The 57,671-nt window shown below is 38.2% G+C and carries 51 protein-coding genes and 1 other annotated feature (2 of these 52 cut by a window edge); of the genes, 45 read left to right on the top strand and 6 right to left on the bottom strand.

Going from position 1 to position 57,671, the window contains the following annotated elements:
* From NE664_11375 to NE664_11450, 16 genes are all read left to right on the top strand, one after another.
* Positions 1-1,043, top strand: partial view of an ABC transporter ATP-binding protein/permease gene (locus tag NE664_11375; GenBank protein MCQ4727243.1) — the 3' portion only. The gene continues 769 nt to the left of window position 1, outside the view; only the last 1,043 of its 1,812 coding nucleotides appear in the window; its start codon lies off the left edge, out of view; its stop codon occupies positions 1,041-1,043.
* 229 nt (positions 1,044-1,272) lie between these two features.
* Positions 1,273-2,640 carry an APC family permease gene (locus tag NE664_11380; GenBank protein MCQ4727244.1) on the top strand — a complete coding sequence of 456 codons (1,368 nt, stop codon included), beginning with the start codon at positions 1,273-1,275 and terminating at the stop codon, positions 2,638-2,640.
* The gene (locus NE664_11385) at positions 2,633-3,412 is read left to right on the top strand and encodes a TSUP family transporter (protein MCQ4727245.1); all 780 of its coding nucleotides are present in this window, start codon (positions 2,633-2,635) and stop codon (positions 3,410-3,412) included. Before NE664_11380 ends, NE664_11385 begins: the two co-directional genes overlap by 8 nt.
* Positions 3,413-3,471: 59 nt before the next feature.
* Positions 3,472-3,683: a binding site (T-box leader), on the top strand.
* 80 nt (positions 3,684-3,763) lie between these two features.
* Complete coding sequence (leuS, locus tag NE664_11390) at positions 3,764-6,175, top strand: leucine--tRNA ligase (GenBank protein ID MCQ4727246.1); 2,412 nt, start codon at positions 3,764-3,766, stop codon at positions 6,173-6,175.
* 209 nt (positions 6,176-6,384) lie between these two features.
* Complete coding sequence (locus tag NE664_11395) at positions 6,385-6,765, top strand: Asp23/Gls24 family envelope stress response protein (protein ID MCQ4727247.1); 381 nt, start codon at positions 6,385-6,387, stop codon at positions 6,763-6,765.
* An 85-nt stretch (positions 6,766-6,850) separates the two neighbouring features.
* Positions 6,851-7,252 (top strand): transcription antitermination factor NusB, encoded by a 402-nt coding sequence (gene nusB / locus NE664_11400; GenBank protein MCQ4727248.1) that lies wholly within the window; start codon positions 6,851-6,853, stop codon positions 7,250-7,252.
* A gap of 4 nt (positions 7,253-7,256) precedes the next feature.
* Complete coding sequence (gene xseA / locus NE664_11405; protein ID MCQ4727249.1) at positions 7,257-8,471, top strand: exodeoxyribonuclease VII large subunit; 1,215 nt, start codon at positions 7,257-7,259, stop codon at positions 8,469-8,471.
* The gene (gene xseB / locus NE664_11410) at positions 8,464-8,709 is read left to right on the top strand and encodes an exodeoxyribonuclease VII small subunit (protein ID MCQ4727250.1); all 246 of its coding nucleotides are present in this window, start codon (positions 8,464-8,466) and stop codon (positions 8,707-8,709) included. Before xseA ends, xseB begins: the two co-directional genes overlap by 8 nt.
* Positions 8,706-9,590: a polyprenyl synthetase family protein gene (locus NE664_11415; GenBank protein MCQ4727251.1), complete on the top strand. Its 885-nt coding sequence runs from the start codon at positions 8,706-8,708 to the stop codon at positions 9,588-9,590. Before xseB ends, NE664_11415 begins: the two co-directional genes overlap by 4 nt.
* Positions 9,591-9,606: 16 nt before the next feature.
* Positions 9,607-10,035 (top strand): divergent PAP2 family protein, encoded by a 429-nt coding sequence (locus NE664_11420; GenBank protein MCQ4727252.1) that lies wholly within the window; start codon positions 9,607-9,609, stop codon positions 10,033-10,035.
* A gap of 32 nt (positions 10,036-10,067) precedes the next feature.
* Positions 10,068-11,948 (top strand): 1-deoxy-D-xylulose-5-phosphate synthase, encoded by a 1,881-nt coding sequence (gene dxs, locus NE664_11425; GenBank protein MCQ4727253.1) that lies wholly within the window; start codon positions 10,068-10,070, stop codon positions 11,946-11,948.
* Complete coding sequence (locus NE664_11430) at positions 11,941-12,750, top strand: TlyA family RNA methyltransferase (GenBank protein ID MCQ4727254.1); 810 nt, start codon at positions 11,941-11,943, stop codon at positions 12,748-12,750. The genes dxs and NE664_11430 overlap by 8 nt, the downstream gene beginning before the upstream one ends.
* A gap of 19 nt (positions 12,751-12,769) precedes the next feature.
* Positions 12,770-13,624: an NAD(+)/NADH kinase gene (locus NE664_11435; GenBank protein ID MCQ4727255.1), complete on the top strand. Its 855-nt coding sequence runs from the start codon at positions 12,770-12,772 to the stop codon at positions 13,622-13,624.
* A 1-nt stretch (position 13,625) separates the two neighbouring features.
* Positions 13,626-14,081: an arginine repressor gene (argR, locus tag NE664_11440; GenBank protein MCQ4727256.1), complete on the top strand. Its 456-nt coding sequence runs from the start codon at positions 13,626-13,628 to the stop codon at positions 14,079-14,081.
* A gap of 15 nt (positions 14,082-14,096) precedes the next feature.
* Positions 14,097-15,791, top strand: a complete 1,695-nt coding sequence (gene recN, locus NE664_11445) for a DNA repair protein RecN (protein MCQ4727257.1) — start codon at positions 14,097-14,099, stop codon at positions 15,789-15,791.
* Between the two features lie 51 nt (positions 15,792-15,842).
* A complete protein-coding gene (locus tag NE664_11450) occupies positions 15,843-16,280 on the top strand; it encodes an Rrf2 family transcriptional regulator (protein ID MCQ4727258.1) in 438 nt (145 codons plus the stop codon).
* Positions 16,281-16,414: 134 nt separating this feature from the next.
* Here NE664_11450 and NE664_11455 read toward each other — a convergent pair whose 3' ends face one another.
* Positions 16,415-17,410, bottom strand: coding sequence for a C45 family autoproteolytic acyltransferase/hydrolase (locus NE664_11455; GenBank protein ID MCQ4727259.1), 996 nt, complete (start codon positions 17,408-17,410; stop codon positions 16,415-16,417).
* Between the two features lie 182 nt (positions 17,411-17,592).
* On the opposite strand from NE664_11455, the gene NE664_11460 reads away from it, so the two are divergent.
* On the top strand, positions 17,593-18,900 hold the full coding sequence (locus tag NE664_11460) for an O-acetylhomoserine aminocarboxypropyltransferase/cysteine synthase (protein ID MCQ4727260.1): 1,308 nt from the start codon (positions 17,593-17,595) through the stop codon (positions 18,898-18,900).
* Positions 18,887-19,816: a cysteine synthase A gene (gene cysK, locus NE664_11465; protein ID MCQ4727261.1), complete on the top strand. Its 930-nt coding sequence runs from the start codon at positions 18,887-18,889 to the stop codon at positions 19,814-19,816. Before NE664_11460 ends, cysK begins: the two co-directional genes overlap by 14 nt.
* Positions 19,817-19,868: 52 nt before the next feature.
* Here cysK and NE664_11470 read toward each other — a convergent pair whose 3' ends face one another.
* On the bottom strand, positions 19,869-20,279 hold the full coding sequence (locus NE664_11470; protein ID MCQ4727262.1) for a helix-turn-helix domain-containing protein: 411 nt from the start codon (positions 20,277-20,279) through the stop codon (positions 19,869-19,871).
* Positions 20,280-20,587: 308 nt separating this feature from the next.
* Here NE664_11470 and nifS point away from each other — a divergent pair, with 308 nt between their 5' ends.
* The 11 genes from nifS to NE664_11525 all read left to right on the top strand — a co-directional run bounded on the left by nifS (position 20,588) and on the right by NE664_11525 (position 35,740).
* Complete coding sequence (nifS, locus tag NE664_11475) at positions 20,588-21,784, top strand: cysteine desulfurase NifS (GenBank protein MCQ4727263.1); 1,197 nt, start codon at positions 20,588-20,590, stop codon at positions 21,782-21,784.
* Between the two features lie 5 nt (positions 21,785-21,789).
* The gene (gene nifU / locus NE664_11480; protein ID MCQ4727264.1) at positions 21,790-22,221 is read left to right on the top strand and encodes a Fe-S cluster assembly scaffold protein NifU; all 432 of its coding nucleotides are present in this window, start codon (positions 21,790-21,792) and stop codon (positions 22,219-22,221) included.
* 99 nt (positions 22,222-22,320) lie between these two features.
* Complete coding sequence (gene mnmA / locus NE664_11485) at positions 22,321-23,403, top strand: tRNA 2-thiouridine(34) synthase MnmA (GenBank protein MCQ4727265.1); 1,083 nt, start codon at positions 22,321-22,323, stop codon at positions 23,401-23,403.
* A 145-nt stretch (positions 23,404-23,548) separates the two neighbouring features.
* Positions 23,549-24,784, top strand: a complete 1,236-nt coding sequence (locus tag NE664_11490; GenBank protein ID MCQ4727266.1) for a serine hydroxymethyltransferase — start codon at positions 23,549-23,551, stop codon at positions 24,782-24,784.
* 135 nt (positions 24,785-24,919) lie between these two features.
* Complete coding sequence (locus NE664_11495; GenBank protein MCQ4727267.1) at positions 24,920-26,227, top strand: hemolysin family protein; 1,308 nt, start codon at positions 24,920-24,922, stop codon at positions 26,225-26,227.
* A gap of 268 nt (positions 26,228-26,495) precedes the next feature.
* On the top strand, positions 26,496-27,746 hold the full coding sequence (gene spoIVB, locus NE664_11500; GenBank protein ID MCQ4727268.1) for a SpoIVB peptidase: 1,251 nt from the start codon (positions 26,496-26,498) through the stop codon (positions 27,744-27,746).
* A gap of 350 nt (positions 27,747-28,096) precedes the next feature.
* Complete coding sequence (locus NE664_11505; protein MCQ4727269.1) at positions 28,097-29,218, top strand: aldo/keto reductase; 1,122 nt, start codon at positions 28,097-28,099, stop codon at positions 29,216-29,218.
* A gap of 19 nt (positions 29,219-29,237) precedes the next feature.
* Complete coding sequence (locus tag NE664_11510; GenBank protein MCQ4727270.1) at positions 29,238-30,392, top strand: aldo/keto reductase; 1,155 nt, start codon at positions 29,238-29,240, stop codon at positions 30,390-30,392.
* A gap of 14 nt (positions 30,393-30,406) precedes the next feature.
* Complete coding sequence (locus NE664_11515) at positions 30,407-30,805, top strand: MerR family transcriptional regulator (protein MCQ4727271.1); 399 nt, start codon at positions 30,407-30,409, stop codon at positions 30,803-30,805.
* Positions 30,806-31,000: 195 nt separating this feature from the next.
* Positions 31,001-32,440, top strand: coding sequence for a trypsin-like peptidase domain-containing protein (locus NE664_11520; GenBank protein ID MCQ4727272.1), 1,440 nt, complete (start codon positions 31,001-31,003; stop codon positions 32,438-32,440).
* A gap of 444 nt (positions 32,441-32,884) precedes the next feature.
* The gene (locus NE664_11525; protein ID MCQ4727273.1) at positions 32,885-35,740 is read left to right on the top strand and encodes an S-layer homology domain-containing protein; all 2,856 of its coding nucleotides are present in this window, start codon (positions 32,885-32,887) and stop codon (positions 35,738-35,740) included.
* Between the two features lie 214 nt (positions 35,741-35,954).
* Here the strand turns inward: NE664_11525 and NE664_11530 are convergent, their stop codons facing one another.
* Complete coding sequence (locus tag NE664_11530; protein MCQ4727274.1) at positions 35,955-36,761, bottom strand: ABC transporter permease; 807 nt, start codon at positions 36,759-36,761, stop codon at positions 35,955-35,957.
* Complete coding sequence (locus NE664_11535; GenBank protein MCQ4727275.1) at positions 36,754-37,503, bottom strand: ABC transporter ATP-binding protein; 750 nt, start codon at positions 37,501-37,503, stop codon at positions 36,754-36,756. The genes NE664_11530 and NE664_11535 overlap by 8 nt, the downstream gene beginning before the upstream one ends.
* A 184-nt stretch (positions 37,504-37,687) precedes the next feature.
* Here NE664_11535 and NE664_11540 point away from each other — a divergent pair, with 184 nt between their 5' ends.
* The 8 genes from NE664_11540 (at position 37,688) to NE664_11575 (ending at position 45,816) form a co-directional block, all read left to right on the top strand.
* On the top strand, positions 37,688-38,488 hold the full coding sequence (locus NE664_11540; GenBank protein ID MCQ4727276.1) for an SDR family oxidoreductase: 801 nt from the start codon (positions 37,688-37,690) through the stop codon (positions 38,486-38,488).
* A 312-nt stretch (positions 38,489-38,800) separates the two neighbouring features.
* Positions 38,801-39,625 (top strand): Mrp/NBP35 family ATP-binding protein, encoded by an 825-nt coding sequence (locus NE664_11545; GenBank protein MCQ4727277.1) that lies wholly within the window; start codon positions 38,801-38,803, stop codon positions 39,623-39,625.
* 140 nt (positions 39,626-39,765) lie between these two features.
* Positions 39,766-40,470 (top strand): phosphoribosylaminoimidazolesuccinocarboxamide synthase, encoded by a 705-nt coding sequence (locus NE664_11550; protein MCQ4727278.1) that lies wholly within the window; start codon positions 39,766-39,768, stop codon positions 40,468-40,470.
* Positions 40,467-41,969, top strand: a complete 1,503-nt coding sequence (gene purF, locus NE664_11555) for an amidophosphoribosyltransferase (protein ID MCQ4727279.1) — start codon at positions 40,467-40,469, stop codon at positions 41,967-41,969. The genes NE664_11550 and purF overlap by 4 nt, the downstream gene beginning before the upstream one ends.
* On the top strand, positions 41,926-43,359 hold the full coding sequence (gene purB, locus NE664_11560) for an adenylosuccinate lyase (protein ID MCQ4727280.1): 1,434 nt from the start codon (positions 41,926-41,928) through the stop codon (positions 43,357-43,359). The genes purF and purB overlap by 44 nt, the downstream gene beginning before the upstream one ends.
* 369 nt (positions 43,360-43,728) lie before the next feature.
* Positions 43,729-44,484 (top strand): class I SAM-dependent methyltransferase, encoded by a 756-nt coding sequence (locus NE664_11565; protein ID MCQ4727281.1) that lies wholly within the window; start codon positions 43,729-43,731, stop codon positions 44,482-44,484.
* Positions 44,485-44,499: 15 nt separating this feature from the next.
* Positions 44,500-45,384 (top strand): Hsp33 family molecular chaperone HslO, encoded by an 885-nt coding sequence (gene hslO / locus NE664_11570; protein MCQ4727282.1) that lies wholly within the window; start codon positions 44,500-44,502, stop codon positions 45,382-45,384.
* A gap of 18 nt (positions 45,385-45,402) precedes the next feature.
* Positions 45,403-45,816, top strand: a complete 414-nt coding sequence (locus NE664_11575; protein MCQ4727283.1) for an NUDIX domain-containing protein — start codon at positions 45,403-45,405, stop codon at positions 45,814-45,816.
* Between the two features lie 73 nt (positions 45,817-45,889).
* On the opposite strand, the gene NE664_11580 is transcribed toward NE664_11575, so the two are convergent.
* On the bottom strand, positions 45,890-46,843 hold the full coding sequence (locus tag NE664_11580; GenBank protein MCQ4727284.1) for a hypothetical protein: 954 nt from the start codon (positions 46,841-46,843) through the stop codon (positions 45,890-45,892).
* Between the two features lie 184 nt (positions 46,844-47,027).
* Between NE664_11580 and NE664_11585 the strand changes: the two genes are divergently transcribed.
* The gene (locus NE664_11585; protein ID MCQ4727285.1) at positions 47,028-47,525 is read left to right on the top strand and encodes a peptidylprolyl isomerase; all 498 of its coding nucleotides are present in this window, start codon (positions 47,028-47,030) and stop codon (positions 47,523-47,525) included.
* Positions 47,526-47,691: 166 nt separating this feature from the next.
* On the opposite strand, the gene NE664_11590 is transcribed toward NE664_11585, so the two are convergent.
* Positions 47,692-47,850, bottom strand: a complete 159-nt coding sequence (locus tag NE664_11590; protein MCQ4727286.1) for a DUF1540 domain-containing protein — start codon at positions 47,848-47,850, stop codon at positions 47,692-47,694.
* A 90-nt stretch (positions 47,851-47,940) separates the two neighbouring features.
* Between NE664_11590 and NE664_11595 the strand changes: the two genes are divergently transcribed.
* From NE664_11595 to NE664_11625, 7 genes are all read left to right on the top strand, one after another.
* Positions 47,941-49,035 carry a DUF362 domain-containing protein gene (locus tag NE664_11595; protein MCQ4727287.1) on the top strand — a complete coding sequence of 365 codons (1,095 nt, stop codon included), beginning with the start codon at positions 47,941-47,943 and terminating at the stop codon, positions 49,033-49,035.
* A gap of 580 nt (positions 49,036-49,615) precedes the next feature.
* Positions 49,616-50,452: a zinc ribbon domain-containing protein gene (locus tag NE664_11600; GenBank protein MCQ4727288.1), complete on the top strand. Its 837-nt coding sequence runs from the start codon at positions 49,616-49,618 to the stop codon at positions 50,450-50,452.
* 875 nt (positions 50,453-51,327) lie between these two features.
* Positions 51,328-53,427 (top strand): elongation factor G, encoded by a 2,100-nt coding sequence (gene fusA, locus NE664_11605; GenBank protein ID MCQ4727289.1) that lies wholly within the window; start codon positions 51,328-51,330, stop codon positions 53,425-53,427.
* Positions 53,428-53,718: 291 nt separating this feature from the next.
* Positions 53,719-54,882 carry a hypothetical protein gene (locus tag NE664_11610; GenBank protein MCQ4727290.1) on the top strand — a complete coding sequence of 388 codons (1,164 nt, stop codon included), beginning with the start codon at positions 53,719-53,721 and terminating at the stop codon, positions 54,880-54,882.
* Between the two features lie 88 nt (positions 54,883-54,970).
* Positions 54,971-55,897 carry a dipeptidase gene (locus tag NE664_11615; GenBank protein ID MCQ4727291.1) on the top strand — a complete coding sequence of 309 codons (927 nt, stop codon included), beginning with the start codon at positions 54,971-54,973 and terminating at the stop codon, positions 55,895-55,897.
* Positions 55,898-56,076: 179 nt separating this feature from the next.
* Positions 56,077-57,273, top strand: coding sequence for a pyridoxal phosphate-dependent aminotransferase (locus tag NE664_11620; protein MCQ4727292.1), 1,197 nt, complete (start codon positions 56,077-56,079; stop codon positions 57,271-57,273).
* Between the two features lie 42 nt (positions 57,274-57,315).
* On the top strand, positions 57,316-57,671 hold the 5' portion of the coding sequence (locus NE664_11625; protein ID MCQ4727293.1) for an NUDIX hydrolase. 178 nt of this gene lie beyond the right edge of the window; 356 of the gene's 534 nt are visible here — the first part of the coding sequence; the start codon lies at positions 57,316-57,318; its stop codon lies off the right edge, out of view.

Here is a 57,671-nt window from a genome sequence, read left to right on the forward strand (position 1 = left end):
CCGGAGTAAAAGCCGAGATATTTTCGGGAATGATTGGGCCTATTTCAACGGCTTTAAACAGCATAAGTTATGCTCTTATAACATGTATCGGCGGCATTATGATAATTACCGGAATGAATATGACGGTGGGAACAATTACAACGTTTATGACATACTCAAAACAATTTACAAGGCCCATAAATGAAATTTCACAGCTTGCCAATATGATTATGGCGGCGCTTGCAGGAGCGGAGCGAGTATTTGAAGTTATCGACGAACAGGAAGAACCGAAAGACATTGAACATGCGTATGAACTTGGAGAAGTTGAAGGCTTTGTCAGCCTTGAAAATGTTGAATTTGCATATGAAGAAAATAATCCTATTTTAAAAGACATAAACCTATATGCAAAACCAGGGCAGACCATAGCGTTTGTTGGGCCGACGGGAGCCGGAAAAACAACTATAATAAATTTGCTGACACGTTTTTATGATATTAATTCGGGAAAAATTACTATCGACGGTCATGATATTCGCGATATAAAGCGCGACAGTCTCAGATCCGCTATAGGAGTAGTGCTTCAGGACACATATCTTTTTACGGGTACTATAGAAGACAATATCCGTTACGGAAAACTAGACGCTACTTTCCAGGAAATCAAGGAAGCTGCAAAACTTGCAAATGCAAACGAGTTTATAAAAAGGCTTCCGGAGGGGTATAATACAATACTTACAGACGGAGGAGGAAATTTAAGCCAGGGGCAACGTCAGATGATAAGCATTGCCCGGGCAATATTGTCAGATCCGAAGATACTAATACTTGACGAAGCTACAAGCAGCGTTGATACAAGGACTGAAATGAAAATTCAAGAAGCCATGAATAATCTTATGAGAGGCAGAACAAACTTTGTAATAGCGCACAGGCTCTCAACTATTAAAGATGCAGATCTGATTGCTGTTGTCAATGGCGGAAGAATAATAGAACGCGGTTCCCATAATGAACTTATGGAGAAGAAGGGATTTTACTATAATCTTTATATGAGCCAATTTTCGCCGCAGACGGCATAAAATTTTTGAAATTATATGTTGACGCAGTATATAAATTCATTATATATTAAAATATATTTAAAAAAGACAACAGTTCTTAACCGATAAGATTTAAGTTTTGTCGGTTAGGACTTTTGTCTTGTAAAACAGTATACGAATCTATGCCAGTTTGAGATGTATCGGTTATTGTTTTTGGAACTGTTATAATATATAATATCACATTGGTTTCAGGCAGGAGAGGATTACGCAAATGAGTGGAAATTTTGAAAAAAAATACGGCCTTTTTACAGCGATTGCAATGGTTGTCGGAATAGTCATAGGCAGCGGCGTATTTTTTAAGGCTGAAAAGGTTCTTAATGCAACGGGCGGAAATTTGCCGCTTGGAATAATCGCATGGGCTGTCGGCGCATTGATAATGATTTGCTGCGCATATACTTTTTCGGTTATGGCCACAAGATATGCGCATGTCAGCGGCGTAGTGGATTATGCCGAAAATACTGTAGGAAAGAAATATGCATATTATCTGGGCTGGTTTCTGGCGACGATATATTATCCATGCCTTACGTCGGTTTTATCATGGGTATCTGCGAGATATATATGCGTGCTTTTTGGTTTTTCCATAACGGGTGGAGAATGTATGGTTATCGCCGGGTTCCTGCTTGTTGCAAGCTACTCGCTTAATGCTTTGTCGCCTGTGCTTGCCGGAAAACTTCAAGTTTCCACAACAATTATAAAGCTTGTGCCGCTTCTTCTTATGGCTGTGATAGGCACAATAAAAGGAATTTCCGACGGTATGACAGTTTATAATTTTACAACTGCAGTTGTGGAAGTTGAAGGAAAATATGCCCTTTTTACAGCTGTAGTAGCTACGGCATTTGCATATGAGGGATGGATAATTGCTACTTCAATAAACGCTGAAATAAAAAATGCAAAAAAGAATTTGCCTATTGCTCTGGTTGCCGGCACGTTTATAATTGCCTGCGTATATATATCCTATTATATTGGACTTGCAGGAACAGTCGAAAATGCCGTTTTGATGTCGGAAGGAGAAGCGGGAATTAAAATTGCATTTGAAAGTATCTTTTCATCTATGGGCGGCGTTATACTTTTTGTATTTGTTATTATATCATGCCTTGGAACATTAAACGGACTTATGCTCGCATCAACGAGAGGAATATATGCAGTTGCAGTACGGAATGAGGGGCCGCATCCGGCAAAGTTTTCTCAGATGGACAAAACGACGAATATGCCGAATAATTCGGCTGTTTTTGGGGTTTTAATTTGCGCATGGTGGCTTTTATATTTTTACGGTTCAAATTTAACTGACACATGGTTTGGATTCCTGACATTTGATTCGTCCGAACTGCCGATTATAACTATATATGCGTCATATATACCGATTGTTATAATGTTTGTAATTAAGAATAAGGATTTAAATGCTTTCAATAGATTTGTTATGCCTCTATTAACTGTGGCAGGCTGCGTTTTTATGGTAATTGCGGCTATATTTGCGCATAGGATTGCCGTTGTCGGCTATTTAATAGTATTCTGCATATTTATGGCCGCCGGAGTTTATTTCAGGAATAAAAATAAACAGGGGAATGAATTAAATGATTGACACGGCGTTTGATACAACAAAGATACTTTTAATAATATGTCCGTTTACATTTATTGCCGGTTTTATAGATTCGATAGCGGGAGGAGGAGGGCTTATAAGCCTTCCGGCATATCTGGCGGCGGGCATGCCTCCGCATTTTGCCGCCGCTACAAATAAATGCTCTTCTGTATTCGGGACGCTGGTGGCTTCGATTAAGTATATGAGAAGCAGTAAAATAGATTATAAAGCGGCCTTTTCAGCCGCTGCCGCCGCGCTTTTAGGCTCTTCAATAGGTGCGTATTTGAATATGCTTATAAACGAAAAGGCGCTTAATTTTATTATGGTTGTATCTGTTCCGATTATAGCAGTTTTTCTGGTATTTAAAAAAGACTTTGGAAATGAGGATACTACATACCGACATAGCAGTTTAAAAATTATTATTTTATCTGTTATCATAGGTTTTGTAATAGGAATGTACGACGGTTTTTTTGGGCCGGGTACGGGAACGTTCCTTGCTTTGGCATTTACGGGAATTGCGGGTTTTGATTTGATCACGGCTTCGGGAAATACGAAGATAGTCAATTTGGCTTCAAATATTGCCGCTTTTATTACATTTGCTTTGGGCGGGAAAATATTGTGGCAAATAGGCCTTCCGGGAGCGGTTTTTGGAATAGCCGGAAATTTTATAGGTTCGTCTTTTGCCCTTAAAAAAGGCGTTAAGTTTATAAGGCCGATGTTTTTTGTCGTACTTTCGATTTTAATTGTTAAATTAATTTGGGATATGGCGGTTTAAAGAGTAAATTAGCTTGATTTATTGGAAAAAATGTGTTATATATTATGTTACTGATTATTTTAAAGGCTTTGATAAGGAATAGTAAGTTTATCAGACATTTAAGAGAGTTGTTGTGTGGTGCAAAACAACATGCCTGAAATTCTGAACTCGCCTTTGAGCCCCGTACTGAATTTTTTAGTAGGATACGGCGTTTCCCGGCGTTAATGGGTTTGAGTGTGCCTTATTTTAGGCAAACTAGAGTGGTAACGCGAAGCTGTCCTTCGTCTCTATATCAAGAGGCGGAGGATTTTTTTGAAAGAGTTAAAAATATTGCCGCCCAAAGGGCAGCGAAATGTTTTAGGAGGATATTTTATGAACAGCAGGTATGATTTTGCGGCCATAGAAAAAAAGTGGCGCAGTGAATGGGAGAAAAACCCTATTAACAAAGAAGATGCCGATAAACCAAAATATTACTGCCTTGATATGTTCCCGTATCCGTCGGGTTCGGGCCTTCATGTAGGGCATTGGAGAGGATATGTATTAAGCGATGTAATAAGCCGTTATAAAGTTCTTGAAGGTTATCAGGTGCTTCATCCGATGGGGTGGGACGCTTTCGGCCTTCCGGCTGAAAATTATGCCATTAAAACAAATACGCATCCTGAAATAAGCACAAATGCAAATATTGCAAATGTTAAACGTCAGCTTCATGAAATAAGCGCGATTTATGATTGGGACAGAGAGGTTAACACTACTGACAAAGGATATTATAAATGGACGCAGTGGATATTTGCCCGTATGTTTGAAAAAGGTTTGGCCTATGAAAAAGAAATGCCGCTTAACTGGTGCCCAAGCTGCAAATGTGTTTTGGCGAATGAAGAAGCCACAAATGGGGTTTGTGAAAGATGCGGTTCAGTTGTTACAAAAAAGAACCTTCGTCAGTGGATGCTGAGGATAACACACTATGCAGAGAGGCTCCTTAACGACCTTGACAAACTTGACTGGCCCGAAAAGGTTAAAAAGATGCAGACAGACTGGATCGGCAAAAGCTATGGGGCGGAAGTTAATTTTAAAATTAAAGATACCGAGCATGAAATAACGGTTTATACAACAAGGCCCGATACTTTATATGGGGCTACTTTCATGGTGCTTGCACCTGAACATAAACTTGTAAAGGAAATTGTAACTGACGAGTATAAAAAAGCAGTTGAGGACTATTGTTTTGCCGCGTCGACAAAATCTTCCGTCGATCGTATGACAGATAAGGAAAAAACAGGCGTATTTACCGGGAGGTATGGGATTAATCCTTTAAATGGCGAGCTTGCGCCTATATGGGTATCGGATTATGTACTTGCGGATTATGGTACGGGAGCTATTATGTGTGTTCCCGCTCATGATGAACGCGACTTTGAATTTGCCAAAAAGTTCGGCCTTCCTATAATTCAAGTTATCATTCCGGAAGGAGAGGAAGAAAAAGAACTTAAAGAGGCTTATACAGGCGACGGAAAAATGATAAATTCCCCGCTTTTTAACGGGATGACCGCGTTTGAAGCCAAAAATAAAGCTCCTCTTATATTGGAAGAAAAAGGCCTTGGCAAAAAGACCGTTAACTATAAGCTCAGAGATTGGGTTTTTTCACGCCAAAGATATTGGGGAGAACCTATCCCTCTTGTGCACTGTGAACACTGCGGCACAGTTGTTGTGCCTGACAGCGAGCTTCCGGTTGAACTTCCGATGGTTGAAAGCTATCAGCCGACTGATACGGGGGAATCGCCTTTAGCGGCAATTGACGAATGGGTTAATACAACGTGCCCGAAATGCGGCGGGCCTGCTAAAAGGGAAACGAATACAATGCCTCAGTGGGCCGGAAGTTCATGGTATTTCCTACGTTATGCAGATCCGCATAACGATAAGCAGCTTGCAAGCAAAGAAGCGCTTGAAAAGTGGGCGCCTGTAGATATGTATGTAGGAGGAATCGAACATGCGGTTCTGCATCTGCTTTATGCAAGGTTTTATACAAAATTCCTTTATGATATAGGAGTTGTAAACTTTGACGAACCTTTTAAAAGGCTGTTTAATCAGGGAATGATTAACAAAAATGGGGCAAAGATGAGCAAATCCAAAGGGAATGTTGTTTCTCCGGACGAGCTTGTTGCTAAATACGGATGTGATTCTTTAAGAATGTACGAACTTTTCGTAGGTCCGCCTGAAGTTGACAGCGAATGGGACGACAGTGGTATAGACGGCGTTTTCAGATATTTGAACAAGGTTTGGAAACTTGTCGCTAATTATAAAGATAAAAACGCCGAGCCTTCAAAAGAGTCAGAGTTTGTTAAAAATAAAATGATTTATGAAATAACATCACGTTTAAAAGCGCTTACAATGAACACGGTTGTAAGTGGTTTTATGGAATACACAAATAAACTTATTGACATTGCGAAAGAGCAGGACGGTATCGATAAATCTTGCCTTGAAACGCTTATTGTGCTGCTTGCGCCTTTTACTCCGCATATAGCCGAAGAACTCTACAGGGAACTTGGGCATACGGATACTGTATTTAATGCGGGATGGCCTGAGGCAGATACTTCAAAGCTTACTGAGGACGAAATTGTTATACCTCTTCAAATTAACGGAAAAGTAAGGGAAAATATAACGGTAAGGAAAGACGCCGATAAGAACGAAGTACTTTCAAAGGCAAAAGAACTGCTTGCTTCAAGGCTTGAGGGGAAAACTATTGTAAAAGAGATTTTTGTACCGGGAAAAATAGTAAATATAGTAATTAAATAAATAATATTTTTAAAGCGTCCGCTTATAATAATTACTGCATATAAAGCGTTTATTATAAGGACGCTTTTCATTTGCGCCTTTTGTTATAAATATGATGCATAAAATGTTTTGCATTGTGCATAAAATCTGTTATAATATACATAGTTAACGCATTTAAAAATGAAGTTTTGCTTTTAAAAGGCGTGTTCTATATTAAGGAGGAAATAAATATGTCAGAATATTCAGATAATAAACTCGGCCAGATACAGATTGCGGATGAGGTGATAGCAATTATAGCAGGGGCGGCGGCCGCCGAAGTGGATGGAGTTATAGCCGTTGCAGGGGCAACGGTTGAATCTATTGCCGGCCTTTTCGGTAAGAAAAACCTTGCAAAAGGAATAAAAGTTTTTGTAGAGGACGGAGAAGCGTCTATTGAAGTTGAAATTGCTGTAAAATATGGAACCAAACTCCGTGCGGCCGCTGAAGAGGTTCAGACAAAAGTTAAAAATGCAGTTGAAACAATGACAGGCCTTTTAGTTAACGCCGTTGATATTAATATAAGTGCAGTAGTTATGGAAAAAGCGAAGAAAGAGGAAAAAGAAGCAGAGTAATCCGGCAAAAAAAGATACCCTTAGGAATTGGCGCCTGAGGGTTACTTTGCTTTATGGATTTTGAAGTTGACACGGAGGAGAAAAAATGAGTAGGACAAACGCCAGGAAAAATGCTTTCAGCCTTCTGTTTCAGTTGGATTTTTTTAATAATGAAGAGATTGATAACAGCAAAAAAATATTTTTTGATGAAAATCCTGATATTGGAGGCGGCGATATGGATTACATAGTTAGGGCCGTAGACGGAACGGTAGAACATATAAGCGATATTGATAAGATTATAAGCGAAAACTTAAAAGGCTGGACGATTGAAAGGCTTAATAAAGTTGATTTGGCAATTTTAAGGCTTGCAGTTTATGAAATGTTGTATGACGATGAAACTCCTGACGGAATTGTTATAAATGAAGCGGTTGAAATTGCCAAAAAATACAGTTCGGATCAAGCCCCGGGATTTATTAACGGTATTTTGGGCAAAATATCACAGAGGTGATTTTGTGATAGAACCGCGTGTATTTTCTGTTACACAAATTAACCGGTATATAAGGGAGCTTATTGAAAAGGATTTTATACTTCAAAGTCTTTGGATTAAGGGCGAGATTTCAAATTATAAACGCCACTCTTCAGGACATCTTTATTTTACTTTAAAAGATGGAGAAAGCGCCATAAACTGTATAATGTTTCGAGGAAATGCGCAAATGCTGCCTTTTGAACCCGAAAATGGTATGGAAGCGGTTGTTTGTGGTTATATTTCTATATATGAAAAAACGGGACAGTACCAATTTTACGGGGAACTGATACAGCCCGTTGGAATTGGCGCGCTTACTGCCGCATATGACAGGCTTAAAAACAAACTGGAAAAGGAAGGGCTTTTTGACGGCGATTTCAAGCGTGAAATATGCAGTAAACCTGAAACCGTAGCCGTTATAACTTCTCCTACCGGGGCGGCTGTACGCGATATAATTAATATAGCAAAAAGGCGCAATAAGAGTGTCCGGATTGTAGTTGCGCCTGTTCTTGTCCAAGGAGAAAATGCGGCGGCGTCTATTGTTAATGCGTTAAAAGCTGTTAATAACTGGGGCGGCGCCGATACCATAATTTTGGGGCGCGGAGGAGGAAGCATAGAAGACCTATGGGCGTTTAATGAAGAAAGCGTTGCGAGGGCGATATTTGCTTCAGATATACCGGTTATTTCGGCAGTTGGGCATGAAACGGATTTCACAATATCGGATTTTGTGGCTGATTTAAGAGCCCCTACGCCTTCGGCCGCCGCCGAACTTGCCGTTAACGACGTTGAAGGCGATTTGGCCGTTCTTAATTCAGTGCGTCAAAGGCTGAACTTTGCTATGAAAAAATATATTGCCGACAATAAATCATATGTTTTGTCTGTTTCAAAGAACAGGGCTTTTAAAAGAGTGTATGAGAATTTGGCAAACAACAGCATACTTTTGGACAAATGTAAAAAATCAATGGACAAAGCGGTTTTAAATAATTTTTCTGCGAAAAAGGAACTTTTTAAACATTCTGTTGAGAGGCTTGAACTGCTTTCGCCTTTAGGAACGCTTAAAAGGGGCTACAGCATTGCGTTTTCCGAAAACGGAAAGCTTATATCTTCAGTTAAAAGTATAAAACAAGGAGAAAAAATTTCCGTTAGGGTTACGGACGGGGAGATATATGCAACAGTAATGGAAAGGATTGAAAGTAATGGCTAAAAAGAAAATTTCCTATGAGGATGCTTTGGAAAGAGTTGAAGAAATAGCCGAACAGCTTGAAAACGGCGAAATTACCCTTGAGAAGTCTATAGCCCTCTATAAAGAGGGAATGGAGCTTACTTTATTTTGCCGCAACACGCTTGATTCGGCTGAAAAAGAAGTTATGGAATTGAAAGAAGCTTTTGACGGGAAATACAGCCTTGAGCCATTTGACGGTCTTACGGAGGAAAAAATATGAATCTGGAACTTGAATTGAAAGAAAAAAGGGAATATATAGACAGAAAATTGGACGGATATTTGCCAAAAGAATCCGAGTATCCGGAAATTATATTTAAATCAATGCGGTATTCGGTTTTTGCCGGCGGCAAAAGGCTAAGGCCGATTTTGCTTTTAGCCGCAAACCGTTTGTTTGACGGGAAGGATGACAACGCCGCGCCTTTTGCCTGCGCCATTGAGATGATCCACACATATTCGCTTATACATGATGATTTACCGGCAATAGACAATGACAACTTCAGAAGGGGACGGCTTACAAACCATAAAGCTTTTGGCGAAAATATAGCCATACTTGCAGGCGACGCGCTTTTGAGCCATGCGTTTCAAACTATGGCCGACGCGGTTTGCAGAACATGCGATGAAAAAAGCGCAAAAGCTATGAAAGCTATAGCTGACGGAGCCGGGACTTGCGGTATGCTTGTAGGACAGGTTGTCGACGTTATAAGCGAAGGAAAGAATATTGATATTAAAACCCTTGAATATATTCATAAAAATAAAACCGCCGCTATGATACAGGCTGCATTAAAGGCCGGAGCCGTTTTAGGCGGGGCAAACGACACATCAATTGAAATTTTAGAATCGGCGGGGGAAAAGATAGGAGTAGCTTTCCAGATACAGGACGACATACTTGACGTTATAGGAACGCAGGAAGAGTTGGGCAAACCTGTTTTAAGTGATGAAAAAAATCAAAAAAGCACTTATGTAACAATTTACGGAGTGGATGAATCTATTAAAATTGTTAAGAGGCTTTCGGCCGAAGCGGTTGAACTGCTTGAAAATTTTGGGGATAGGGCTGAATTTCTTGTTGAACTTACAAAATATTTAATCGACAGGAAGTTTTGATCAAGGGTGTGAAAATATGGGATTTGTTCAGCTTTTTAATAACACGACTTTACGGGCTGCATTGTTGGCTTGGTTTATTGCCCAAGTAATTAAAGTAATACTTACGTTTATTTCAGATAGGAAGGTTATACTCTCAAGATTGTACGGCGCCGGCGGTATGCCAAGCTCACATTCTGCTTTTGTTGCATCTATGACTACATGCATAGGCAAAATTTATGGATTTGATTCTCCTATTTTTGCAGTAAGCTGTGTGTTTAGCCTGATAGTAATGTATGATGCGGCGGGAGTAAGGCGTGCGGCAGGGAAACAAGCCCGGGCTATTAACCTTTTGTTTATGCACACAGATTTAAAATTTGACGAACACCTTAAAGAACTGTTGGGACATACGCCTTTACAGGTTGTGTGCGGAGCGATACTCGGCGTTATTGTAGGGTGTTTATTTTAGGGATTTTTAAGATTAGGAAAGCGGTGTGTTTTTTGGATAAACTTTTAGACAGTATAAACAAAGCTAACGACATTAAAAAAATACCTGTTAAAGATTTTCCGCGGCTTGCGAAAGAAATACGGGGATTTTTGCTTGAAAATATTTCAAAGACAGGCGGGCATTTAGCTTCAAATCTTGGAGTTGTTGAACTTACTATGGCTCTGCACTATACAATGGATTTGGAAAAAGACAAAATTGTTTGGGATGTAGGGCATCAGGCTTATATACATAAGATACTTACGGGAAGAAAAGAAGGATTTAAAAACTTAAGACAGCTAGACGGGTTGAGCGGGTTCCCTAAGCCTTCAGAGTCAAAATATGACTCTTTTGCCACCGGACATAGTTCAACTTCAATTTCGGCCGCCCTAGGAATGGCCATAGCAAGAGATTTAAAAGGTTCGAATGAAAGGATAGTTGCCGTTATCGGCGACGGTTCTATGACAGGCGGCCTTGCTTATGAAGCGCTTAATAATGCCGGCAGGAGCAATACAAACATACTTGTTGTGCTTAACGATAACCAGATGTCGATATCAAATAATGTCGGGGCGGTTTCAAGGCATCTGAATGATTTAAGAACTGCCCAAGCCTATTTAAATGCGAAGGCAGGCGTGCATAAAGTCTTGGATAAAATTCCCGTTATAGGGATGACTTTAGATAAAACTATCGAAAAGATAAAAGACGGGATAAAATTTTTTCTTGTTTCGGGAATTATGTTTGAAGAACTTGGATTTAACTATGTCGGACCTGTTAACGGACACAATTTTGACGAATTAATCGATGTTCTTAATAATATAAAAAAAATAAACGGCCCTGTGCTTCTTCATGTAAGAACAAAAAAAGGAAAAGGCTATCGTTTCGCCGAGCAGTTGCCATGGGATTATCATGGCGTCGGCAGTTTTAATATAAAAAACGGATGTCCGACTTCAAAGAATAAAAAAACATCTTTCTCAAAAGTTTTTGGCGATACAATGGTTTCGCTGGGCAGGGAAAATAAGAAGCTTGTGGCAATTAGCGCGGCCATGACAAGCGGCACAGGTTTGGATGATTTTCAGCTTACATTCCCTAAAAGGTTTTTCGACGTAGGAATTGCAGAGCAGCATGCGGTTACTTTTGCCGCCGGTATAGCGGCCTCAGGGTTTATACCTGTTTTTGCAGTTTACTCTACATTCCTTCAAAGGGCATATGATGAAATAATAACCGATGTTGCAATGCAGAACCTTCATGTTATATTTGCCATTGACAGGGCGGGCATTGTCGGCGCCGACGGTGAAACACATCAGGGAATATTTGATATTTCGTATTTGTCGGGTATCCCCAATTTAACCATTATGGCTCCCCGTTCGGGAAAAGAACTTAAAAATATGCTCTCAAAAGCTGTCGCCATGGATGGACCTGTTGCAATCCGTTATCCCAGAAGCGATGCGGAAGAGGAATGGAACATAAACGAAGAAGTGGAATACGGAAAGGCTGAAATTGTTGAAGACGGATGTGAAATTGCAGTTTTAAGCTGTGGAACTATGTTCCGTTATGCCAAAGGGGCTGTTGATAAACTTAAAGAGGAAGGATATAGTCCGGCGCTTGTAAATATCAGATTTATAAAGCCTTTAGATATTGAAGCTGTAAATTATATATGTGAAAAATGCGAGTATATATTTACTGTTGAAGATAATATTGTTGCCGGAGGGTTTGGTAGCTGTATTGAAAGCGTTGTGTGCCGAAAGAACGGAATAGAGTTCAAAGCTTTCGGTTTTCCGGATAAGTTTATTGAACAGGGAACGAGGGAACAGCTTTTTAAAAGATACGGGCTTGATTCCGAGGGCTTATACAACAGTATAAAGAGTATTTTAGAAAAAGGAAAAGAACAGAATGGCTGATAAGGAAAGACTTGATATATTACTGGTTCAAAACGGGATTGCAGAAAGCAGGGAAAAAGCAAAAGCTATGATAATGGCCGGAGTTGTGTATGTTAACGGTCAAAAGGAAGATAAGGCAGGCACAAAAGTAGACGTTAAAGCTGAGATTACTGCAAAAGGCAGCCAAATGAAGTATGTAAGCCGCGGGGGTTATAAGCTGGAAAAGGCCATAAATAAGTTTAATATTGACTTGCGCGGCAAAATTTGTATGGATATAGGGGCTTCGACAGGCGGGTTTACAGATTGTATGCTGCAAAACGGGGCAGTTAAAGTTTATTCTATAGATGTGGGATATGGCCAGTTTGCATGGAAACTGCGCAATGATGAAAGGGTTGTCTGCCTTGAAAAAACAAACGTCAGGTATCTGACGGAAAATCATGTTCCCGAATTAGCTGATTTTGCTTCAATAGATGTTTCGTTTATTTCTCTTACAATGGTCCTTCCTCCCACTTTATCCAGGCTGAAGGACGACGGGCAGGTTGTATGCCTTATAAAGCCGCAGTTTGAAGCGGGAAGGGAAAAAGTAGGAAAAAAAGGCGTGGTTAAGGATTTAGATGTTCACAGAAACGTTATTGTAAAAATTATAGACTTTGCTTTTGAAAACGGCCTTGGTATTAAAGGCATAGATTATTCGCCAATTAAAGGTCCGGAAGGAAATATCGAATATTTAATACTTCTTGACAAGTTAAATCAGGGAATTTCAAAACCGGAAGCATATGCCTTAGCAAATAATATTGCATATGTTTCTCATGATGAATTATAATAAAAATAGGAGAGCCCCAATGAAAAGAATAGGTATCTTGCCAAACACAAGAAAAGACGAGAACTATAACGCAACTAAGGAAATAACAAAACTTCTTTTGAGGCTTGGCTGCATTCCTATGATAAGTGAAAACGCGGCTGAAACGGCGGGATTTGAGCAGTATTCCGCTCGCGATGATATGATTTACAGGGAAAGCGATTTTATAATTGCTCTTGGCGGCGATGGAACGATGCTCAGCGTCGGAAAACGGGCCGCAAAATATAATACGCCTATTATGGGAATTAATCTCGGACATCTCGGATTTTTAACGGACAGCAACGTAGACGAAATGGAAACGGCAGTAAAAAAAGTCCTCAGGGGAGATTTTAAGCTTGAAAAAAGGATGATGCTTCAAGGAGATATATATACTTCAAGGGATTACAGAAGGAGCGTTATAGCTTTAAACGAAGTCAGCATTTCAAGGGGAAGCATATCGGATGTAGGAGTGTTTGTTAATAATGAATATATCGACGACTTTTTTGGCGACGGTATTCTTGTTTCAACCCCTACAGGCTCGACGGCATACAATTTGGCGGCCGGAGGGCCTATATTAAAAAGCGATGCGAAAATGCTTGCAATAACGCCGATATGCCCGCATAAGCTTCATGCAAGGAGTATTGTAGTAGGAGCCGACGACATTGTAAAGCTTGTTATAAATACGGCGCCGCGTCACAGGATATTTGTGGTTGTCGACGGTCAAAGCATATGCCCGCTTGAACACAGGGATTATATTATAATAAGGAAATCGCAGTTTTATACAAGCATTATAAAAACAGGGGATCTGGGTTTTTATGACGTCTTGAGAGAAAAAATGTTCGGACGAGGAGGCAGGTAAATTGAAAATAGCCAGACAGACAAAAATTCTTGAAATTATAGAAAACAACAATGTTGAAACACAGGAGGACCTGGCACAAATGCTGCGTGATGAAGGTTTTGCCGTTACTCAAGCCACAATTTCAAGAGACATACGCGAACTTAAGCTGACAAAAATGGCAACAGAAAACGGAAAGCAAAAATATGTTTCAATTACAACCACAGACGCCGAAGTTTCCGAAAGGCTCATCAGGGTTTTTAAAGACGCCGTTATAAAAATGGATTTTGCTCAGAATATGATTGTTATTAAAACTCTTAACGGAATGGGAATGGCGGTTGCAGTTGCCGTTGACAATATGGAAAACAGCGATATTCTCGGTTCTATAGCCGGAGACGACACGGTGTTCTGCGTAGCAAGAACGCACAGTCAGGCAGTGGAATTTATACAGAAACTTAACCGCATTATAAATGCAGAATAAATCAGGTGAAAAACAATGCTTTTAAGATTACATATAAAAAATGCGGCGCTGATAGAAAAAGCCGACATAGAGTTTGGATACGGCCTTAATATACTTACAGGCGAAACAGGCGCGGGAAAAAGCATGATAATAGATTCTGTTAATTTTGTACTCGGAGAAAGGGCGTCCAAAGATTTTGTGCGTACAGGCGCAAAAAATGCACAGGTTGTGGCTGAGTTTGAAATTTCAAACGATGAAATACAAAGACAGTTTGAACAAATGGGAATCGAAATAGAGGATAATGCCGTTATTATACAGCGAACATTGTCGTCTGAAGGAAAAAGTTCTAACAGGATTAACGGAACTCCTGTTACTGTTTCTATGCTTAAACGTCTGTCAGAAAGCCTTATTGATGTGCATGGTCAGCATGAACACCAGTCTTTGCTGAATCCTGCAAAGCATATAGATATACTTGACAGTTTTTGTATGCCCGAAATTGATGATATTAAAAGAAATATGGGCGATATAATAAAAGAATATAAAACTGTTATTGGCGAGATAAAAAGTCTAAGTGGTGAAGAATACGATATTAGGGATAAAATAGAAAAGCTTGAGTTTAGGATCAATGAAATTAATGACGCGGCTTTGAAAGAGAATGAGGAAAATATTCTTAATGAACGCCGGGATTATCTTAATAATATAGACAAAGTTATGAGAAATACGAGGGAAAGCCTCAAGCTTTTATATGAAGGAGAGGATGAAATACTTTCTGCATCGGATCAAATCGGCCATGCTTTGAATTTGATGAATGAACTGAAAGAATTTGATTCGGACGCCCTTAAAATATACAATGCTTTAAATGAGGTGAGCGATTCTCTGGAAGATACCGTTCGCGATATTAGGAGATATAACAGTGAAATTGACGGCGATCCCGATGAAATTGAAGAAATAGAGGAACGTCTTGATTTAATATATAATCTTAAAAAGAAATACGGCCCTACTGTGCACGATATACTTGAGTTTAGAGATAAGGCTCAGCAGGAACTTGATTTTATTATTAACAGCGGCGAAACGCTTGAAAAGCTGATTGCGAAAAAGAAAGAACTTCTTGCCCAAATAAAAAACGGCTGTGATATAATGACTGATATAAGACGGCGCAGGGCTGAAGAACTAAGCATAGAAATTGAAAAACAGCTTAAAGATCTTGAAATGAGAAATGCTGAATTTAAAATTAATGTTAAAAAGAAAGAAACATTTAGCTTTAAAGGCAACGATACAGTGGAGTTTCTCATTTCTCCAAATTTGGGAGAAGAATTGAAGCCTCTTTCAAAAATCGCTTCCGGAGGCGAAATGAGCCGGATTATGCTGGCGCTTAAAACAGTTGTTGCCGATGCCGAAACTATTGATACATTCATATTTGATGAGATAGATACGGGCGTAAGCGGCAAAACAGCGTCGCGTGTAGGTGAAAAGATGGCGGCTATAGCGAAAAAACGTCAAATTTTATGTATAACCCATTTGCCGCAAATCGCGGCAATGGCCGATAATCATTTCCTTATTGAAAAAAGCGTAGAAGGAAATAAAACAATTACGAATATAATTTGTCTTGATAACTATGGCTCTGTAAATGAGATATCAAGGCTTATGGGCGGGGATAACGGAGGCATTGTTGAGAAGGCCGCCGCTAAAATGAAAGAGGATGCCCAAAGTTTTAAAAAAAGCCTTAAATAAATTTATACAAGCTCTATATTAAAATATGGATATGAAAGGTGGCGATTTGTGATGAAAATTTCAACTAAAGGGAGATATGCGTTGAGGCTTATGGTTGATATTGCCGTTCACAGCAATGGCGGCAATGTGCCGCTTAGGGACATATCCAGCAGGCAGGGTATATCTTTTAAATATTTGGAACAAATTATAGCGTTGCTTTGTAAGGTTGGGTATATTAGAAGTATGCGCGGCCCGTCCGGAGGATACAAGCTTACGCGCGAGCCGAAAGATTATTCGGTGGGAGATATTTTGAGGGTTACCGAAGGAAATCTTGCTCCTATTTCATGCCTTGATGGAAACGGCGAGCATTGTGAAAGGCTGAACCAATGTGGAACGCGAAATTTTTGGGATGGCCTTTACCATGTAATTAATGAATATATTGACAAGTACACGCTTGAAGATTTAGTAAATGAATATAATAAAAATCAATTTGACGACTATATGATATAAAAACCCGCAGCCGAGGATGAGCGTTTCCGGATAAAACATATAATTAACCGGATACTGTTTGCTTTTTAACGGCTGCGGGGTTTTTTAAGCCTTATATTTTCCGGGGAAATTGTAAGCTTGGCCTATGAATAACATTAGAGTTTAAAAAGCCTTTTATCGGCAATAAAGCCTTTTCTTGAAGGATTTCCTTCAGCTCTGTATATTTTTAAATCGGTTACGTCAAAAACAGAGGCCCAAATTGTATCCATTCCGTTTTTTCGGTTATATTGGCACATAAACCCATATTTACCTGACAGCAAATCCGCTGAAAATTTAACTGAAGGTTCAAATTCTTTTTCAAAAGCTTCCTTAATTGTTTTATACCTTTCATGAGAATGAATATCATCTGTTCCTTTATATTGATATGCCAACATTTCTGGCGAATTAAAGTGATTGGTTGTAAATAAATAAGTTTTTTCTTTAGGATATATTACGTTTACTTTATCGCAGCAACATTCCAGAAGCGCTGTTTTGCCGCTTTTATCGGCAAGCATAATTGTATGCTGTGAAGATATAGGAAGTGATTTTGCAGCCGCAACAGCTTCGTTTACGTTTTTGCATTTTTCCAATATATATCTTATCATTAAACCTGCATTTATTCCCGGCTTTATTTTTACAGGATATATAAATGTGAGTCCGGCGGCAAGGCCGTGTATGTTTATTCCGTCCTCAATTTCAGTCCATGATGTGGTGTTGCCTATGAATCGATATCCGTCTTTAAGGTTATAGTACGCGCTGTCGCAAAGTTTTCTTATATTAGATAAAAAATCACTGTTTCTTGCCAATATTGTTTTGTTTCCTTTGCTGAAAGCAAAGCATGAGCAGTTGTTTTCATAAGTAAAGCAGTACATTGTAAATAAAAAATCTGCAATTGAACTAAAATCTATATTGAGCCCGTCTGCAATTCCTTGAATCTCTTCTGTAATTTCCGGATAATATTTAATATAAAACGGAAGGCACGCAGCCGAAAACTCTTTCTGTAATTTTGTTATACTGCGTGCAGAAATCGGGTTAATGCCTTTTTTGAAAAGCGATTTTCCGTATCTTAGACCGGCTTCATAGTGGCTGTTTTTCCAGATTGAATGATACATTATAATTCCCCTTTGCTTTAAATTAGAGGAAGGCGCCAACCATATTTTCAGAATAAGTTATTAAAAATTTTATGTCAAGAGAAAAAATAATTTTTATATTGACAAAATACAGTAAGAATACTATAATTATATCATACTAAATCGATAGGAATTATATGAATTATAAAAAGGCGGCGATACAAATGAAAAAAAGCAGAGATTACAAATTTGAGACATTACAGCTTCATTCAGGACAGGAAACTGCAGACAGTGCAACAGGAGCAAGAGCTGTTCCGATATATCAAACTACCAGCTATGTTTTTGATAACTGCTCTCAGGCAGAAGGCCGGTTTAATTTAAGCGAACCGGGGAATATATACGGAAGGCTTACAAATCCTACCCAAGACGTATTTGAAAAAAGGATAGCGGCTCTTGAAGGAGGGGTTGCGGCTCTTGCAGTGGCTTCAGGAGCAGCCGCCATCGCATATGCAATACAAAATATCGCTTATGCGGGAGATCACATTGTTTCGGCGTCTACCGTGTATGGAGGAACATATAATCTTCTTGCAAATACGCTTAAGGACTATGGGATTGAAACTGATTTTGTAAACGGCGACGACCCTGCAAATTTTGAAAAAGCCATTAAACAAAATACAAAAGCTGTGTTTATTGAAACGCTTGGAAATCCAAACAGCAATATAATAGATTTTGAAGAAGTTGCAAAGATTGCGCATGAGAATAAAATACCTTTAATTGTCGATAATACATTCGCAACTCCATTTTTGTTCAGGCCGATAGAACACGGGGCAGATATTGTTGTACACTCGGCAACTAAATTTATAGGCGGCCACGGAACATCTTTAGGCGGCGTCATTGTTGACAGCGGAAATTTTGACTGGGAGGGAAGCGGAAAATTCCCGGGACTTACGGAACCAAATCCAAGCTATCATGGAATAAGTTTCGTTAAGGCGGCTGGAAAAGCGGCGTTTGTAACTAAAATTAGGGCGGTGCTTTTAAGGGATATGGGGGCGGCAATATCGCCGTTTAACGCATTTTTGTTGCTGCAGGGGCTTGAAACGCTTTCTTTGAGAGTGGAAAGGCATGTTGAAAATTCACTTAAAACAGTTGAATTTCTCAAGAATCATCCGTACGTTGAAAAAGTAAACCATCCGGCTGTTAAAGAAAGTAAATATAATAATCTTTATGAAAAATATTTTCCTAGCGGAGCCGGTTCGATTTTTACTTTTGAAATTAAAGGCGGCGAAAAAGAAGCGAAAGAATTCATTGATAATTTGAGTGTATTTTCTCTATTGGCTAATGTTGCGGACGTTAAATCGCTTGTAATACATCCTGCTTCCACAACACATTCGCAGATGACTGCAAATGAACTTGAAACAAGCGGTATTAAGCCTAATACAATAAGGCTTTCTATCGGTACTGAACATATAAGCGACATTATTTTTGATTTGGAAGAAGCATTTAAAGGAGTGAATTTCAATGAAGATATATAAGTCCATAACGGAATTAGTGGGAAGGACTCCTATTATCGAATTAAAGAATTTTGAAACGAATAACGGACTTAAAGCAAGAATTTTGGCTAAAACGGAGTATTTTAATCCTGCCGGAAGCGTCAAGGACAGGATTGCAAAAGCTATGATTGAGGACGCCGAAAACAGGGGCGAAATAAATAAAGATACGGTAATAATTGAACCGACAAGCGGAAATACCGGAATAGGAATAGCGGCCATATCGGCGTCCAGAGGATATAAGGTTATACTTACGATGCCTGAAACCATGAGCGTCGAAAGGCGGAACCTTTTAAAAGCATATGGAGCTGAACTTGTTTTGACAGACGGAAGCAAAGGGATGAAAGGCGCTATTGCCGAAGCCGAAAGATTGAATAAAGAAACGCCTAATTCTATTATTTTAAGCCAATTTAACAATAAATCAAATCCAAAAGCGCATGAAAATACAACGGGAATTGAGATTTGGGAAGATACCGACGGAAAAATTGATATATTTGTTGCAGGGGTTGGAACAGGAGGTACAATTACCGGAGTTGGAAGAGCTTTAAAAGCTAAAAATCCCAACATTAAGATAGTTGCAGTTGAACCGGAAGATTCTCCCGTGCTTTCGGGGGGGCTGCCCGGACCGCACAAAATACAAGGGATTGGCGCAGGATTTATTCCTGAAAATCTTGATACCGGAATATATGATGAGATAATTAAAGTGAGTAATGAAAATGCATTTGAAACCGGCAGGGAGATTGCTCAGAAAGAAGGGCTGCTTGTTGGCATTTCATCAGGCGCGGCCGCATGGGCGGCGAAAGAATTGGCTAAACGCCATGAAAATAAAGACAAGGTAATAGTAGTGCTGTTTCCGGATACAGGTGAAAGATATTTGTCTACGCCTATGTTTAATAGGTGACTGCTTTAAAATCATAGCAAAAGGCAAGTTTTTCCACTTGCCTTTTAAATAATTAGCTATTGTTTTTTGTTTTATAAACAGGAGGTTCCTGCGCAACTTTTTGGATTTTACCGTGAACGGATTTTTGTTCTTTCTGCTGTTCCTCTAAAAGCCAGTGCATAAAGTAGTCAAGTGTTTGACGCTTTTCATCTGATAAGTTGCTGTATATATTTTTAAAATCATCAAACTGTTTTGGGTACTCGCTTTCGATATATGGATTTTTAATATCGTTTACACAAAGAAGATAGTCCATAGAAACATCAAAGTATTTGGCAATTTTTTTTAAATCTTTAATAGAAGGCTCATTCCTGCCTGATTCATAATTGGAGATTGCAGTATAACCGTAATTTAAAAAATTTGCCAGGGTGCTTTGAGTGAGTTTATTTTCTTTTCTTAGGCTTTTTAGCCTCTCTTTAAATTCCATAATGTCACCTCGAATAAGATTGGTTGATATAATATATACTAACTAGGGATTTCTTACTGTTTATAGTCTATATATCAATAATTTATTAACAACAAATTATGTTTTATGCTATACAACAAATATTATAACAAAGAAGTAAAGTTATTGGAAAGAAGATGTCACAAATTGACAATGCGAATTCATAAAAAGAAAATTTAAGTGCGTAAAATGATAACTTATCGATTTTATTTGTTATATAGCTGATATTGTAATATTATTTTGACCATAATTAAAAAATTTCATGTATTAAATATAAAGGAGTTTTTGCCATGAAAAGAATTGTATATTTTGATAATGCTGCAACTACGCCTGTAAGGAAAGAAGTTTTAGAAGAAATTCTGCCGTATTTTACAGAAGAATACGGCAATGCTTCAACTCCTTATTCCGTTGGGCAAAAAGCAAAAAAAGCTGTAGATAAAGCTCGTGAACAAGTGGCGGACGCGCTTGGGGCAGACGCTTCGGAAATATATTTTACAGCAGGCGGAAGCGAGTCCGATAACTGGGCGTTAAGAGGCGTCGTTTCAGCGCTTAAAGATAAAGGAAAACATATAATTACTACTTCTATAGAACATCATGCAATACTCCATACGGCGGAGTATCTTCAAGAAGAAAAAGGCGTTGATGTAACGTATCTCCCTGTTGATAAATACGGGCTTGTGGATCCGGATGACGTTGAAAAGGCGATTCGGCCCGATACAGTTTTAATTTCAATTATGATGGCTAATAATGAAGTAGGAACGATTGAGCCGATTGCCGAGATCGGAAAAATTGCAAAAAAACACAATGTTGTTTTCCATACAGACGCAGTACAGGCTGTGGGACATGTTCCTATAGACGTTAATGAGATGGGAATCGATATTTTATCTCTTTCCGGTCATAAGCTTGGCGCTCCTAAAGGAATTGGCGCAATTTATATCAGGAAAGGCGTAAAAATCAAACCGCTTATTTACGGAGGCGCACAGGAACGGAAGAGAAGGGCAGGAACCGAAAACGTAGCCGGAATTGTAGGGCTTGGTAAAGCTGTTGAACTTGCTCAAAATGAAATGGAAAGTGAAATAAAGAGATTAACATCATTAAGAAACAGGCTTATCGACGGAATTATGAAATCTGTTCCGCATACAAGGCTTAACGGGCATCCTGATAAAAGGCTGCCGGGCAACTGTAATATTTCTTTTGATTTTATTGAGGGAGAATCCATGCTTATGCTTTTGGATATGAATGGGATAATGGCTTCAAGCGGATCTGCATGCACCTCGGGAAGCTTGGATCCTTCTCATGTGCTGCTGGCTTTAGGTCTGAAACATGAAGAAGCCCACGGTTCTGTCAGGATGACTCTTGGAAGGGATACCACACAGGAGGACGTTGATTATGTAATTGATAAATTTCCGGGGATAGTTGAAAGATTAAGGAGTATGTCCCCTCTTTATGAGGACTATATGAAACAAAATGCTAATGAAAAGAGGTAATGTTTATGGAATATACAGAAAAAGTTATGGATCATTTTATGAACCCGAGGAACATGGGAAGTATCGATAACCCAAGCGGTACGGGACGCGTGGGAAATGCAAAGTGCGGGGATATTATGCAGGTTGAACTTAAAATTGAAGACGATATTATAAAAGATGCGAAATTCAAAACTTTCGGATGCGGCGCCGCTATCGCAACAAGCAGTATGGCTACAGAACTTGTAAAAGGAAAAACTATTTCCGAAGCGCTTAAAGTTACAAATAAAGCCGTAATGGAGGCTCTCGACGGCCTTCCTCCGGTAAAGGTACATTGTTCTCTCTTGGCGGAAGAGGCATTAAACGCCGCTTTATGGGATTATGCAAGCAGAAACGGCATAACTATTGAAGGGCTTAAAGAGCCTGTAGAAGATGTTGACGACGAAAGACATCACCATTGAAATAAATAAAAAAATTAAAGCGAGGGATTTCCCTTGCTTTAATTTTTATGGTATACTATAATTGTTTTTTATTATATTCAAAAGAAAAGCGGTGGTTTTTTGAATAAAGGGAAAGTTGTTGTAGGAATGTCGGGAGGCGTTGACAGTTCCGTTACAGCATATCTGCTGAAAAAAGACGGATATGAGGTTATAGGGGCTACTATGCAGATTTGGCAGGATAACCCTGTTGATATTGACGATGGCGGGTGCTGCGGTCTATCTGCTGTCGATGACGCCCGAAAAGTTGCGCAAATGCTTGACATACCTTATTATGTTATGAACTTTAAACGTGAATTTAAAAGAAATGTAATAGATTATTTTATTGACGAATATTTAAACGGCAGGACTCCTAATCCTTGTATTGCATGCAACAGGCATGTAAAGTGGGAAGCGCTTTTGAGAAGGACAATGGAAATAGGCGCCGACTATATAGCTACAGGCCACTATGCCCGTATTGAAAAACATCCGCATACCGGTCGGTATACGCTTAGGATGTCTGATGCAAAAAACAAAGATCAAACTTATGTTCTTTATAATTTGACTCAGGAACAGCTTTCAAAAACTATAATGCCTTTGGGAACTTATAATAAAGACGAAGTACGCAAAGTAGCCGATCAAATAGGCCTCAAGGTTGCGGATAAGCCTGACAGCATGGAAATATGTTTTATTCCAGATAATGATTATGGAAAATTTATCGAAACCAGCAGGGATATTGTTATAAAAGGCGGAAATTTCATTGATATGGACGGAAATATACTGGGAAAGCATAAAGGAATTATGCACTACACAGTGGGCCAAAGGAAAGGGCTCGGTATTTCGTTTGGCAAGCCGATGTTCGTTTATGAGATAAGGCCGGAGTCAAACGACGTTGTATTATGTGAAAATGAAAGTTTATTTAAAAAAACTGTTTTTGCCGATAAAGTTAATTTTATGGCGTTTGAAAATATAGACGGAGAAATGGAGGCTGAAGCAAAAATACGTTACAGCCATAAAAAAGCAAAATGCAAAGTGAGCATGATAGATGAAAACAAAATAAAGTGCGTTTTTGACGAGTCTCAAAGGGCCGTAACACCCGGACAAGCCCTTGTCGTTTACGACGGGGATTATGTTGTATGTGGAGGGACAATAATCGGAGGCGAGTAAAGAATTTTATGTCTGTTTATGTAATTTTTTATTATATTTAGTAAAAATAGGTTGTTTTTGCCTAAAAATATGATATAATATGTTTGCACGCAATAAAAAGACAAATGATTTTGTTGCAAAGACAATTGCTTTGGGAGGATAAAAAATGGATCTGGATTTTAATGAAGTAAGAAAATGCGACCCAGAAATTGCAGACGCTGTTTGCAGGGAGCTTAACAGGCAAAGGAACAATATAGAACTTATTGCATCAGAGAACTTTGTTTCAAAGGCAGTTATGGAGGCAATGGGTTCTCCGCTTACAAATAAATATGCCGAAGGATATCCGGGCAAAAGGTATTACGGAGGATGCTTTGAAGTTGACGTTGCGGAAAACCTTGCAAGGGAAAGGGCAAAAGAACTTTTTGGATGCGATCATGTGAATGTTCAGCCTCATTCCGGAGCTTCTGCAAATACTGCCGTTTACCTTGCCATGCTAAAGCCGGGAGACACGATACTCGGCATGAACCTTAACCATGGGGGTCATCTTACACACGGCAGCCCCGTGAATATTTCCGGGCTGTATTTTAATATTGTGCCTTACGGAGTTGATGAAACGGGTTTTATTGATTACGACGCCCTTGAAAAACTTGCAAAAGAAACAAAGCCGAAAATGATTGTTGCGGGGGCAAGCGCATATGCAAGAACTATTGATTTTGAAAGGTTTTCGAAAATAGCTAAGGAAGTCGGGGCATATCTTATGGTTGATATTGCGCATATTGCCGGCCTTGTTGTTGCGGGGTTACATCCTTCTCCTGTTCCGTACGCCGACTTTGTGACAACAACAACGCATAAAACGTTAAGAGGGCCGAGGGGCGGCATGATAATGTGCAAGGAAGAATATGCCAAGGCTATTGACAAAGCTATATTCCCGGGCCTTCAGGGAGGGCCGCTTATGCATATTATCGCCGCTAAAGCAGTATGCTTTAAAGAAGCCCTTCAGCCGGAATATAAAGAATATATGAAACAGGTTGTAAAAAATGCTTCTGTGATGGCAAATGCATTTATAAATAATGGAATCGACATTGTTTCCGGAGGAACGGATAATCATCTTATGCTTCTTGATTTAAGAAAGCTTAATATTACAGGAAAAGAAGCTGAAAAACTTCTTGACGAGGTAAATATTACATGCAATAAAAATACAATACCTTTTGATCCGCAATCGCCTTTTGTAACAAGCGGAGTTAGGATAGGAACTCCTGCCGTAACTACAAGGGGGATGAAAGAAAACGATATGATGGAAATAGCGGATATAATATCGTCGGTTTTAAAAGATTTTGATAAAAATAAAGAAGAAGCAAGGCGTAGGGTAAAAGCTTTAACAGAAAAATATCCATTATATTAATTAACAGATTTTAAAAATCCTGCAAATCCTATTTAGGCTTTGCAGGATTTTTATATAGCGTGGAGGCGCTTTCTTGACAATATTAAGTATTCATAATAAAATTATAATATAATTATTTTTTGGGAGGCTTATATATTGGAACTTACTATTGCAGCGGTTGTATTTGCATTTATAGTATATATTTATTTTAAAAGGCTTGAGGCCGCATACTGTGAAATTAATAAAAATAAAATTAAACGCGCCGCTGAAGACGGGAATGAAAAGGCTTTTTTTATATATCAAAAAATAGATAGGATTGATGTTTATAAAGCGGGCATTAAATTTGTAATAAATCTTCTTGTTGTATTTTTAACAATGTTGGTTTTTATTCTTTTTTGGCAGATTAAAAACGGAGGAGAAAGCTTAGAAATATATTTTGCAGCGGATACATATATTTGGCTTTTTATAATATCGGCGGTAATTTCAGAAGCTATGCTTCTATTCGGAAGCCTTTTGGCAGAAAATTTTGGTTCAAAACGAAGCGAAGATATTGTATGTTCGTCGATAAGCTTTGTTTCAGCCGTATCTTTTATATTATGTCCGGTTATATATTTATCGCTTTGGATATCAAAACGTGTTAGTAATTTGCTTGGTATAGTTCCTGAGAATAATGACGACAGTGTGACTGAGGAAGAAATCAGGTTGTTAGTTGATGCAAGCGAAGGAGACGGAGCAATAGATCAAAGTGAAAAGGATATGATAAATAATATTTTTGAATTTAATAATACAATAGTCGGAAATATAGCAACGCACAGAACAGATATTGTGGCTGTGCCTATTTCCGCAAGTTTGGATGAGGTTATAGAAGTTATAAGCGGTGAAAAGTTTTCAAGGATACCTGTTTATGACGAGAATATTGACGATATTATAGGTATTTTCCGTGTGAGAGATTTATTGAAGTTCTATATTGACGGAAATAACGGACAAAATTTTCAACTTAACGATATTATAATAGAACCTTATTTTGTTCCGTTTTCTAAAAAAACGGATGAGCTGTTTGAAGACATGCAGAAAAATAAAGTTCAGATGGCTGTTGTAATAGATGAGTACGGCGGAACGGCCGGAATTGTCACAATGGAGGATTTAATTGAAGAAATAATGGGAAATATATTTGACGAGTATGATGAGGAGGAAGAAGAAATTTATCAAATTGATGAAAACACATTTTTGATACAAGGAACGACTGAAATTGAGGATGTTGCAGATGCCCTGGGTATTGAACTTGAAAACAGCGAGGATTATGATACTATAGGAGGTTATTTAATCGGTAAGCTTGAGAGAATACCGGATGATAACGAACGGCCTAAAATAGAAGTGGGTCAATGTGTTTTTAAAATTGAAAAAATATTTGATAAACGAATTGAATTAATAAAAGTTCATAAAAATGCTGTGAACAATAGTTAAGACTACGTTAATTTATTTTATTTTTGATATATGAAAGGGCCATATCTTAGATATGGCCTTTTTTAATTAATAAAGATAGACTACAAAATTTGTTATGAATTTATATAATATTTTTGTAAAAATTAATAACACGTATATTTAAAGGTTTTAAAAGATAATTTTTAAATTTTTCCAACTTAAAAAGAAAATCAGTGTAAAAAAGGTCTATCTTGTCTGAATAGCTCCCGCCTTTTAAGGTAATTTTAAATATGAAGGAGGGTTATAAGCTATGCGGAAAAGAGCGAAATTTTTATTATGTTTTATAGTTTCGGCTATGCTGGTTTTGGTTTTAGGAATACAGGTATTAATACCAAAAGAAATAAATTTGATGGTAGGCAAACAAGAAAGTTTATCTTTTAATCTTCCTTTAAAAGCAAATATAGGGGACGAGGAAAAAATCGTTGTTTCAGGAATAGACACGGAGCCTGTAACTGAAAATATTGAAATTGATTTGAATCAGGATACGATTTTGACTCCAATTAAAGCCGGGGAAACAAAGGCTGAAATTTCTGCCTTTGGAATACCAATAAAAACTGTTTCCGTTAATATTATGCCAAATAAAAAGCTTATTCCAAGCGGCAAAATTGTTGGAATAGTTATGAAAACCGAAGGTGTTTTGGTACTGGGAACGGGAAGTGTAAAAGGCAGCGACGGCAGCACGGCAAAGCCGTCTGACGGCGTTTTGAGAACGGGGGATATTATAATCAGCTGCAACTCTTCTTCGATAGTTGAAAAAGAGGATCTTCAAAAAGCTATAGACGACGCCGGTGGCAACGAAATTGACCTTACTATTAAAAGAGATAATAAAGAAAGCAATGTTAATATAACTCCTGTAAAAAATGAAAACAATGAATATAAAATAGGCGTTTGGATAAGGGACTCCACACAGGGGCTTGGTACGGTTACGTTTATTGACAAAGATAATAAAACTTATGCGGCGCTGGGTCATGGAGTTTATGACGTTGACACCAAATCTCTTACTCCTGTTTCCGAAGGAACGCTGACAAATGCCGAAATTTTCGGAATACAAAAGGGTGAAGCTGGCGTTCCCGGCGAAGTTACCGGAAGGCTTTCAAAAGGCAGCCGCCTTGGTTCTGTCGATAATAACACTGATTGCGGAATAAACGGCAGTTTGAATGGATTCGGTGAGGAAGAACTAGCCGGAGAAGCTTATGAAATAGGCTTAATGCAGGATGTCCATGAGGGAAATGCAGTTATTTTGAGCGATGTGCTTGGCGACGGCGTGAAAGAATATTCGGTTAGTATAGAAAGTATAAATAAGCTTGGATTAAGCGCTGACAAAGGAATGGTTGTAAAAGTTACCGATCAGAGGCTTTTGGAAAAAACAGGCGGAATTATACAGGGAATGAGCGGTTCCCCAATAATACAAGACAATAAGATAATAGGGGCGGTAACGCATGTTTTTGTAAAAGATCCAACAAAAGGATACGGGATTTTTATAGAAAATATGATTCAGTAAAAACAAAGAGATTTTGGACAGGGCGATTGCCTTGTCCATTGCTTTAGTGTTTTAACGGATATTCTTTAAGAAAATATTTTTGAAAAGCTGATTTGGCAGATATTAAAATAAAAATAAAATTATTTGTCAAAAGGTATTGACTTAGAGTTAACTCTAAGATGTATATTTTTTATAGCATTGAGCAGTGCGGAATACAATATGCAGCGCTTTGTGTTGGTATTCCGAAAAGGAACCGGTTCAACTTTTGTTTACACATCGCATGGACGAAAACTTTCTAAAGGTTAAGTCGATGTTCTGAGATTATTAAACCTGTTTATAATTTAAAATATTATGTCATGGAGGAATTTAAAATGGAACATAAAAAATTAGGATTTGGGTTTATGAGGCTGCCGTTAAAGGATAAAAATGATCCGTCGAGCGTAGACACGGAAACGCTAAATAAAATGGTAGACATATTTTTAGATGAAGGGTTTACATATTTTGATACGGCTTATATGTATCATGATTTCAAAAGCGAAATATTTTTAAGGGAATCTTTGGTTAAACGCCATAAAAGAGATAGTTTTACAGTTGCATCAAAAATGCCGATAATGTTTTTAAAAGACGCCGGGGATCTTGAAAAGAAATTTAACGAACAGCTTGAAAAATGCGGCGTTGAATATTTTGATTATTATCTTCTCCACAATCTGAATGTAAATCACTTTGAAATTGCGGAAAAATTTAGGGCTTTTGAATTTATAAAGAATAAAAAAGCCGAAGGAAGAATTAAAAATATAGGATTTTCATTCCACGATGAAGCATGGCTGTTGGATGAAATATTAACAAAGTATCCGTATATGGATTTTGTGCAGCTTCAAATGAATTATATTGATTGGGACAATAAAAGCATACAGTCAAGGCAGTGTTATGAAACGGCAGTCAAGCATAATAAGCCTGTTATAGTAATGGAACCGGTTAAGGGCGGAACTTTGGCAAATATCCCTGAAGAGGCTGAAAATATAATAAAAGACCGGGCTCCGAATATGTCGGCGGCGTCATGGGCGATCAGATTTGCGGCAAGCCATGACAAAGTGCTGATGGTATTAAGCGGAATGTCAAATATTGAACAGCTGCTGGACAATATTTCATATATGAAAGATTTTAAGCCTTTAAATGAAGAAGAATTTAAAATTATTGAAAACGTTGTCGATATTATAAATAAGAATACTGCAATACCGTGTACATCATGCAGATATTGTGTCGACGGATGTCCTAAAAATATTGCTATACCAAATTATTTTACTTTATATAACGCTGAAATGCAGTCTAAAACAGAAGGATTTTCCACTCAAAAAGTTTACTATGGAAACTACATAAAAGATTACGGAAAAGCTTCCGACTGCATAGCTTGCGGCCAATGTGAAAAAAGTTGTCCGCAGCGCTTGGATATAATCGAAGGGCTTAAAAAAGTAGCAGAAACTTTTGAAAATTGATAAAATAAAGGTGATGTTTATGGAATATAGGATTTTGGGAAAAACAGGATTAAAAGCAAGCGTTGTCGGAATTGGAGGAGAAGGTTTTGAAAACAAATCATTTCCTGAATGTGAAGAAATAATTGACGCCGCTTTTTCAAATGGAATAAATATAATTGATATTTACAATTCAAATCCCGATGTGCGCAGCAACGTAGGAACGGCTTTGAAAAAATACCCACGGGAAAGCTATATTATTGAAGGACATTTATGTTCAGTATGGGATAACGGACAGTATCGAAGGAGCAGGAACATAGATGAGGTAAAGGAAGCCTTTGAGGACTTTTTATCCAGAATGAGGATAGGCTATGTCGATATTGGCATGATACATTATGTTGATGATAAAAAGGATTTTGAAAATGTATTTAACGGCGAAATAATAAAATACGCCAAGTCCCTTAAAGAAAAAGGGATTATAAAACATATTGGTTTATCAACGCACAATCCGGATATTGCGTTTATGGCGGTTGAAAGCGGAATAATTGAAGTGATATTATTCAGTATAAATCCGGCATACGATATGCTTCCGGCAAGCGAAGACATAGATTTTATGTTTGAAGAAAGCACATACAACGGCAGGACGTATGAAGGCATTGACCCAAAAAGAGGGAAATTATATCAAACGTGCGAGAATAAAGGCGTTGCATTAACGGTTATGAAAGGATACGGGGCGGGTATATTGTTAAATGAAAACCAGTCCCCGTTTAAAAAGGCGTTAACGCCTGTTCAGTGTATACATTACTGCCTTACAAGGCCAGCCGTTGCATCGGTGCTTGTCGGGGTTTCAAATGTTGATGAAGTTTTGGCGGCCACTGGATATTCAAATGCAAATGATAAAGAAAAAGATTACAGCAATGTGCTTTCTAATGCTCCTAAAAGCGTATTTAAAGGGTATTGCATGTATTGCGGCCACTGTGCGCCATGTACAAGGATAATTGATATAGCAAATGTAAATAAGTATCTGGATCTTGCGTTGGTGCAGAACAGCGTGCCTGATACGCTTAAAAATCATTATATGCTTTTGGAACATCATGGCGGCGAGTGTATAGAGTGCGGAGCCTGTGTTAAAAACTGTCCGTTTGGCGTAGACATCATAGGAAAGATGAAGCAGGCCAAAGAATTATTTGGGGCATAGCCGGAGGTGATAAGATGACTATTGCCGAAGTGAGCAGGAAATTTGATTTATCGGCGGATACTTTGCGTTATTATGAACGTATTGGTTTGATCCCTCCGGTACCGCGCAATAAAAGCGGTATACGGGATTATGATGAAATTTCGTGCGGCTGGATTCAACTTATGAAATGCATGAGAAAAGCCGGAGTGCAGATTGAAGCGCTGATAGAGTATGTTTCATTGTTCAGAAAAGGGGATGAAACGGCAGAGGCAAGAAGAGATTTGCTGATTGAGCAGAGGGATCAGCTTGTTTCAAGGATTGAAGAGATGCAGTCGTCCCTTGAACTTTTAAACAGCACAATAAAGAAATACGAACAAGGCCTTATGCAGCTCGAAATTGATTTGAGCAATGCTGAGAAGCTGAAAAAAATTTAAGACAGTAAATAATAAAAAACTTGTACGCGGTATAAATAAGAAAATTGCCGTCTACAGGTTTTTTATTTATAATATTGTCTGTAATTTATGTAAATTAGAGGTTTTTAAATTTTTTTATGGAAGAAACAGGGCAAAAGATATATAATATATTCGATTAGTTTAGATATCTATTTTGTTATAAGGAGCGTATACTCTATGGACAGTTTTGCACAACAGTTTCAAATATCCGTAAAAAAACCTTTTAACAACGCTTTGTATGAATTTATGACGGTGAGCTGTAAGTACTCAAATTTTACAAAAGAAGTTTATTTCCTGAGGTATATATGTAAAAACAATTTTGAAATGGAATTTCAAGCCTTAGAAGATGAATTTAAAACGAGCGGTCTTAGCGCGAATGGGTATTATTTTGAAAAAAACTTCAAAAATTTAGTGCCTTCAAACGAAACGACAAAATACATATCTCTTTATAATGAAGGGAATATTAAGTTTCCTTTTGAATTTCAAAATGAGATTTTGGAACGCGCGCTTAAATCGAATTATGACAGGGTAATAAATGTTTTTAAAACGGTCAAAGGCAGGGAGGAAAGTTCTATAATACGCAATTTTACCGTTAAATTGCTGTATTGGATAGACACATATTTTCCAAAGCTTTATAAAGACACATTAAAAATGAACCGTTTTCCTAAATTTGTATGCAGCGGCAATATAAAGTTACAGGAATACTTATTCCTTTATTATCTGGTATTAATGGGATGTGACGTGCTGTACATAGGGCAGAATTGTGATGTGGCGGTTGAATCGAACGAACTTTTGGATATATCACATGTGCCGGACGGCAGCGAAAGTGTTTTGAACACTATCGAAATGATAAAGCATGTGAATAACGTATCGGTCGGCGGCAATATGTCCGGCAATTCAAAAAAGGCAGACGGCAACATAAAAAGCGATAATAAGATTGTGCTTCCTTTGGAGCGGGTGAGGAAACATGGCAAGGATGATAAAAAGCAAAATAACGGTACTTCCGGGCCTGTAAATTCCAACTCGGGAACAAGCTTAAATTCGCCGTTAGACTTTGAAGAGCTTGCAAAAACGGCGTCGTCAGTTGTTATGCTGAGGGTTTTTGACAAAAACGGGCAGTGTGTAAAAACAGGTTCAGGCGTTGTAATAAACAGTTCTGGCTATATACTGACCAATTTCCACGTTGTAAACGGCGGCTCTTATTACGGAATACAGCTTGAGGAAGAAACAGACATTTTTTATACGGACGAACTTATAAAATATAATCAGTATTTTGATTTGGCGATACTGCGCATGGAAAAACGAAGAAGACCGGTTCCTGTTTATAAAGGCGGAAAAAGGCTTGTAAGGGGGCAAAAAGTTGTGGCAATCGGAAGCCCGCTTGGCCTTTTTAATTCCGTTTCCGACGGTATTATCTCGGGTTTCAGAAAACTTGAAGATGTTTCCGTAATACAATTTACGGCGCCGGTTTCTCATGGAAGCAGCGGAGGAGCTTTGCTTGATTTATACGGAAATCTAATAGGGATAATAACAGCCGGATATGATGACGGACAAAATCTTAATCTTGCGGTAGATTATGAAACAATATGGCAGTTTGCAAATGGTTTCCTAAAATAAAAAGAGTATATTTCGTATAGAAATGTATAATTTGTTATGATTTTAATATTAACGGCATGGCGTTTTATGGTTTAAAGATTAATGATTTAATTATTAAGCGTATGTTTTGTTATTTAAAATGGTATGCAGTATATTTTAATATGCATTTTTTTTAGTAATTGTGAATTTTATTTTAAAAAAAATTAAAAATTCTATTGTAAAAACCATAGTGTTTTGGTATGATATAAATTCGTGAAATAACCGCCTTAAAATTATTGAGGCAACTTTTATGTTTTATTCAATTTACAGTATCTGGTAAAATATATATTTTATCCAACGTTGAATGATTGCCGTAAAAGTTATCGGGAATTAAATATCGGGATATGTGTTGATAGACTTATTTTCTTGATATAATATTATTAAGGCAGGCTATTTATTATATAATTTTAAAAAGGAGACCCTTTAATGAATAAGGCAAAGATATTATGTATTATTATGGGAACGGCTGTATTATCTGCAAGCGCGGCGTTTGCCGGTACATACGGCGACATCAGCGGGCATTGGGCTGAAAGCGCAATTACAAAATGGAGCAATCAAGATATATTAAGCGGCTATAACGGAATGTTCCGCCCTGACGATACGGTAACAAGGGGCGAAATGGCGGTTATACTTGACAGGGTAATGAAGTATACCGAAACGTCTGAAAATATTTTTACTGATTTGGATCAGGCGTTTTATACAGAGCCTATTTTAAAAGCAGTAAAAGCAGGAACAATGATAGGAAGCGACAATGCCGTAAGGCCTAAGGAACTTATGACACGCCAGGAGGCAGTTGTTGTTTTGGCTAAGGCGTTGGGCTTTGACGGTTTGCCGACGGAAACAAGCCTTCCGTTTACAGATACAGATGAAATTTCCGATTGGGCAAAAGGATATGTGTCGCAAATGTATTCAAGAGGCTATATAAGCGGATCTGACAGCGGCGCTTTTAACCCTTCCGCACCGATTTCAAGGGCTGAAGTTGTATCAATGCTAAGTAATTCCATTGAAACTATTGTAACGGAAAACGGCGCTGTTTCTTCAAATAACGGCAAGGATGTAGTAATCAATACTCCCGATGTGGCTTTAAACAACAGCGTTGTCGACGGTGATTTGATATTATCAGAAGGAGTCGGTGAAGGCGACGTTACATTAAATAATGTTACCGTAAAAGGAAGGCTGGTTGTAAGAGGCGGCGGCGTAAATACCGTAAGGCTTGAAAACTGCATCGTTGGAAGTATTTCGGCCGAGAAAAAGAGTTCGCCTGTAAGGATTTTGGAAGAAGGCAGCGTTGTAGGCAATGTAGACGTTAAATCATCGGCGGTTTTGGAAGGAAGCTTTGACGCCGTAAATATATATAATCCTTCCGATTTGACTGTGAGGGGAGATATAGGAACAATAGAAGTTTATGCCAAAGCCGATATAGAAGCAGAAGGAAATATAGAAGCGGTTAATATTAATGAAGGCGCAGCCGAAACATCGGTAAAAGGTGACGGTAAAGTTGAAACCGTAAATATAGGGGCGGAAAATGTTTCCGTGGAAACAGATGATACCAATGTGGTTGTGGAGAAAAATATTTCACAGGCCGTTGTAAAAGGCGAAGCAGTAAAAGGCGGCGAATCAAAATTATCGAAAGCTGAAAAGTCTGAGCCGGAAAAGGCCGAAGACGATAAAAAAACAGAAACGGAAAGTTCCGATAATGACGACGGCAATTCAGACAGCGAAAGCAGCAGTTCAAGGTTAAAGATAAAAAATGTGGAGTCGGTAAGCAACAGCTATGTAAGGGTTACATTAAGCAAACCCACGAAGGAAACGCTTACAATAGACGATTTCAGCATTATCTGTACAGGCGGCGGTTCCGATATGACAATTTTAAGCGTATATACGGACGACAACAAAATATACCATTTAACAACTGCTTATTATAAAGACAACACTTATAATTTGCAGGTAAATGTTGACGGTAAATATTTATACAGGGACTTTGTTGTTAAATATGACTGTGCTGAAATAAAATCCGAAAAGGTTGACAGGATAAGTGAAACGGCAGCTATATTTACATATGTCTCCGATACTCCGGGAACAATGTATTATGCCATTAAAGAACACGGCGCCGCAAGGATGCTGTTTGGCGGAGATAATGAGCCTTCCGCAGAAGAACTGATAAAAACAGGCGCTAAAGTTGATATGGCGCTTGAGTTAAACGCCATAGAAATAGGCGGCCTTAAAGCAGAAACACCTTATACGCTATATTATGTGGCTGTAGACGTAAAAAACAGGGTTACGCCCGTAAAGCAGATTGAAATTACTCCTGATGTTAAGCCTCCTGTGGAAGAGGGAGCATATCAGATTTTGGAGGTTGTCCCCAATTATAATGAAAAAGGCGACTTCTTTGATGAAAATTATTGGTATACAGTAACTTTCGACAAGCCTGTGGCAGAAGAACTTACGCTTGACAATTTTGTATTGACATGCCCTGCACAGGACGATTTAACTTTAGGCAGGGTTGAAAAAGTAAACGATACAACCTACAATGTTTATATGAAGGTCGGGTCTATACCGAAGGATGGGAACACATTTACAATGGTTGTAACATTTGCGGACGGCAAAACTGCAAGCAAGGACTTTTATTTTAATACGCAGGCTCCCGAGATAACATTATTAAATATAGAACGCAATTCCGAAACATCGATAAACGTTGAATTTGAATCAAGCAAAGGCGGATATTTGTATTACAAGGTTTATAATGAAAGCGATTACGGTTTTGATTCAACAGAGCCTAAGAACCCTGACGATATATTTGCAACAGGAAACAAAATCGAGCTTAAATACGGTTTAAACAACCCGCTCAAAGATATTGAAGCCACAGCAGGCCAGAGGTTTTGCTTTGCAACTGAAAATGTATCGGGCAACCGTTCAAATACATTCGATTACAGCAAACCTATAGAAGATTACAGCATGGTTTCGCCTGAACCCGAGCCTGATCCTGAAAAATTAAAGATTACAGATGTTACTGTGGAAGCCGATGGCGACGGAAGGCAAACCGTTCTTATAACTTTCAGCAAAAAAATCGATATTTTGTTCGATATATCATCTAATGACATCACTTTTGTGGGAATGGGTAAACAGGCTTATGAAAGGCAGGCTATCGACGAAGACGAATATGGGCTCAGCGATAAAATGTCGCTTAAATTCCTGGATCCGTCAGTTTCATTGCCGAGCGGGGAGAATACCGTTATGATTATGGTAGACGGTACAGCTCTAACATTTAACTTTACTGTATAAAATTATAACAGTATCTGTTTTTTATAATTTAATAACGGGTTTATTAATTTAAGGCTAATGCTGTCCGATAAGAATTTTTCGGACAGCATTAGTATTTTATATGCGGTTTTAAAAATAATTTTAAGCAGGGTTTTACAAAATGAATAATATTAAGGGATTTTTATATTTACGGCGTTTAAAGTACGGAATTTTGCAAGGCTTTATATTAAGGATTTTATTCACGCCATTTTGAAATTTTCTTTTCTAAGACAACTATGCTCTTATAAAGCAGCGCCGAAAGTACGGCAAGTATAACAACCGAAAGCATAACCCAGTCAAGCTTAAATATTTGGCTTCCGTATACAATCAGATATCCGAGGCCTGCTTTTGAAACAAGCAGTTCTCCAACTATTACGCCTACAAAAGACAAGCCTACATTAATTTTTAATGCGCTTATCATGTTAGGAACGGAGGCCGGAAGTATAACTTTAGTTAAAACCTGTTTTTTTGTTCCTCCAAAAGTATATATAAGTTTTATTTTATCGGAATCAACTTCTATAAATCCGTTAAATACGCTTAAAATAGTAACAATAACAGATGTAAGAAGGGCGGTTGCGATAATTGACGACATGTTGTTTCCGAGCCAGACAATCATAATTGGGGCAAGCGCTGTTTTAGGAAGGCTGTTCAGTACTACAAGGTATGGTTCGAGAACTTTGTTTATAAAACTGTTCCACCAAAGCAGTACGGCAACGGCAATGCCGATTATCGTTCCAAGTACAAATCCGATTATGGTTTCAAAGAGAGTTACGCCGATATGGACAAATATGCTTCCCGATTTTGTAAGCTCAACGGCTGCGAGCGCTATCCTTGACGGCTGACTGAATATAAACGGATCTATAATTTCAAATTGGGCGGCAAATTCCCAAATTAAAATAAAAAATACCAGAATAGAAATTTGGCACAGTCGGATATGTTTCTTTTGCCGGTCAAGTCCGTTTAGAAATTGCCGTTGGGCTTCAGATACGTTTTGACTATTCATGTACATCAAGCTCCTTCCATATTTTGTTAAAGTAATAATTAAACTCTTTGGCTTCACGGCTTTTTATCGGAGTACGTTCAGGAATGTTAAGCTCTATGCTGTGTGTAGCTTTTAATGTTGCCGGCCTTGAAGAGAGCACAAATACCCTGTCGCTTGTGGCAACGGCTTCTGATATATCGTGTGTGACAAGTATTGCAGTCTTTTTTTCATCGCGTATAATAGAACTTATCTCGTCCGAAACATAAAGCCGCGTTTGATAGTCCAAGGCGCTGAAAGGCTCGTCAAGCAAAAGTATATCGGGGTTCATTGCAAGAGTCCTTATGAGGGCGGCTCTTTGGCGCATACCGCCGCTTAACTGGGAAGGACGGCTGTATATAAAATCTCCAAGGCCGTACTTTCTGAGGAGCTCTTTAACTTCTTCTTTTTTTTCTTCCGTGAGAGCTTTGTTAATTTCCAGTCCCAGACATGCGTTGCTTAATATGCTACGCCATTCAAAAAGATAATCCTTTTGGAGCATATATCCGATAGTGCTGCCGTGCTTAATATCTATATGTCCCGAAGTGGGCTCCAAGAGCCCCGCAAGCATTGAAAGTATAGTTGATTTGCCACAGCCGGAAGGGCCAACTATACTTACAAATTCGCCTTCGTTTATACACAAGGATAAATCTTTGACAGCGGCCGTTTCACCGTTTTCACTGTGGTAAACAAGATTAAGGTCTTTTATTTCAACAATAGGCTGCATTACGGCAAAACCTCCTGCTTTTTTCTATTATTATATTTTGAAAAGCATATTTTTGTGATTGGATAGGCATATTATTAAAATTATTTTTAAAAGAAGCTTTTGTTAAAATATAAATAAGGTATTTTAAAACTTTTTTTGTTTTGATCCGTAAAGCTGTTTATAATATAATTTAGGAGGGATGTATATGCGTCTAAAAAATAAAGTTGTTGTCGTAACCGCTTCCACAAGAGGAATAGGGCTTGCGATTGTAAAAGCTTTTGCATGCGAGGGTGCGACAGTATATATGGGAGCCCGTAATCTTGAAAGGGCAAAGGCTGTTGCCGATGAATTAAATAAAAACGGAGCATCGGTAAAATACGTGTATAATGATGCGACTGAGGATGAAACATATGTTTCTATGATTGAAGAAGTTGTCAAAAACGAGGGGCATATTGATATTCTTGTAAATAATTTCGGAACTTCAAATCCAAGGACAGATCTTGATATAGCAAATACAAAGCCTGAAGACTTTATAAGCACAGTTACAATAAATTTAAAAAGCGTATTTATAACAAGCCAGGCGGCAATAAAATATATGCGTAAAAACGGAGGCGGCAGTATAATAAATATTTCATCTATAGGCGGCGGCGTGCCGGACATATCTCAAATTGGATATGGAACTTCAAAAGCCGCCATAAACTATTTAACAAAGTTGATAGCGGTGCATGAAGCGCGAAATAACATAAGGTGCAATGCAATAATGCCGGGCATGACGGCTACCGACGCTGTTAAAGACGCTTTGAACGACAGTTTTAAAGAACTGTTCCTTAAACATACGCCTATTAAAAGAATGGGGCTTCCGGAAGAAATTGCATCTGCGGCAGTTTATTTTGCGAGCGACGAATCTAAGTACACGACAGGGCAGATCCTTGCCGTTTCGGGAGGGTTCGGTCTTGCAACGCCGGTTTTCGGAGACTTGGCTGATAACGCCAATTCGCGCGGTTAATATTTAATAAGACATTACTGTTCAATAAACGGATTTTGATATTTAAAATATTTGATTTGTAAACTCTCATAACAATATGGGCCATAGAGTTTCGGACGTGCATAGAAAAGTACAGCCGCACATAAATAATTGGATTATATGATTTCGGAGATAAAACAAATGGTTAGCATAATAAGTTAACCGCTGTTATAAGACGGACGTATATTTAATTGTTCCGATAAAATTTTTTTGCCGCGGCACTTTAAATGATATTAAACCGGTGATATAATATTTTATGTTGTTATAAGATAATTTTGAAAGGTAGTGAAAATCATGAGCGAAAACTGTTCGCATAACTGTTCGTCATGTGGTGAGAATTGCAGTGAGAGGACAGCTGAAAGCCTTTTGGCCGAACCCAACAAGCACAGTAATATTAAAAAGGTGATAGGAATTGTAAGCGGAAAAGGCGGCGTTGGGAAATCGCTTGTAACATCGCTGCTTGCAAGCGGCATGCAGAGAAAAGGATATAAGTGCGCCGTTATGGATGCAGATATCACTGGGCCGTCGATTCCCAAATCTTTTGGAATAAAGTCTAAAGCCACAGCAAATGAAGACGGCATGTTTCCGGTTGAAAGTATGAGCGGTATTAAAGTTATGAGCGTTAACTTAATACTTGAAAACGAAACAGACCCTGTTGTTTGGAGAGGGCCTATATTAGCAGGCGTTGTTAAGCAGTTTTGGAGCGAAGTTATATGGGGCGATATAGACTATATGTTTGTGGACATGCCTCCGGGAACCGGAGACGTTCCTTTGACTGTTTTCCAAAGCCTTCCAGTCGACGGGATAATTGTCGTTACAAGCCCTCAGGAACTTGTGTCGATGATTGTTGAAAAGGCTGTAAATATGGCTAAAAAAATGGATATACCTATTATCGGGCTCGTTGAGAACATGAGCTATTTTATATGCCCTGACTGCGGCAAAAAAATATATATTTATGGAGAAAGCAAAGCCGATGAAATAGGGCGTTCAAACGATATTGACGTGCTTGGCAAGCTTCCTATGGATCCGATTGTCGCTCAGTCGTGCGACGAAGGGGAAATAGAAACTATAAATTGCACATTTTTGAATAGAGCGTATGAAAAGATAGAAAAATTGTAAAATATGTCTGCTGTCCATGCTTAATGGGCGGCAGACTTATTATTTTTAACTATTGATATGTTTATATAATTTGTGTAAAATATTAACTGGACAGCATTTGCTGTTTTTAGATTATTTTATTTAATTTTAGGGGGAGAATAATGGAAAAGCTTGCCATGCTTTACGAAGGGAAAGCAAAAAAAGTGTTTGAAACAGACGATAAAAGCCGGCTTATAGTCGAATATAAGGATGACGCTACGGCTTTTAACGGGCTGAAAAAGGGGTCGATACTCGGCAAAGGCATCATTAACAACAAGATGACGAACATCGTTTTTAAATATCTTGAAGAAAACGGTGTGGAAACACATTTTGTCGAAGAGTTGGGCGATAGACAGACCCTTGTAAAAAAGGTTGAAATAGTACCGCTTGAGGTTATTGTCAGAAATATTGCGGCTGGCAGTTTCTCAAATAAATTTGGCGTTGAGGAGGGCAAAGAGCTTTTAAATCCTGTAATTGAGTTTTCATATAAAAATGATGCGCTTGGCGATCCGATGATTAACGACATGCAGATTTTAGCGATAGGCCTTGCATCAAAAGAAGAACTCGCATCAGTTTCAAAACAGGCGCTTAAGATAAACGAACTTTTAAAAGACTACTTCTTTAAAAGAGGAATAACGCTTGTTGATTTTAAAATTGAATTTGGCAGATACAATGGTAAAGTTATATTGGCGGATGAGATTTCACCCGATACCTGTAGGCTTTGGGACAACAAAACCAATGAAAAACTTGACAAAGACCGTTTCCGCCGGGATCTCGGCGGTGTTGAAGAAGCTTATGAAGAAGTATGGAGAAGGATAACGATATGAGCGGAAATAATATAAATAAAACTGATCTGATTGATGATGTTAATGTTGTTGAAGAAGACGTTTTAAAAGAAGAATGCGGAGTTTTTGGAATTTATAATAATAACGACGATTTGGAGGTCGGAAAACTGACATACTACGGCCTTTATGCACTGCAGCACAGAGGGCAGGAAAGCTGCGGTATAGCTGTTACTGACGATACTGTTGTTAAGCAGTATAAGGATATGGGGCTTGTGCCTGAAGTATTCAGCCCGGATATACTTGAAAAGCTTACCGGCAATATTGCCGTGGGACATGTGCGCTATTCAACGGCAGGCGGAAGCATGCGCCAAAATGCGCAGCCGCTTGTTTCAAGGTATTTAAAAGGCGCTTTAACTATCAGCCACAACGGCAACCTTGTGAACGCATATGAGATAAGGGAACAGTTTGAAAAAGAAGGATTTATATTCCAGACAACAATAGATTCGGAAGTTTTAGCGCTTGTAATTGCGCGTGAAAGGGTTAAAAACGATTCTATTGAAGAAGCCGTTGCAAAAATGATGGATATAGTCGAAGGTTCTTATTCTCTGCTTGTAATGAGTCCTAAAAAACTGATAGGATGCCGAGATCCTTATGGATTCAGGCCTCTTGTAATAGGCAAAATAGATAATTCGTATGTGCTGGCGTCGGAGTCATGCGCTCTTGACGCTGTGGGCGCTAAATTTATACGCGATGTGGAACCGGGCGAAATTGTAATTATAGACGAAAACGGTATGCGCTCAGATAAACGCCGCTGTAAAACAAAAGATACTGCCCTTTGTATTTTTGAGTATATTTATTTTGCGCGTTCCGACAGCTATATTGACGGTGTGAGCGTTTATGAATCACGAAAGGCAGCCGGAAGGCAGCTTGCTATTGAACATCCTGTTGACGGCGATCTTGTAATAGGAGTTCCGGACAGCGGAATTGATGCGGCTATCGGTTATGCCGAGCAGTCGGGGATACCATACGGTTTAGGGCTTGTTAAAAACAGATACATAGGGCGCACATTCATCAGCCCTACACAATCCGCTCGTGAGGACGGCGTTAAAGTTAAGCTTAACGCTCTTAGGCAAAGTGTAGAAGGTAAAAGAGTTATCATGATTGACGACTCGATTGTAAGGGGAACGACTGTTGCAAGGCTTGTCAAGATACTTAGGGACGCCGGTGCAAAAGAAGTTCATATGCGTATCAGCAGCCCGCCGTTTTTATGGCCATGCTACTATGGAACAGACGTGCCGTCTAAAGATAAATTAATTGCATGCAAATACCCTATTGAAGAAATAGCGAAAGTCGTTGGCGTTGACAGCCTTGGGTATCTTGGAACAGAGAATCTCCATAATATTGCAAAAGGATCAAAATGCGGTTTCTGCGATGCATGCTTTACGGGCAGATACCCTACGCCAGTACCGAAACATGTAAACGAGGAGGAACTTGAAAATGCGCCGGAAATACGAAAGTCCCCTAAATTCACGATATGCTAGTGAAGAAATGAGCTACTTGTTTTCGCCGGATTTTAAATTTAAAACATGGCGGAAACTTTGGATTGCGCTTGCTGAAAGTGAAAAGGAACTTGGTCTTAATATAACGGAAGAACAGATCTCCCAAATGAAACAGTATAAAGACGATATTAATTATGACGTTGCAGAAGCCCGTGAGAAAGAAGTGCGTCATGATGTTATGAGCCATGTTTATGCCTTTGGGATGCAGGCTAAAGCGGCAATGCCGATTATACATTTGGGCGCCACAAGCTGTTATGTTGGCGATAATACAGATATAATAATAATGACAGAGGCGATGAAGCTTGTGCGCAGACAGCTTATAAATGTCATTAACGAACTTTCAAAATTCGCAATGGAGTATAAAGACATGCCGACTCTTGGATTTACCCATTTTCAGCCGGCTCAGACAACGACAGTAGGAAAACGTGCAAGCCTTTGGCTTCAGGATCTTATAATGGATTTGGAAAGTTTGGATTTTCAAATATCAAGGGCGAAACTGCGCGGCGCAAAGGGGACTACGGGAACACAGGCAAGCTTTATGGAACTTTTTGACGGCGACCATGAAAAAGTTAAAAAGCTTGACAAAATGGTTGCCGAAAAGATGGGATACGACAAATGTTTTGATGTTACAGGACAGACATATCCCCGTAAGCTTGACAGCCAGATACTTAATGTTTTAAGCGAAATAGCGCAAAGCGCATTTAAGTTCAGCAATGATATAAGGCTTTTGCAGCATCTTAAAGAAATAGAGGAACCTTTTGAAAAAAGCCAGATTGGATCTTCAGCTATGGCTTATAAAAGAAACCCTATGCGGAGCGAAAGGATAGGTTCGCTTGCCAGATATGTTATAGCCGATGCGCTTAATCCGGCAATTACTGCCTCAACCCAGTGGTTTGAGAGAACGCTTGACGATTCTGCAAATAAAAGGCTTAGCATACCGGAAGCATTCCTCTGTATAGACGCAATACTTATCCTTTACAGAAATGTTGTTGACGGTCTTGTTGTATATCCGAAAGTTATAGAGCAGCATTTAAATAACGAACTTCCTTTTATGGCGACTGAAAATATAATGATGGATGCTGTTAAAAAAGGCGGCGACAGACAGGAACTTCATGAGAAAATAAGGGAACATTCCATGGAAGCGGGACGTGTCGTTAAATCTGAAGGCAGGCCAAACGATCTCCTTATAAGGATTGCAAACGACAAATCATTTGGGCTTAATTTAGAAGAACTTGAAGCAATCATGGATGCGAAAAACTTTGTCGGGCGCGCCCCGGAACAGACGGAAGAATTTATAGTAAATGTTGTTTTGCCGATAATTGAAGCCAATAAAGATTTGTTGGATGAAGAAGGCGGAAGCGTAAGGGTTTGATATTTAAAGTGGAGGTAATTTTGTTTAACGGCAAAGTTACCTCTTAATTTGTTTTATTGCCTGTATCTATGATAAAATATTGATATTTTGTCAATTACGTTTTGAGTATGTATGTGCCTTGCGTAATTATATATGACGCTGATACCTGCACGAAACGTATATAGCCTCGAAAAAAAATACGGTTTATTTTTTATTCGGTTAATGGGAGTAAGGTTTTGTGTTTCATAAACGCGGTATACATTGAATTACGTTTTATTTGTTTTTACAATAATTTACCGTTTGCGTTTGGAAATAATAAGTTGATATATATGGGGATTTAGTATAAAATAATAAAATACACTTATTTACATGAAGATTGCAGGTGGAAATATGGAGGCATATGAGGGTTTTGCAGAAGTTTATGACGGCTTTATGGACAATATAAATTATGACGAATGGGGTTCATATTTGCTTAATCTTTTCCGAAGGTTAAATATTGCCCCAAAACTGGCTGCAGAACTAGGGTGCGGCACGGGCAATATTACCGGCAGGCTTGCCAAAGCAGGTATTGATATGATAGGAATAGATATTTCATCTGAAATGCTTTCTATAGCAAAAGAAAAAGCTGAAAAAGAAAATCTTGATATTTTATATCTTTGCCAGGATATGCGTGAATTTGAATTGTTTGGAACAGTAGATATTGTTTTGAGCCTTTGCGACAGCATTAATTATATTACCGAGGAGAGCGAGCTTCTCGAGGTTTTTAAACTTGTAAATAATTATCTTGAGCCTAAAGGATATTTTATATTTGATTTAAACACAGAATATAAATTTAAAAATTTGCTTGGAAACAAAAGCTTTAGTGACGCTGAAGAAAACAAGGCGTATATATGGCAGAATTATTATGATGAAGACGAAAAAATAAACGAATATTATGTTAATTTTTTTATTGAAGATGAAAAAACAGGGCTCTATGAACGTATTGAGGAAGTTCATTATGAGAAGGCATACAGTATTGAAACGATCAGACGTCTGCTTACTGAAAGCGGTATGGAATTTGTATGTGCATATGACGCCTTTACATTTGACGAACCAAAGAAAGACAGCGAAAGAATTTACATAATATCAAAAGAGAATGGCAAATGATTTCGGAGGTTATAGATGGAAGATTACATTTTAAGGGCAACTGCCGCTGAGGGTGCGGTCAGGGCTTTTGCGGCTGTGAGCAGAAACACTGTGGAAACGGCAAGACAGCTTCATAACACTTCTCCTGTTGCAACAGCTGCATTGGGCAGGCTTTTGACGGCGGCGGCAATGATTGGAAGCACTTTGAAAAGCGACAGCGATTTAGTAACGCTTCAGATCAAAGGAGATGGACCGCTGCAAGGTATAATTGCAACCAGCGACAGCAGTTCAAGAGTTAAGGGCTATGCATTTAATCCGGAGACGCCGTTTGCCGAAAAATATCCCGGTAAGCTTGACGTTGGTTCAGCGGTCGGAAAAGGAACATTAACAGTCATAAAAGACATAGGCTTAAAAGAACCGTATTCAGGTCAGATTGAACTTGTAAGCGGTGAAATAGCCGAGGATTTATCGTATTACTATGCAAAAAGCGAGCAGACGCCTTCGGCAATAGGTTTGGGAGTTTTAATTGAAACAGATGAAACCGTAAGACAGGCTGGGGGATTTATGATACAGCTTATGCCAGGTGCGCCTGAAGAAGTTGTTGACAAACTTGAAAATAAATTAAACTCAATGCCGTATGTAACGGATTTGCTCGATATGGGCAAAATGCCGGAGGACATACTTGAGATGATTTTGGGTGGTATGGATTTGTCTGTTACAGATAAAATGCCAATGAAATTTTACTGCAACTGCACAAGGGAACGGGTTGAGAAAGCGCTTGTAAGTATTGGAAAAAGCGAATTGGAAAAAATAATAAACGAAGATCAGAAAGCCGATGTTAAATGCCATTTTTGCAGTAAGGAATACCATTTTGACAAAAGTCAGCTCAAGAATATTTATAATAAAGCTATAGAAAGATAGAAGGTGGCTTTATTGAAAATGGATTTTGCCATTACGGTTAAAGCTGTAATAATAAAAGACGGCAGATTTCTTCTTCTCAGGCGGTCTAAACGTGAAATGGAAAAAAGCTTTTTAAATCGGTATGAACCTTGGGATTTGCCGGGAGGCGGAGTCAGGTTTTTTGAAACTTCGCAAAAGGCTCTGTTCCGTGAAATAAGAGAAGAAACACAGCTTGATGTGCGGCTTATTGGAATTTTAAATGCATACGATGCGATTAAATCAAGGCTCCACATGCTTATACTTACATATATGTGCGAATATATTGGCGGCGAAGTAATTCTCAGCTGTGAACATGATTCATATTATTGGCTTACTGTAGAAGAAATGGAAAGTTTGGATGTTCCTAAATGGATGATAAGGATATTTAAATCAGCAGTTGAATATAAATACTAAAGCCCACTGGTATGTTAAGCTGCGTATGTAATAAAAAAACCAATGGGCTTTTTATTTTATAAATTTATATGTCTTATATGTCTCGTACTGAACCTTTGTCAACTATTTCCTGAGTTCCGTCTTTTCTCAAAATACGATATTTATTTTTAGTAGTATCGCTGTATTCCGGAACAAGGGCATATGGGCTGTATGCCATGTCTTCGATTACTGCAACTTTTTCACCCGTAGCGTTATCAATTTTTTCGCTTACTATAAAGTAAAGCCATTCAGGGCTCCATTTTAATGTTGCGGGAATTGTTCGTTCGGCAATAACTGAGTATGTGTCGTCTGCCGGTACAGACTTATTGGCTGTGTCGCTTGACTTTAGGTAACGCTGATACAAGGTAATTAAAAGTTCCGAATTAACAGGATCTTGGATGGCAATGTCTGCATCCATATCTATTCTGCGCCAATCGCTGGGGGACGTTTGGTTTTGGCTGTCCCATGCAAGATTCCAATCTGTGCGCACACGTTCAGGCAACACTCCAGCTTCTCTTAAATTTTCATTATCCCATATATAAAATTTATAATATGTACTGTTTTCAAAAGCTCCTATTTTCTGATTTATATTTTCCCTGACAACTATGAAATCTCTGTCAAGGGAAGGGGCTTTCGTGAGTTCCAGATTTTCTATTGTGGCCATTGGACCTATACTGTCAAGAAATGTAAAATTGTTTCCGTCTTGGGCATATGCCGATATATAAGAAACTGTAGGCCCTATTTCCGTAACAATTACCAGATCTTCATTGTTGTCGCCGGTTAAGTCGCCGTAGAAAGTCCTTATGCTCATGACTTCTTCCGGTTGGTACTGGTCGGAAACTCCGGCATCATTAAGAACTATCTCGGCAATTTTTTTTCGTGATTCGGGATTTTCGCGGTCTCTTACAAGATCCAGTGTGAGTATGTCGGTAACGCCGTAAATCTTTACTACCATTAATACTAAAAACAGCGTTATAAGTCCGGCAGATATAAGCCTTTTATTTTTCAATTTAACACCTCCTCTAGCTATTTACATGATATTCGTACTGAGTAGTTTATATTACATCAAATAATATCGGCATTATTCCGATTTATTTTGACCTGTGGGAAAAGTTATGTTAAAATAATTAATTATTGTATAATATCGATTTTTGAAAGGATGATTAAAATTGAATAAAAATCCAATAGTTACAATGAAAATAAACGGTGAAGACACATTAAAAATTGAATTATATCCTGAAATTGCCCCAAATACAGTTAATAATTTCATTTCTCTTATTGAAAAGGGGTATTACAACGATCTTACTTTCCACAGGATTATAAGCGGATTTATGATTCAGGGAGGATGCCCGGAGGGCACTGGAATGGGAGGCCCGGGCTATACAATCAAAGGCGAGTTCGGACAAAATGGTTTTGAAAACAGCCTGAAACATGAACCGGGCGTTATTTCTATGGCGCGTGCGATGAACCCGAATTCAGCCGGCAGCCAGTTCTTTATTATGCACAAAGCCGCCCCTCATCTCGACGGAGCGTATGCGGCTTTCGGAAAAGTAATCGAGGGAATGGAAATTGTAGATAAAGTGGCAAATGTTAAAACCGGCAGGGGAGATATGCCGGTTGAGCCTCAGGTTATTACCGAGATAACAGTTGAAAAATTCGGCGAAGAGTATCCTGAACCAGAAAAGATGTAATTGAATTTGAAAAAGCCGGAAAACTAATCTAAATTAGATTTCCGGCTTTGCAAAGTTACTATTTGCGCGGCGTAAAACATGCAGAGGATAAAAATATTATCTCGGTAAATTGAATTACGCGTTCAAAATTAAAATCAGAAAGTTTTAATAGGGTCCGAAAAAGGGATTATTTGCGTTTGAAAGATTTGCAATCTGTACATTGATCCTGTGTAGGATTAATTTCATGAGTACCGATTGTAATTGCGTTAAGCGAACAATAGTTTTCGCTGCCGCAGTGATGCGCGCACTGCTGAACCGTACATGCTATACAAGTGTTTTTAGCCATGAATAATTACCTCCTTTCAATGGTATATTTATATTATGTCCGTAAAAGGAGATTTTATTTTATTAATTTAAAAAACAGGAGGATATAAATATGGAAAAGTCCAAGGTATATTTTACCAATTTGAGGGCTAAGCCCGGTGAAAACCTTTTGCAGAAGCTGGACAAGCTTGTCAGGGCGGCAGGCATTGAAAATATAGATTTTAATAAAAAGTTTACAGCCATTAAAATACACTTTGGGGAACCGGGCAATTTGGCCTATCTTCGGCATAATTATGCCAAAGTTATAGCAGATTTAGTTAAAAGCCTCGGAGGGAAGGTTTTTTTAACTGACTGCAATACTTTATATGTAGGAAGAAGGAAAGATGCAATAGAGCATATGGAAGCGGCATATGAAAATGGATACAGTCCGTTCACAACGGGATGTCATGTTATAATTGCAGACGGAATAAAGGGGCTTAATGAAGTTAACGTTCCTATAAACGGCGAATATGTCAAAGAAGCAAAGATCGGAGCCGCTATTATGGAAGCTGACATTATAATATCGTTGAACCATTTTAAAGGGCATGAACAGGCAGGATTCGGCGGCGCAATTAAAAATCTTGGAATGGGTTCCGGAAGCCGTGCAGGAAAGATGGAAATGCATAGCGACGGAAAACCTTTTATTTCCGCGAAAAGATGTATTAGCTGCGGAAAATGCGCATCAATTTGTGCTCATAGCGCAATAAGTTTTCCTGAGAAGAAAGCAAAAATTGATACAGACAAGTGTGTTGGATGCGGAAGATGCATATCTGTCTGTCCTGTTGACGCCGTTAAACCCGATTACGGTGTATCCGTGGAGTCATTTAATTGTAAGATGGCAGAATATGCATATGCAGTTGTCAAAGACAGGCCGTCTTTCCACATAAATATGCTTATTGATGTTTCTCCATACTGCGACTGCCATGCAGAAAACGATCTTCCTTTAATACCGGATGTAGGAATGTTTGCATCTTTTGATCCTGTCGCTATTGATGCCGCTTGTGCCGATATGGCGAATAAACAGCCTGTTATACATGGATGCGCTCTTGAACAAGAGTCTGGCGATCATTTTAATCATATGCATCCGACAACCGATTGGAGAGGCTGTCTTGTTCATGCAGAAAAAATTGGCGTCGGCACAATGGATTATGAGTTGATAGAGATTTAATAAAATATTTTGATTGAAAAGTACGGCATGTTTGTGCCGTATTTTTTATGTATTTTTATACTGAAATTAGCAAAGTTACACACGGTTATAATCGGCAGCAGCAGAGAAACAGCCGCTTTCCGCAAGGTTCTCTTGGCTTAAGTGTCTTTGAGTTGCTATTGCGGCAAGCGTATGCAATGACGAAATACGGAAAATCTTCCATGCAAGGCATGTGTACTGTTGCAATCCGGAATTATCTTATAATTTTTTGCAAATGTTTATAGAGGAATAGAAAATTCTTGTAATATCCGCGTCTTTACGGGTTCAGATTGTATATTCGAATATTGCCGCATAATTTCGTTTTGTAGAGTTTGGCGCTATTTTACCGACGCAAACAAAACAATATGTATAGTAAGCGTTGTAATGCAAAAAAATAATTTATAACCGCCTTGTTTACATTTTTTATTTAAAATTTATTTCATAATGTGTAAAAAAAATAAGTTTATTTCGTATTTATGACTGATGTTAGGTTTTATGGAAATAAATATTATAATTGTGTATAATAATGGCATAATTTATAAATAAAATGGAGGTATTGGTTATGTTTTGCAAACAATGTGGCAAAGAAATTGAAAATGGGGCTCGGTTTTGTGGAAATTGTGGAGCAAAATTCGACGATAGTCAAAATTCAAAAACAAATTCAGAAAACAGCAGAAAAATACCAACAGGGTCCGACAGCGGCAGCAGCCAGGTTAAAAAGGAAGGAAAGAAAAAAGGATGCCTAATAACTGTAATTGTAATATTGGTAATAATAGCAGTTTTGGTTTCATTGGGTTCAAAAGGCACAAGCAGTAATCCCGACGGCAGTGCATCAGGTTCTGAAAGCAGTGGAGTTGAAAGTAATTCGTTTGTTGATGTTGCCGGGGTATCTGAAGAACAGCAGACGGCAATTATAGATACTTTAAAGCAATGCGGCATTGAAGAAATTGATGATATTGTACATAATGAAGAAGCCGACAGCGGAGATATTAAATGCTACATATTAGAAACGGAATATTCATCAAAAGGGGTAGTTTTACTGTATCTGAATAATGGTACTGTTGGGGGAGTTACATATAATGGCGAAGCGGTTTATAAGGATGGCGCAGTAGTTACAACTCCAAATGATATTATCAACAGGCCGGATCTTGAGGTATTAAATACATCAACAGAAAGTGACGGCATGTTTAGCTATATAACCGGAGAAATAAGAAATAACTCAAATAAAACATATTCATACGCACAAGTTACAATAAATCTGTATAACGGAGAAACACAAATCGGCTCAACTTTAGACAATATTAATAATCTTGAGCCGGGTACAGTATGGAAGTTCAGAGCCTTAGTAACAGATCAGTCATGTACGGCGTATAAAATTGTTGAAGTTACAGGTTTCTAGCAGATATTATATCAAAAATATTTTAATCTATGATTTTCTAAAATCATTCTTAAACTGAATAAAATTAAATTATAAAAACATAATTTCGATTAAAAAGGGACGTTACTGCGATACGTTCCTTTTTTACTGAAATTAAAAAGCAGATATTCTGAAAAGCAGACACAAATTGACTATACAGAAAGAAAAAGTATTTTAAAATAATAAGCTATAAAGATTTTCGGCGGTTTTTAATATATAAAATTTTAGCAGGCAGCAAAAGATATGCGTTTAAATCAAATATTGAAAATTTAGAAAAAAGTCAATATTGAAAAATGAATATTCGTCAAGATTTTTAATAAATACATGTGGTCTAATATTTTTTAAAGGCGATGTGAACCGCCGGATAAAAACAATGGCAATAGTATTTTTTATGCTAAGAATAAGTATAAAAGGTTAGATTGAAAGTTTTGATGACGGTAAATTATCTTGGAAGAAGAACATATGACGTTTTATATTAACTAAAAAATATATTTGACGGTTAAATAAGACTTTATGACGGGAATTGAGAATTTGCCGTTATATTATCAACATGGGGAATTACAGTAAAAATAAATATATGGCCGTTGATGGACGAAATTTAAGATGAACGGGAATATTATTCGGATTATCATGCGTGCAAATTATTCGGAAAAGAACGAATTAGGTCAACAATACTGATATATATCAGTATTGTTTTTTGTATAAAATTGATGAAAATATATTTTTTTTGTTTGGCTAAAAGGATATTTATAACATATGTAGAATATAAATTTATAAAGTTGGTTGGACATATGTTCAAAGACTTTATAGTATTATAAACAAATTTATACTATATAAATAACATTGGAGGTAGGCTTATGAAAACTTATGCGACAGGTGAAATCAGAAACATTGTGGTATTGGGTCACAGCGGATGCGGTAAAACATCAGTCACAGAATCAGCCCTTTATTTCTCAGGCGTGACCAAAAGGTTTGGCAAGGTTACAGAGGGAAATACCGTAAGCGACTATGACCCGGAAGAGATTAAAAGAAAAGTTTCCATACAAAGCTCAATAATCCCTGTAGAATGGCTTAACACAAAAATCAATTTTATTGATACGCCGGGCTATTTTGATTTCGTAGGCGAAGTTAGGGCGGCTTTAAGCGTTGCGGACGCAGCTTTGATTGTCGTTTCTGGAAAATCAGGGCCGGAAGTAGGTACGGAAAAAGCATGGGATTATTGCGAAGAATACAATATGCCTAGAATGGTATTGGTTAATCAGATGGATGACGATAATGCCGACTTCAATGTTGCTCTTGGCCAGATGCGTAAAAAATTCGGTAAAGCAATAGCTCCGTTCCAAATACCTTTACGCGATGATGAAGGAAAATTTATAGGTTTTATTAATTGTATAGAAAGAGAAGCGCGCCTTATTCAAGACAGCAAAGCGGGTAAAATACTTGTGGAGGCTGAAGTTCCGGAAATTATGATGGGCGAAGTTGAAAGCCTCAGAGGAATGTTAATTGAAGCAGCAGCCGAAGCGGACGATGAACTGCTTGAAAAATATTTTAATGATGAAGAATTAACTCAAGATGAAATATATAGAGGGCTTAATGCCGGTATTAAGAGCGGGGCTGTCGCTCCCGTACTTTGCGGCGCCGTAACTTTAGGATACGGGATAAAAGTTCTTATGAATGCGATAGTTAAGTATATTCCGGCGTCGAATATATGCAGACCTGTAATTGAATGCGATGATTTCAAAGTTGGAGGAAAGGTTGAAAGAAGAAACGATGTCGACGACCATTTTTCAGCCTTTGTATTTAAAACAATAGCAGACCCATATATAGGAAGGCTTAATATTTTCCGTGTAATGAGCGGTAAATTAACAAAGGATATGACAATTTATAACCCAAATAAGGATACGCTTGAGAAAGCTTCACATATATATGTTGTAAGGGGAAAGGAGCAAATTGAAGTTGACGAACTTTGTGCCGGAGATATTGGCGCGCTTTCAAAACTTACGAATACTACAACCCAGGATACGCTTTGTTCTAAAGATTTCCCTGTTGTACTACCTAAGATTAATTTCCCTGAGAGCGTACATTCTATGGCAATAAAACCAAAAGGAAAAGGCGACGAGGATAAAATATCTGCCGCCCTTACGAAACTACGCGAGGAAGATCCTACAATAAAAACCGAAGTCAATACGGAAACAAAACAGTCGTTAGTGTATGGCATAGGCGAACAGCATCTTGATATACTCATTGAAAAACTGAAAAATAAATATAAGATTGAAGCTGAGCTTGAAGAACCTATCATTCCGTTTAGGGAAATGATTAAGTCCCGTGTTGAAGTAAGGGGCAAATATAAGAAACAGTCCGGAGGGCATGGGCAGTATGGAGACGTACTTATGGTTTTTGAACCGTCAGGAGATTTGACTCAACAATATGTTTTTGAAGAAAAAATATTTGGCGGTTCTGTTCCGAAAGCATACTTCCCCGCTGTTGAAAAAGGAATTCAGGAGTGTATTAACAACGGCGTTCTTGCCGGATATCCTGTTGTAGGTTTAAAGGCCACGCTTATTGACGGAAGCTATCACCCTGTAGATTCAAGTGAAATGGCTTTTAAAATGGCAACTGCAATGGCTTTTAAAGACGGTCTTGCGCAGGCGAAACCTACAATACTTGAACCGATAGGTAAGGTAGAAGTTCTTATGCCTGAAAAATATATGGGCGATATAATGGGAGATATTAATAAAAGACGCGGCCGTATACTTAAAATGGATCCTGAAGGGAAAAACATGCGTATTTTTGCAGAAGTTCCGCTTAGTGAAATGTATAAATACTGCACGGATCTCAGATCCATAACTCAAAGCCGTGGGGAATATAACTGTAAATTTGAAAGGTATGAAGAAGCGCCTATTGAAATACAGCAGAAAGTAATTGAAAAAAGAAAAAAAGAAACTGAAAATAAATAATATCAAAATATAAAAAAACAGGCCGATAAATCGCGGCCTGTTTTTTTATACTCAATTTAAAGTTAAGACTGTAGAATGGATTTATAATTTCATTACATAATTTAAACTGATGTATTTTATTAATTTTTACAAAAGGATTGAAAAATATGTGTTATTATAATTTCAAATTTATTGACATCAATTCCATTAATTGGTATACTAAACCAAAGTTTTAAGGAAGGGGTTTTGTTGAGATTCTAAGTTTTGCCAATTACTTATTATTTATATGCAGAGGTTAAAAGGAGGAGTTTTATGACGTCTGGGAATGTTAAAAAGGCTGGTTTTGCCGCGATGTTTTCGGTTGCTTCAGTTTGGTTTACAACACATGCCGGGGCAGGGTTTGCGACAGGTAATCAGGCATGGCAGTATTATGCCATATACGGTGTTCCGGGGATGATTTTCCCGCTTGTTTCGATGGGTATTTTATCTTTTGCTCTTTATGAACTTATGTTAATGAGCCAGCTTATTAATGCGAGGAGCTACGGCGATGTTATGAGGTGCCTTTTCAGGCCTCATGAAAAGTTATACATACTGTTTGAGGTGTTTAACTACTGTATAGTGCTTGCGGCAGTAGGAGGGGTTATTTCTGCGGCAACGGGAATGATACAGGAAATTATACCGATGCATATAATATTTGCAACAATCGTTGTCGGAGTTATGTTATTTATCTTAATTATATTTGGCGCTGATCTTGTCAGAAAAGTTTCTACAATACTTGGTATTCTTATTATTGTATCAGGGTTTACTATTTATATTATTGGATTTATTAAGAGTATTGACGTTGTAGGTGCGGCGGTTTCAGCTATGGACGCCCCTAGCGGGTGGATTTATCCATTATGGAGAGCTATAATTTATTGTGGTTTCCAGTGTGTTGCGGTTCCGGCAGTTATCGCATGCTGCGAACATCTCAATACCAAAACAAGCATAAAAGGCGCTTCGTTTATCGGGTTTTTGATGAATGGTTTTGGAGTTGCTCTTGCGGTATGGATGCTGGTAGGTTGGAAAGACGGAATTTTGGAAGCTAATGCAATTACACTCCCAAATCTTTATGTATGCGAGCAGCTTGGGATAAGCTTTTTATTCTATTTTTATAAAATATGTTTGTTCTGCTGTTTAATATCGACAGGTGTGTCATGCATTTTCGGTATTGTAGTAAGGCTTGAAAATTCAATTTTTAAAAATTCCAAAGGCGTTATGAGCGATATATTTGTACGTCGTATATTTATATCAATAGTTGCTATTTTAGTTTGTATGGGTATTTCTTCATTTGGACTTACAAAAATTGTTTCGGTCGGCTATAAATACTGCGGTTATCTTGCCTTGGTTATATGCGTTATACCGGCTCTTACTATTGGGCATAAGAAAAATAAGGATATGCTTAACAGTGGAAATACCGGTTTAATTATAAAAGAATAATATTAACGGAATTTTGCATATAAAATAATAAGTGATTTTAAACAAGATGCGGAAACACTGCATCTTGTTTTATTTAGGAGGATATTAAATGTTGAGTTTGTTTGATTCGCACTGCGACACAGTATGCAAAGCATATGAAAGCAATATGGAATTATTTGAAAATAATCTTCATATTGATCTTAAACGCATGCGTCAATTTAATTCTATGGTTCAGATCTTTGCCGTATGGTTGGATAAGAAGTATTTATGCGATGCGTTTAACGAAACAAACAGAAGGCTTGATTTTTATTATGAACAAGTTAAAAGAAACGAAAATATAATTTCGCACTGCAATAAATATTCGGATATTATAGAATGTAGGAAAAACGGTAAAATTGGAGGGATACTTTCGCTTGAAGGCGGAGAAGCTATAGAAGGCAGTTTGGAAAAATTACGTTTTTTCTATAACAGGGGCGTACGCGCAATGACGCTCACATGGAATTATAAAAATGAAATAGGCTGTGGGGCAGGCGTTAAAAGTGGCGGTATATCGGAGTTTGGATTTGAAACAATAAAAGAAATGGAAAAATTAGGCATGATTATAGACGTTTCACATTTAAATGACGATAGTTTTTGGGATGTTGCAAAATTTGCTTCAAGACCGTTTATTGCAAGCCATTCAAATTCCAGAAAGAAAACAAATGTTAAAAGGAACTTAACGGATGCTCAGTTAAAAGCGGTTGCAAATTCTGGCGGAGCGGTTGGAATTAATTTGTGCCCTGTTTTTTTAAGCAGGAAGCCAAGAGCCGCGATAAATGACGTACTTATACATATAGAGCATATGGTTAAAGTTTTTGGAGTTGATTATATCGGGTTTGGGTGCGATTTCGACGGTATTGATGATACTCCTGCTGGAATTGATGATATTTCGTGCCTTAAAAGCCTGTTTGAGTCCATAGAAAAAAGATTTGGCGAAACGGCGGCCGAAAAAATTTGTTATAAAAATTTTATGAGAGTGTTGTCAAAAATTATTTGAATATATGCGGAATTTTATGTTTTTTTGAAATGCATAAGATGTTTTTATCAATTCCATATATAATAAAATTAACGGCGGTTCAGATTAAAATATATTGGTCAAAATTTATTGCAAAACAGATTTTTATGGTATAAAATGTTAAATGTGATTTTAAGGATAAAATATTTTGAGGTGATTATATGGAATTATCTAAAAGGGCTCTAAGCATTAAACCGTCGACAACCCTTGTTATAACGGCAAAAGCAGGGGAGCTTAGGGAAGCGGGGAAAGATGTTGTCGGTTTTGCGGCAGGCGAACCTGATTTTGATACTCCGGAACATATAAGGAACGCGGCTGTCGAGGCAATTAACTGTGGATTTACAAGGTATACTCCGGCGTCTGGAACTATGGAACTTAGAAAGGCGGTTTGCAAAAAGCTTAAGGAAGATAACGGCCTTGAATACGAACCCGGGCAGATTGTTGTTTCAAACGGTGCAAAACATTCTTTAACCAATACGTTTATGGCAATACTTAACGATGGCGATGAAGTTATTATACCTGCTCCATACTGGCTAAGCTATTCTGCAATGGTAACAATCGCAGGCGGCGTTCCGATAATCGTACAGACAAAAAAAGAAAACAATTTTATGCTTACAAGAGAAGAGCTTGAAAAGGCATATACAGATAAAACGAAGGCAATCATGCTCACAACGCCCTCAAATCCGACCGGCATGATTTCATCAGAAGCCGACCTTAAGACTATTGCCGACTTTGCGGTTGAAAAAGATCTGCTTGTAATTTCAGATGAAATATATGAAAAGCTGATATACAATAAAGACAAAAAGCATATAAGCATCGCTTCTTTAGGAAAAGAAATTTATGACAGGACAATAGTAATTAACGGGGTTTCAAAAAGCTATGCCATGACAGGGTGGAGAATAGGATATTCTGCAAGTTCTCCGGCAATTGCAAAATGTATCGGTTCGCTTCAAAGCCACATGACGTCAAATGCCAATTCTGTGGCGCAAAAGGCCGCATTGGCTGCCCTTACGGGCTCACAGGAATGTGTTGAACAAATGAGAAAAGAATTTGAAAAACGCTGTGATTATATATACGAAAGAGAGGAAGCTATACCTTTAATTTCGGCGCTTAAACCTGAAGGCGCGTTTTATCTTTTTATAGATGTTTCAAAAACTTTTGGAAAAAGATATAACGGTTTAGAGATAAAATCGGCCGCTGATTTTGCATCTTTGCTCCTCGAAAATAAACTTACGGCAGTTGTTCCATGTGCTGATTTCGGTATGCCGGAGTATATAAGGCTTTCATATGCAATATCAATGGAAAATATTAAAAAGGGTATGGACAGGATAGAAGAATTTGTTAAAGAATTAGAGTAATTCATTTATGCATAATTATAATTAAAAAACGGAGGTAACGGCATGAGCTATGAAACTATTGACAGTCAATGTGTTTATAAGGGGAAAGTAATGGAAATTCATAAGGATAAAGTTGTAATGCCCAACGGAAATGTTACTGTCAGGGAAACTGTTGTAAGAGGCCATGCCGTTGGCATTATTCCCGTTGACGAAAACGGAAATATTATATTTGTGCGCCAATACCGCCATGCGGCAAGGGACTTTATTTTGGAAATTCCGGCCGGAATGATTGAAAAAGGTGAAGAACCCGTTGAAGCCGCAAAAAGGGAATTGGAAGAGGAAACCGGATATAAGTGCGAAACGCCGTATTTTATAAGCGATTCATATATGGCAATAGGAATATGTACCGAAAAAGTGTA

The organism is Anaerotignum faecicola, assembly GCA_024460105.1.
In the GTDB taxonomy this organism is placed as follows: Bacteria; Bacillota; Clostridia; order Lachnospirales; family Anaerotignaceae; genus JANFXS01.

Bases quoted from the DNA above. Each gene is read 5' to 3' on its own strand.
- nifS (MCQ4727263.1), top strand. From the start codon at position 20,588: ATGAAAAGAATTGTATATTTTGATAATGCTGCAACTACGCCTGTAAGG.
- NE664_11585 (MCQ4727285.1), top strand. From the start codon at position 47,028: ATGAAAATAAACGGTGAAGACACATTAAAAATTGAATTATATCCTGAA.
- NE664_11380 (MCQ4727244.1), top strand. From the start codon at position 1,273: ATGAGTGGAAATTTTGAAAAAAAATACGGCCTTTTTACAGCGATTGCA.
- NE664_11505 (MCQ4727269.1), top strand. From the start codon at position 28,097: ATGGAACATAAAAAATTAGGATTTGGGTTTATGAGGCTGCCGTTAAAG.
- hslO (MCQ4727282.1), top strand. From the start codon at position 44,500: ATGGAAGATTACATTTTAAGGGCAACTGCCGCTGAGGGTGCGGTCAGG.
- NE664_11550 (MCQ4727278.1), top strand. From the start codon at position 39,766: ATGGAAAAGCTTGCCATGCTTTACGAAGGGAAAGCAAAAAAAGTGTTT.
- NE664_11540 (MCQ4727276.1), top strand. From the start codon at position 37,688: ATGCGTCTAAAAAATAAAGTTGTTGTCGTAACCGCTTCCACAAGAGGA.
- purB (MCQ4727280.1), top strand. From the start codon at position 41,926: ATGCGCCGGAAATACGAAAGTCCCCTAAATTCACGATATGCTAGTGAA.
- NE664_11490 (MCQ4727266.1), top strand. From the start codon at position 23,549: ATGGATCTGGATTTTAATGAAGTAAGAAAATGCGACCCAGAAATTGCA.
- nifU (MCQ4727264.1), top strand. From the start codon at position 21,790: ATGGAATATACAGAAAAAGTTATGGATCATTTTATGAACCCGAGGAAC.
- NE664_11435 (MCQ4727255.1), top strand. From the start codon at position 12,770: ATGAAAAGAATAGGTATCTTGCCAAACACAAGAAAAGACGAGAACTAT.
- spoIVB (MCQ4727268.1), top strand. From the start codon at position 26,496: ATGCGGAAAAGAGCGAAATTTTTATTATGTTTTATAGTTTCGGCTATG.
- leuS (MCQ4727246.1), top strand. From the start codon at position 3,764: ATGAACAGCAGGTATGATTTTGCGGCCATAGAAAAAAAGTGGCGCAGT.
- NE664_11515 (MCQ4727271.1), top strand. From the start codon at position 30,407: ATGACTATTGCCGAAGTGAGCAGGAAATTTGATTTATCGGCGGATACT.
- NE664_11575 (MCQ4727283.1), top strand. From the start codon at position 45,403: ATGGATTTTGCCATTACGGTTAAAGCTGTAATAATAAAAGACGGCAGA.
- NE664_11415 (MCQ4727251.1), top strand. From the start codon at position 8,706: ATGAATCTGGAACTTGAATTGAAAGAAAAAAGGGAATATATAGACAGA.
- NE664_11565 (MCQ4727281.1), top strand. From the start codon at position 43,729: ATGGAGGCATATGAGGGTTTTGCAGAAGTTTATGACGGCTTTATGGAC.
- recN (MCQ4727257.1), top strand. From the start codon at position 14,097: ATGCTTTTAAGATTACATATAAAAAATGCGGCGCTGATAGAAAAAGCC.
- xseB (MCQ4727250.1), top strand. From the start codon at position 8,464: ATGGCTAAAAAGAAAATTTCCTATGAGGATGCTTTGGAAAGAGTTGAA.
- NE664_11395 (MCQ4727247.1), top strand. From the start codon at position 6,385: ATGTCAGAATATTCAGATAATAAACTCGGCCAGATACAGATTGCGGAT.
- NE664_11450 (MCQ4727258.1), top strand. From the start codon at position 15,843: ATGAAAATTTCAACTAAAGGGAGATATGCGTTGAGGCTTATGGTTGAT.
- NE664_11455 (MCQ4727259.1), bottom strand. From the start codon at position 17,410: ATGTATCATTCAATCTGGAAAAACAGCCACTATGAAGCCGGTCTAAGA.
- NE664_11530 (MCQ4727274.1), bottom strand. From the start codon at position 36,761: ATGAATAGTCAAAACGTATCTGAAGCCCAACGGCAATTTCTAAACGGA.
- NE664_11525 (MCQ4727273.1), top strand. From the start codon at position 32,885: ATGAATAAGGCAAAGATATTATGTATTATTATGGGAACGGCTGTATTA.
- NE664_11420 (MCQ4727252.1), top strand. From the start codon at position 9,607: ATGGGATTTGTTCAGCTTTTTAATAACACGACTTTACGGGCTGCATTG.
- cysK (MCQ4727261.1), top strand. From the start codon at position 18,887: ATGAAGATATATAAGTCCATAACGGAATTAGTGGGAAGGACTCCTATT.
- NE664_11600 (MCQ4727288.1), top strand. From the start codon at position 49,616: ATGTTTTGCAAACAATGTGGCAAAGAAATTGAAAATGGGGCTCGGTTT.
- NE664_11595 (MCQ4727287.1), top strand. From the start codon at position 47,941: ATGGAAAAGTCCAAGGTATATTTTACCAATTTGAGGGCTAAGCCCGGT.
- NE664_11610 (MCQ4727290.1), top strand. From the start codon at position 53,719: ATGACGTCTGGGAATGTTAAAAAGGCTGGTTTTGCCGCGATGTTTTCG.
- purF (MCQ4727279.1), top strand. From the start codon at position 40,467: ATGAGCGGAAATAATATAAATAAAACTGATCTGATTGATGATGTTAAT.
- NE664_11620 (MCQ4727292.1), top strand. From the start codon at position 56,077: ATGGAATTATCTAAAAGGGCTCTAAGCATTAAACCGTCGACAACCCTT.
- NE664_11470 (MCQ4727262.1), bottom strand. From the start codon at position 20,279: ATGGAATTTAAAGAGAGGCTAAAAAGCCTAAGAAAAGAAAATAAACTC.
- NE664_11520 (MCQ4727272.1), top strand. From the start codon at position 31,001: ATGGACAGTTTTGCACAACAGTTTCAAATATCCGTAAAAAAACCTTTT.
- NE664_11545 (MCQ4727277.1), top strand. From the start codon at position 38,801: ATGAGCGAAAACTGTTCGCATAACTGTTCGTCATGTGGTGAGAATTGC.
- NE664_11430 (MCQ4727254.1), top strand. From the start codon at position 11,941: ATGGCTGATAAGGAAAGACTTGATATATTACTGGTTCAAAACGGGATT.
- NE664_11510 (MCQ4727270.1), top strand. From the start codon at position 29,238: ATGGAATATAGGATTTTGGGAAAAACAGGATTAAAAGCAAGCGTTGTC.
- nusB (MCQ4727248.1), top strand. From the start codon at position 6,851: ATGAGTAGGACAAACGCCAGGAAAAATGCTTTCAGCCTTCTGTTTCAG.
- NE664_11535 (MCQ4727275.1), bottom strand. From the start codon at position 37,503: ATGCAGCCTATTGTTGAAATAAAAGACCTTAATCTTGTTTACCACAGT.
- fusA (MCQ4727289.1), top strand. From the start codon at position 51,328: ATGAAAACTTATGCGACAGGTGAAATCAGAAACATTGTGGTATTGGGT.
- NE664_11385 (MCQ4727245.1), top strand. From the start codon at position 2,633: ATGATTGACACGGCGTTTGATACAACAAAGATACTTTTAATAATATGT.
- NE664_11615 (MCQ4727291.1), top strand. From the start codon at position 54,971: ATGTTGAGTTTGTTTGATTCGCACTGCGACACAGTATGCAAAGCATAT.
- NE664_11460 (MCQ4727260.1), top strand. From the start codon at position 17,593: ATGAAAAAAAGCAGAGATTACAAATTTGAGACATTACAGCTTCATTCA.
- NE664_11590 (MCQ4727286.1), bottom strand. From the start codon at position 47,850: ATGGCTAAAAACACTTGTATAGCATGTACGGTTCAGCAGTGCGCGCAT.